Origin of the sequence: Pseudomonas sp. ICMP 460 (assembly GCF_002723595.1) — a bacterium.
Taxonomy (GTDB): Bacteria; Pseudomonadota; Gammaproteobacteria; order Pseudomonadales; family Pseudomonadaceae; genus Aquipseudomonas; species Aquipseudomonas kitaguniensis.
The window spans coordinates 1-56,934 of record NZ_LKBR01000030.1 but is presented as its reverse complement, the minus strand read 5'-3'; the positions used below and the strand labels follow the sequence as shown (position 1 = coordinate 56,934).

Here is a 56,934-nt window from a genome sequence, read left to right as displayed (position 1 = left end):
GCGGCCATCGTGGTTTAACGGGGCGCTTCTCAGATCAAGATCAAAAGCAAAAGCACGGCGGCCTGAAAGCCGACCTGAGTGGTTGAAGCAGATCAAGGGCGGGTTTTGCATACGCGGTAGATCTGCTTTTTTTGCTTGTTCTGCTTGTTCTGCTTGTTCTGCTTGTTCTGCTTTTTGTGGGAGGGGGCTTNGCTCCCGATAGCAGTTTTACAGTTGATACATGAGTTGACTGACCCACCGCCATCGGGAGCAAGCCCCCTCCCACAGTTTGACCGAGCTCGGCTTAGATGATCGTTCCCACGCTCTGCGTGGTAATGCCGCTCCGGACGCTCTGCGTCCCGCTTTTTCAGCCATAGAATCTCCCACATTTGACCGCATTCAGCGTGTGAGATTGGGTCGGCTTTCAGGCCGCCTGCTTTTGATTTTGATCTAAAGGCGCCCCGTTAAACCACGATGGCCGAACGCAGATATTACGGAGCGGGTAAATCGGCAGGACGCCGGTTTAGCCGCGACGGGGCAGGGACGCCCCGTCGCGGCGGCCCGCTCCGTAATATCGGAGTGAGGGCATGCCGAGCCACAGCGAGGCACCGAGTGGTGGGGCAAGAGCGTTTTGGTTACTTTTGCGCTGTTCAAAAGTGACTCGCTGTAAGAGCGAAACCGATATAAGCCATAACCTCAATAACGGATATGCACTCAAACCCAAAAGCCACAAACCTAGATAAATTTCAAAAAAAACAATAGGTTATTCGTAGTTTGATAGGAGCGAGCAAGCCCGCTCCCACAGTCAGTTTTGTATACGGCTCAGCTCTCGCATGCGCTGCAATACCGCATTCAAGCCATTACTGCGCGACACTGACAACTGCCGCGACAGCCCCAGTTGATCGAACCAGTCGGGCAGGTCAACCCTCTGCAAATCGGCAGTCGACAGCCCGTTAACCCGCGCCAGCAGTAACGCCACCAAACCACGAATCATCCGCGCGTCGCTGCGCGCGGCAAATTGCCAATGGCCATCTTGCAGGCGGCCGACCAGCCACACCAGGCTTTCGCAGCCCTGTACGAGGTTGGCGTCGACCTTATCCTCATCCGCCAGGGCTGGCAGCCGCTCGCCCCATTGCATCAATAGACGCGCGCGTTGCTCCCAACTGCCGACTGCTTGAAAAGCCTCCAGCGCGCTGACTGCATCCACCGGCAAGCTCATCGCAACAGCTCCAGCGCCTGGTCCAGCGCTTCAAAAAAACGCTCCAGGTCGTCGGAATCGTTGTACAGCGCCAGCGAGACCCGAATCGCCCCCGACAAGTGCATCGCCTTGAGCAACGGCATTGCACAATGGTGCCCGGCACGCACCGCAATACCTTGCTCGGTCAGCACGTGCGCGAGGTCGGCATTGTGCACGCCGTCTACCACAAAACTGGCCAACGCCACGTGCGGCGAACCCAATACGCGCACGCCGTTGTGTGCTTTCAGCCCGCGCAGCAGGTAGTCGTGCAAGGCCGTTTCATGGGCGACCACGGCCTGTTGATCCAGCGAACTCAGGTAGTCGAGCGTGGCGCCCAGGCCGATCACGCCGGCAATCGGCGGCGTGCCCGCTTCAAAACCCAGCGGCGCGGGGCGGAAACTGGCGCTCTGGTAGTCCGCCTGTTGCACCATCTCGCCGCCAAACTGCCAGTGGCGCAGGTGATGCAGCGTTTCGTTGCGCCCGTACAACACGCCGACGCCGTCCGGGCCGTAGAGCTTGTGGCTGGAAAACACGTAGAAATCGCAGCCCAGCGCCTGCACATCGTGGCGGCCATGGACGATGCCTTGGGCGCCATCCACCACGCTCAGGGCGCCGTGGGCTTTGGCCATTGCCAGCAAGGCTTCCAGGGGTTGCCAGGCGCCGAGTACGTTGGATAACTGGCTCACCGCCAGCAGGCGCGTGCGCGGGCCGATCAACCCGGCGGCGGCTTCAAGGTCAATCACGCCGTCTTCGCCCAGCGGCAATACCACCAGCGTGAGCGCGCGACGTTTGGCCAGTTGCTGCCAGGGCAGCAGGTTGGCGTGGTGTTCCAGGGCGCTGATGACAATCTCATCACCGGCATTGAATAAGTGCTCAAGGCCATAGGCCAGGAGGTTCAGCGCAGCGGTTGCGCCGTGGGTAAAAACAATCTGCCCGCTGTCACCTGCATTCAACCACTGCGCGACCTTGCTGCGACTGTCTTCAAAGGCCTGGGTAGCGTGGGCGCCCGGCAAATGCTGGGCACGGTGCACATTGGCTGCGCCATTAGTGTAGTAATGGCTGATCGCATCCAACAGGGCTTGAGGTTTTTGCGTCGTGGCGGCGTTGTCCAGGTAGGTCTGGTCTTGCCGTTGCAGGGTGGCGATGGCCGGAAAATCGGCGCGCCAGGGGGAAGGCACAAGCATGGTGTTCAAGACTCGTATGGCGAGCCGCACCGCAAAGGCACGGCTCGCTAGTGGCATCGAGTGGCTGCTTAGTTGTGAGCGTGCAGCGCTTCGTTCAGTTCGATAGCCGATTTGTGGGTTTTGCACTCCACGGCACCGGTTTCGGAGTTGCGGCGGAACAGCAGGTCGGGTTGGCCGGCCAGTTCGCGGGCTTTAACCACCTTGACCAACTGGTTTTGCTCGTCGAGCAGTGCAACTTTGGTCCCGGCAGTCAGGTACAGGCCCGACTCCACGGTATTGCGGTCGCCCAACGGGATACCGGTGCCGGCGTTGGCGCCGATCAGGCAGCCTTCGCCCACTTTGATCACGATGTTGCCGCCGCCCGACAGCGTGCCCATGGTGGAGCAGCCGCCGCCCAGGTCGGAGCCTTTGCCGACGAATACGCCTGCCGACACGCGGCCTTCGATCATGCCCGGGCCTTCGGTGCCGGCGTTGAAGTTGACGAAACCTTCGTGCATTACCGTGGTGCCTTCGCCCACGTAGGCGCCCAAGCGGATACGCGCGGCATCAGCGATACGCACGCCGGCCGGAACCACGTAGTCGGTCATTTTCGGAAACTTGTCTACCGAGAACACTTCCAGCAGCTCGCCACGCAGGCGCGCTTCGAGTTGGCGTTCAGCCAGCTCGCTGATGTCGATCGCGCCCTGGCTGGTCCACGCCACGTTCGGCAACTGCGGGAACACACCGGCCAGGCTCAGGCCGTGCGGCTTGACCAGGCGATGCGACAGCAGGTGCAACTTGAGGTAGGCCTCGGGCGTGGACGTCAGTGCCGCGTCTTCAGCCAACAGTGTGGCAACCAGCGGGGTGTGGCTTTCAGCCAGGCGGCTGAGCAAAGCCGCTTGAGCACTGTCGACGCCTTTAAGCGCGTCGGCCATTTGCAAGGCCTGGGTGACAGTGAATGTAATGGCCTGGTTGCCGTCGGTGTAACCAATGATCGGCGCGATGGCGTTGACGATTTCAGCCGACGGGTTGAGCAACGGTTGTGCGTAAAACACTTCCAGCCAAGCACCTTGGCGGTTCTGAGTGCCGACGCCGAAGCCCAGGCTGAACAGGGAGTTGGACATGCTGTTACCTCTACAAAAATGGAAGGGCTGGCCTACGTAAGGGCTGCCGAATAACTATCTGGCTTGAAGCCAATCAGGGTTCTGTCACCGAGATCGAGCACTGGGCGCTTGATCATCGAGGGTTGTGCGAGCATCAATTCAATGGCTTTCGACTGATCGAGATCGGCTTTGCATTCGTCTTCGAGTTTGCGAAAGGTGGTGCCCGCACGGTTCAAAACCACCTGCCAACCGTGCTCGTTGCACCATTGGGTCAAGTGTTCGCGGTCGATACCGGCAGTTTTGTAGTCGTGGAACGCATAGCTCACCGCGTGCTCATCGAGCCAGGTGCGGGCCTTTTTCATGGTGTCGCAGGCTTTGATGCCAAAAAGGTGCAACGTTTTGCTTGAAGCGGTCAAGGAATTGCCCCCCTCTGATCTGATGCTGTGTACGAAAAAAACTAAAGATCCCGGATTATGCCATGACCAGCGCGTTTGGGTGCCGCTCGTCACGGTCATGCAGCGCCCGGGTGGGTAACATAGCCGGGTAATATGGCACTTCAACGGCCAGTTGTTGCCAGATAAGTGTCGTTGCAAGCCGATTGTCCGGGAACCCCGCGTTATGCAAACCGCCTACACCGTTCTTATCCTGCTGATGCTGGTCAGCGTTTCGCGCCTTGTCGGGCGTGTCATTCCTCTGCCGTTACCCTTGGTGCAGATCGCCGCCGGCGCCTTGTTGGCCTGGCCCACGCTGGGCCTGCATGTGGCCCTGGACCCGGAGCTGTTCCTGTTTCTGTTCCTGCCGCCGCTGTTGTTCTCCGACGGCTGGCGCATGCCCAAGCGCGAATTGTGGCGCCTGCGCGGGCCAATCCTGACGCTGGCGGTAGGGTTGGTGCTGTTCACGGTGGTTGGCGCCGGTTATTTCATTCATTGGCTATTGCCTGCAATCCCACTGCCGGTTGCCTTCGCCCTGGCGGCTGTTTTATCACCGACCGATGCCGTGGCGGTGTCAGCTATTTCCCAAAATCGTTTGCCCAAGCCGCTGATGCACATGCTGCAGGGCGAAGCCTTGATGAATGATGCCTCGGGCCTGGTGACGTTCAAGTTCGCGCTGGCGGCGGCGCTGACCGGCGTGTTTTCCCTGGCGGATGCCAGCCTGACCTTTGTGCTGGTGGCGGTGGGTGGCCTGGCCGTCGGCGTGGCATTGAGCTGGTTGGTCGGCCGGTTGCGTGCCTGGATGATCGCGCGGGGCTGGGACGACCCGGCCACCCACGTGGTGTTCATGTTACTGCTGCCGTTCGCCGCGTATGTGTTGGCTGAACGCCTGGGCGCATCGGGTATTTTGTCGGCCGTAGCGGCGGGCATGATGCAAAGCTGGCTCGACTTGCTGCCACGCCAAACCAGCACACGCTTGCTCAATCGCAGCGTCTGGTCGCTGTTGGAGTTCGCGTTCAACGGCCTGATCTTCCTGTTATTGGGCCTGCAGTTGCCGGACATCATCAAGGCGGTGGTGAGCCATGAGCCGACGCTGTGGCCAACCCTGTTGTATCGCTGCCTGGAAGTGATCGCGATTTTTCTGGTGCTGGTCGTGCTGCGTTTTATCTGGGTGCAGAGCATCTGGCGGCTGTCGGGTTTGCTGCGCCGCCTTCGTGGCAAAAGCGAGTTGACCATGGTGCCGACGGCCCGATCCTGCTGGCTGTTGACCGTCGGCGGCGTGCGCGGTGCGGTGACGCTGGCGGGTGTGATGTCGGTGCCTTTGCTGTTGGCGCCGGGGCAGGATTTTCCCGAGCGCGACTTGCTGATCTTTATTGCTGCCGGGGTCATCCTGCTCTCACTGGTCGCCGCGTGCATCGCCTTGCCCTTGCTGTTGCGCGGTATCGAAAAAAGCCCGGACGAGCAGCGCCAGAATGAAGTGCGCGAAGCGTGGAAAAAAACCGCGGTGGCCGCCATTCATGCCCTGGAAGCTCAGGAACCGACAGAAACCGAAAGCCAGGACGCCGCTCAGGCCGCGCTGGCGACCGAGCTGAAGGCGCGTTTGATGTCGGAATATCGCCACCAGTTAGACGTGTTCAACGATTCTGCCGAAGCCCAGGCGCTGGCGCAGCAGATGGACCAGCTTGAGCGCAAGCTGCGGCTCAAGGCCTTGCGCGCGCAGCGGTTGGAGTTGTACAGCTTGAGCCGTCATCACCAGATTGGTGATGACGTGTTGCGCGAGGTGTTGGCCGACCTCGATATGAGCGAGGCGAACCTTGGTTTGCAAAAGTAAATCCGTGTTGGCCTAAGGCTGTTCCGGCGTTGGATAGGCCTTGTGTGCCCAGGCAATGTCCCCGTCGCTGATTTCCCAGGACTCACTCTGGCCCCAATTGCCATCAGTCATGCTCGGTTCGACCTCGTGGTGCATGACCGAGTCGGGGTCGTAAGGCAGGAAGTCGTAGGTGCTGGTGCGAGGCAGCGGCAGCAGGTTTTTCTTCATATCCTGCTCGTTCATGTAGCCCGTAAGCTTGTAGCTTTCAGCTATTTTTTTGATGTCCCAAGGAATATGGGCTTCGGGATGTTGGTGGGCATGATGGGCACCCAGCATGTGCCCGAATTCATGCATCACCACGTATTCAAACCTTGGGTCCGCATGGTTCCTCGGCAGGTACATGCTGGGGTACCAGGGTTTTTCTTTGGCGTCAGTTCCTAATTTCGATGATCCGCCGACGTCGCCCGCAAGATTCTGCGAGATGCGCACATCACCTTCGTCGCCGGTCACGAATTCAAATTTCAGATTGATATGCGGCAACCAGTGGCTGGCGGCTTTTATGACCGCCTGCACGTATTCATCGTCGATTTCGTAATCATACAGAGCGATCTTGAGCGTACTGTGTTGCGGCCAATATTTGTCCGGCTCACCGATATTGCGCCGGCTCCTGGAAAGGCTTTGTGTGTGGGTGGCTAAACGGTCAGGTGCAATGGACGGCTCGCACTGGCGAGGATAAAAAGGTATCGGTGGCAAGTTATTGATCATCAGTGGCACTCAACGGGTTGGACCGATGCCTGTTTATTCTTCCTGAACGCTATAGCGTTTCCCGGCCTATTGTTTGTGCTTACGCACCCGTGATGACTGAGGGGGCGACAAGTGCACTGCACTGCGTTAGGTGGGGGAGTGAGGCAGGGCTACTGACCTGGCAGCCCTGAAATAAGCATCAGGGCGGCGGCGGTATAGGGGCGGGAGGATAAAGAAATGTCATAAATTTTTTATCGCCTTCTGATAACTCCTCGTTGAAATCGACTTGACTGCCATCGGTGGTTACCGAAGGCAGAACTTTGTAGTGCATAATTGACTCGGGGTCATAAGCTGATTGGGTTTTGGTTGTTGAGTCGTGTGGTTTTAAGAAATTATCATAGGTTTCCGCGTCTGGAATATTATCCAGTGCAGCGGCCTTATACAGCTTTTTCGTGTCCCACTTTATAGTGTTATCCGGGTGTTGGTGTTCATGCTCGAGGCCCAGTGCGTGACCGAACTCATGCCGTATTATTTGGTTCAGTAAATCAGCTGTTTGAATGAGGTCAATGTGCATGGTGGGGTCGTCGATGGGACGTGTTTTTGCCTCCGTGCCGATGGCTGACCAACTCCCGCTACCATCTTCTTTTCCCGATATCCTGATATCGCCATCATTGCTGTTGATGAAATCAAATTTCAAATTAGTGTAAGGCTGCCAAAGGTTTATATTTTTTTTGATGTAGTCTTTTGCGCCGTCAGGCATGTCAAACATGCAGATGGTAATGGTTGAGTTTTGTGGCCATAGATATGCAGTAGTGGCAATGCCACGGGCATGTCTGATTGCTTCGGTTGGCGCTGTTTGCAGGGCGGGGAGTGCAGGGCTGGTGTACAAGTTAAACGTGGCGTTAACAGTCATCATTATTCCTGTGAAGGCGTAAGTGAGGTTAGTTAAGCAATAACGGCCTTGCCCACCTTGCGTGGTGTGTTCTGAATATTCAGTTCCATTGGCAGCGATTAAACGGCGCCGGTAACGGCGCCTGTCAACCCCGCGCCGCGTTGCACGGTGCGGGTGTGAAAGCAGTTACTGCTTGCGCTGGATAAACGCGCGGATCCGCTCGGCCGCTTCCACGCATTCCGCCAACGGCGCGACCAGCGCCATGCGCACGCGACCGGCGCCAGGGTTAACCCCGTCGACTTCGCGTGACAGGTACGAACCCGGCACCACGGTTACGTGTTCCTCCACGAACAAGTCCCGGCAAAACGCAGCATCATCGCCATTCACATTCGGCCACAGGTAAAACCCGCCGTCCGGGCTTTGCACATCCAGCACCGGCTTCAGAATCGCCAGCACCGCGTCGAATTTTTCGCGGTACAGGTCACGGTTGGCCAGCACGTGGGCTTCGTCTTGCCAGGCGGCGACGCTGGCCAGTTGGGTTTGCACCGGCATCGCGCAGCCGTGGTAGGTGCGGTACAACAAAAATGCCTTGAGGATAGCCGCGTCGCCGGCCACAAAACCCGAACGCAGGCCTGGCAGGTTGGAGCGCTTGGACAAGCTGTGGAACACCACGCAACGCTTGAAGTCATTGCGGCCCAGCTCGACGCAGGCGCTCAGCAGGCCCGGCGGCGGGGTTTGCTCGTCGAAGTACAGCTCGCTGTAGCACTCATCGGCGGCGATGACGAAGTCGTATTCGTCCGCCAGGGCGATGAGTTTTTTCAGTGTGCCGACGGGGATCAGTGCGCCGGTAGGGTTGCCTGGCGAGCACAGGAACAGGATCTGGCAGCGTTTCCAGACGTCCGCAGACACGGCGTCAAAGTCCGGGTTGAAGCCGTTTTCATCCAGGCACGGCAGGTAATGCGGCTTGGCGCCTGCAAGGAAGGCGGCGCCTTCGTAGATCTGGTAGAACGGGTTCGGGCTTACCACCAATGCGTCGTCGCTGCGGTTTACCACGGTCTGGGTAAAGGCAAACAGCGCTTCGCGCGTGCCGTTCACCGGCAGGATGTTGCGCGCCGGGTCCAGCCAGCCCTTGGGCACATTGAAGCGGCGTTCGCACCAGGCGCCAATCGCCTCACGCAAGGCCGGGATGCCCAAGGTGGCGGGGTAAACCGCCATCTGGTCGAGGTTATCAGCCATTGCCTGGGCAACAAATGCCGGGGATGTGTGCTTGGGCTCGCCAATCGACAACGCAATCGGGCGTTTTTCCGGGTTCGGCGTGACGCTGCCCAGCAGGGCGCGCAATTTTTCGAACGGGTAGGGCTGCAACTGGTTGAGGGCGTTGTTCATGATGTTCTCTGTCAGGATGAACGCTGACCCTGTGGGAGCTGGCTTGCCTGCGTTAGCATCGCTGCCACACGAATCGCGTTCACAACGTTAAAATTCAAATCGTCAGGCGTGTCAGCTCGACGCCGGGCTCCTGGGTCACGCTCAATTGCTGGACGATTGCTGCCTGCAAACGTCGGCACAGCTCTGGGTCGGACAGCGGTTGGTTGTCGGCATCGGTGATGAAGAACACGTCTTCCACGCGCTCGCCGAGGGTTGCAATCTTGGCATTCTGCAACGACAGGTCGAACTCCAGGAAAATCCCGCCAATGCGCGCCAGCAAGCCTGGGCGGTCCGGCGCGCTGAGTTCAAGCACCGTGACCGGGCGCTGGGCGTCGTTGGAAATGGTCACTTGGGGCGCAAACGCAAAGTGCTTGAGCTGGCGCGGCACCCGGCGCTGGATAATGGTCGGGTAGTCGTCGGGGTTGCGCAGGGCTTCGGTGAGGCCTTCGCGAATTTTTTTAACCCGCGTGGGGTTGTCGCCAATCGAGTCGCCGTCGGTGTCGAGGACAATATAGGTGTCGAGCGTGAACTGGCTGCTTGAGGTGATAACCCGGGCGTCATGGATGTTCAGGTTGAGCTGGTCCATGGCGGCCACGGTCACCGCGAAGAAGTCGTGCTGGTCCGGTGCGTAGATGAAAATCTGCGTGCCGCCCTCGAATTCACGTTGGGTGGTTTCCTTGATCAGCACCAACGGGCCGCCATCGGCCGGCTGTTGCAGAATCGCGTCACTGTGCCAGGCCACGTCGCCGGCGGTGTGGCGCAGGAAGTAATCATCGCCGAGTTGCGACCACAGCTGCTCGACGTCGTCCGGGTCATTACCACCGCGCACCAGTATGTCCAGCGCCGCGCTTTGGGTGCGGCGGATCTGTTCTTCGCGGTCCACTGGGTTTTCCAGGCCACGGCGCAAGGCGCGCTTGGTCTCGGTGTAGAGCTGGCGCAACAGGCTGGCGCGCCACGAGTTCCACAGGGTCGGGTTGGTGGCGTTGATGTCCGACACCGTCAGCACGTACAGATAGTCGAGGTGCGTTTCGTCGCCGACGATTTGCGCAAAATCGTGGATCACCTGCGGGTCGGACAAGTCCTTGCGCTGGGCGGTGGTCGACATCACCAAGTGGTTCTGCACCAGCCAGACGATCAGCCGGCTGTCCCACGCGGGCAGTTGATGGCGCTGACAGAAGGCCTCTGCGTCGACCGCGCCGACTTCCGAATGGTCGCCGTGCCGGCCCTTGCCAATGTCGTGGTACAGGCCGGCCAGGTAAATCAGCTCGGGCTTGGGCAACCGCGCCATGAGCTTGCTGGCCAGCGGGAATTTCTCTGAGACCTGGGTGTACTGCAACTTACGCAGGTGTTTGATCAGGTTCAGGGTGTGCGCGTCCACCGTATAGATGTGGAACAGGTCATGCTGCATTTGCCCGACGATAAAGCCGAACTCCGGCAGGTAACGCCCCAGAATGCCGTAGCGGTTCATCCGGCGCAGGTTGCGGTGGATGCCGATGCGGCACTTGAACAGCTCGATAAACAGGCTGGTATTGCGAATGTCGTTGCGAAAGTCGTCGTCGATCAGGTGACGGTTTTCGCGCAGCAGGCGGATGGTGTCGGCGCGCACGCCTTTGATTTCCGGCTGTTGGGCCATCAGCACGAAGATTTCCAGCATCGCGAATGGCGTGCGCCGGAACACGTTGTCGTTGCGCGCCTCGATATAGCCGTCGTGCAACTGGAAGCGCGAGTTGATCGGTTGCGGTGGCGCCTCGTCTTCGGGGGCCAATATCACTTCTTCGAAGTGCTGAATGATCAGGTCACTGAGCTGGGCGATGCTCATGACCACCCGGTAATACTGTTGCATGAAGCTTTCGATGCTGGTTTTGGCATCTTCGCTTTCATAACCCAGCAGGGTCGCGATAGAGCGCTGATGGTCGAACAGCAGGCGGTCTTCGGAGCGCCCGGCGAGCATGTGCAGCGCGTAACGCACCTTCCACAAAAACTCTTGCGAGGAGGCCAGCAGCGCGTTCTCGCTTTCCACCAGAAAACCTTCGCCGGCCAGGGCGCGCAAGTTCAGCGTGCCGTATTGGCGACGGGCCACCCACAGGATCGTCTGGATGTCACGCAGCCCGCCGGGCGAGCCTTTGACGTTGGGCTCCAGGTTGTATTCGGTGTCGTTGTACTTGTGGTGCCGGGCTTTTTGCTCGGCGCGCTTGGCCAGGAAGAAATCCTTGCTTGGCCACATATGCGCGGTGCTGGTGACTTCGAGCATGCGCTGGCGCAGGCGTTCGGGGCCGGCGATGGTGCGGCTTTCCATCAGGTTGGTGATGATGGTCAGGTCGGCGCGGGCCTCTTCGGCGCATTCGTCTACCGAGCGCACGCTCTGCCCGACTTCCAGGCCGATGTCCCACAACAGCGTCAGAAACCGCTCGATGGAATCGCGAAAAATCTCATGATCAGCGCTGTCGAGCAGAATCAGCAGGTCGATGTCGGAGTAAGGGTGCAGCTCGCCACGCCCGTAGCCGCCAACCGCCACCAGGGCGATGTCGGCGTCTTCACTCCAACTGAACTGTTCCCAGGCTTTTTGCAGGATATTGTCGACGAACCAGGCGCGGTCTTCGATCAGCCGACGAATGTCCCGGCCCTTGCGAAAGCGCTCATCAAGCACCTCGCGCGCCTGCCGGATAGCCTTCTTGAAGGCTGCGATGGGGCTTGCCTTCAGTGCCAGTTCGGCCTGGAACTGGCCACGGTCGAAGAGTTCGGGATCCACCTGGGGCATCGATCGGCTTTCCTTTCTATCTATCAGTCAGTCACAACACGGAGTGGGAAAACCAGGGCCAGCGTTACGCCGAAATACGCGGGATCGTGTCGTCGGCGCGCAGGGTGAAAATTTCGTAACCGGTGTCGGTCACCAGCAGGGTATGTTCCCATTGCGCCGACAGCTTGCGGTCTTTGGTGATGGCGGTCCAGCCGTCGCCCAGCACTTTGGTGTCGGCTTTGCCCTGGTTGATCATCGGCTCGATGGTGAAGGTCATGCCGGCTTTCAGTTCCATGCCGGTGCCGGCGCGGCCGTAGTGCAGGATCTGTGGTTCTTCGTGGAACACCTTGCCGATGCCATGGCCGCAGAACTCGCGCACCACCGAGAAGCCGTTCTTTTCCGCGTGCTTCTGAATCACTTCACCAATATCGCCCAGGCGGCAGCCGGGTTTGACGATTTCGATGGCCTTGTACATGCATTCCTGAGTGATCTGCGACAGGCGCTCGGCCCAGACCGGCACTGTGCCGACGTGGAACATGCGGCTGGTGTCGCCGTGGTAGCCGTCTTTGATCACAGTGACGTCGATGTTCAGGGTGTCGCCATCCTTGAGCGGCTTGTCGCCCGGGATGCCGTGGCAGACCACGTGGTTGATCGAGGTGCAGATCGACTTGGGGAAGCCTTTGTAGTTCAGCGGAGCAGGGATGGCTTTTTGCACGTCAACTATATAGTCGTGGCACAGGCGGTCCAGGGTTTCGGTGGTGACGCCTGGCTTGACGTGTTCGGCGATCATTTCCAGCACGTCGGCAGCCAGTTTGCCGGCAACGCGCATGCCGGCGATGTCTTCGGCGGTTTTCAAGGTAACGGTCATACAGGCTCTCTCTAGCGCGACGCGCTGAAATCAATACGGTTTACGGGCGTGCGACAAAAGGTTACAGAATTCGCACAAACCCCAAAAAACGTGATTCTACCAGACGTGGGTGGCAAATTATGAGCGCCTGGTGATCGCTTCTTTCTATAGGCATCAGTATCGAGCTGCTGCATCGCGAGCAACCCCGCTTCCACATAGGCCTATGGGCTATAAAATGGGGCTTGTTGGGGCTATTCAAAGGGTTGCGCAAAAGCGTCACACGGCAACTGTGAATTCGGGTTTCGTTTTTGTCCTTCGTATGGTATAAAATGCGCCGCTTTCCGGGGATACCCCGCGAAGCTTAAATCCACACACGTGTCGACACGATGACCTGGGTGCCGGAGGCCTTGAAGCCGATGGTTGGTCATTGGGATACGTGGAGGCCAAACCCGACTTATTAAGGAACTATCATGTCCCAAGTCAACATGCGCGATATGCTGAAGGCCGGTGTGCACTTCGGTCACCAGACCCGTTACTGGAACCCGAAAATGGGTAAATACATTTTCGGCGCGCGTAACAAGATCCACATTATCAACCTTGAAAAAACCCTGCCAATGTTCAACGAAGCTTTGACTTTCGTAGAGCGTCTGGCCCAGGGCAAAAACAAGATTCTGTTCGTTGGCACCAAGCGTTCCGCTGGCAAGATCGTTGCTGAAGAAGCAGCACGTTGCGGTTCGCCGTACGTCGATCACCGCTGGTTGGGCGGCATGCTGACCAACTTCAAAACCATCCGTGCTTCCATCAAGCGTCTGCGTGACCTTGAAATCCAGGCCGAAGACGGTACGTTCGCCAAGCTGACCAAGAAAGAGGCGCTGATGCGCACTCGCGATCTGGAAAAGCTCGATCGTTCCCTGGGTGGTATCAAGGACATGGGCGGTCTGCCTGACGCACTGTTCGTTATCGACGTTGATCACGAGCGCATCGCGATCACCGAAGCCAACAAGCTGGGCATCCCGGTTATCGGCGTAGTCGATACCAACAGCAGCCCGGAAGGCGTTGACTACATCATCCCAGGCAACGATGACGCAATCCGCGCTATCCAGTTGTACATGGGTTCGATGGCTGACGCTGTAATCCGTGGTCGCAACCACGTTGCTGGTGGTACCGAGCAGTTCGTTGAAGAAGCTCCGGTAGCTGCCGCTGAGTAACTGACGCCCTGGCGTTGACTCAGTAAGCAAAAAGGGGGCTTGGCCCCCTTTTTGCCACCTCGAAAACCGTTTGTTGGCGCCCACGTGTGGCGGTGCATCATTGCCCTGTCATGTGCAGCGGCCTACAACGGAGATTCGGGAAGAATTGATCGCCCGTTTGATCGGGTGGAATGGTTGAAAACCTATCCAAGAGGATTTTGAAATGGCAGAGATTACTGCAGCGTTGGTTAAAGAACTGCGTGAGCGTACCGGCGAAGGCATGATGGATTGCAAAAAGGCCTTGACCAAGGCTGGCGGCGACATCGAAAAAGCTATTGATGACATGCGTGCTTCCGGCGCGATCAAAGCTGCCAAGAAAGCAGGCAACGTAGCGGCTGAAGGCGCTATCGCTCTGGTTGAAGACGGTAAAGCCGCGGTTCTGCTGGAAGTGAACTCGCAGACCGACTTCCTGGCTCTGCAGGACGACTTCAAGGCATTCGTTGCTGCCAGCGTCAAAAAAGCATTCGACGACAAGCTGACAACTGTTGAACCGTTGATCGAAGCTCAAGAAGCTGCTCGCCTGGTACTGGTCGGCAAGGTTGGCGAAAACGTCAACATCCGTCGTCTGGCTCGCATCGAAGGTGATGTGGTTGGCGGTTACCTGCACGGTAACAAGATCGGCGTTGTAGTTGCCCTTAAAGGCGGCGACGTTGAACTGGCTAAAGACATCGCTATGCACGTAGCGGCCAGCAACCCTGAATTCCTGCTGCCATCGGAAGTGTCCGCTGACGCAATCGAACGCGAAAAAGCCGTGTTCCTGAGCCTCAACGCTGACAAGATCGCCGGCAAGCCGGAAAACATCGTTGAAAACATGATCAAAGGCCGTATCAGCAAGTTCCTGGCTGAAGCGAGCCTGGTTGAGCAGGCGTTCGTCAAGAACCCTGAGATCAAGGTTGGCGAACTGGCCAAGAAAGCCGGTGCAGAAATCGTTTCCTTCACCTACTACAAAGTAGGCGACGGCATCGAGAAGCCGGTCGACAACTTCGCTGAAGAAGTTGCTGCCCAGCTGGCTGCCGCCAAGCAATAAGACAGTTTTTAACTGTCGCCGAAAGAGGCTGCCCGCTCACGCGCGCAGCCTCTTTTCAAATGGGAAGGCCAATTTTATTTGGATTCCTATCGGAACTGGCTTACAAAGCCGTGTTCCGATGGCGCTGTGACAGCGTCCAGCTAGAGTGAACGCAAGCCGTAAACGGCTCGCCAAGAATTTTTAAAAATACGCCGCAGGAGAGATTCGCAATGGCTCAGCAGGGCAGTGGTTATCAAGCTCGCTATAAACGCATTCTACTCAAGCTTAGCGGCGAGGCCCTGATGGGCTCGGAAGAGTTCGGGATCGATCCCAAGGTGCTCGACCGCATGGCGCTGGAAGTCGGCCAGTTGGTCGGTATCGGCGTCCAGGTCGGCCTGGTGATCGGTGGTGGCAACCTGTTCCGTGGTGCGGCACTCAGTGCGGCCGGTATGGATCGGGTCACCGGTGATCACATGGGCATGCTGGCCACTGTGATGAACGCCTTGGCCATGCGTGACGCCCTGGAGCGTGCCAACATCTCGGCAATCGTGATGTCGGCTATTTCCATGGTCGGCGTGACCGATCACTATGATCGCCGCAAGGCCATGCGCCACTTGAACGCCAAGGAAGTGGTGATCTTCGCTGCGGGTACCGGTAACCCGTTCTTCACCACGGACTCGGCTGCGTGCCTGCGCGCCATCGAAATTGATGCCGACGTAGTGCTCAAGGCCACCAAGGTGGACGGCGTCTACACCGCAGACCCATTCAAAGACCCGCATGCCGAGAAGTTCGATCATCTGACTTACGATGAAGTACTGGATCGCAAGCTGGGCGTGATGGACCTGACGGCTATTTGCCTGTGCCGCGACCACAAGATGCCTCTGCGCGTATTTAACATGAACAAGCCCGGCGCCCTGCTGAACATCGTACACGGCGGCGCGGAAGGGACTCTGATCGAGGAAGGCCAACAATGATCAACGAAATCAAGAAAGACGCTCAAGAGCGCATGCACAAATCCCTGGATTCTCTGAACCACGCTTTTGGGCAGATCCGTACCGGCAAGGCCCACCCGAGCATTTTGGGTAGCGTGATGGTGCCGTACTACGGCACAGACACTTCCATCACCCAAGTCGCCAACATCACCGTAAAAGACTCGCGCACCCTGCAAGTCGTGGCCTTCGAGCGCAACATGCTCGGCGCCGTCGACAAGGCAATCCAGAGCGCCGGCCTGAACCTCAACCCGACCAACCTCGGCGAGTTGCTGTTGATCTCGATGCCGGCCTTGACTGAAGAAACCCGCAAGGGCTTCACCAAGCAGGCGCGCAGCGCAGCGGAAGATGCACGCGTTGCCGTGCGTAACATCCGCCGTGATGCGTTGGGTGACCTGAAAAAACTGGTCAAGGACAAAGAAATCAGCGAAGACGAAGAGCGTCGCGCCGTCGCCGATATCGACAAGCTGACCAAAGATGCCGAGGCCCAGATCACCAAGGCCACGGAAGAAAAAGAAAAGGACCTGATGGCCGTATAAGGGGTCAGGACGCCTTCATGGAAAAGACCAAGCAGACTGTACCTTCCGTGGTGCCGCGCCATGTCGCGATCATCATGGATGGGAATAATCGCTGGGCGAAAAAGCGCTTTATGCCGGGTGTTGCCGGGCATAAAGCGGGTGTCGATGCGGTGCGCGCCGTGATTGAGGTGTGTGCCGAGGCCAAGGTCGAAGTATTGACGCTGTTTGCCTTCTCCAGCGAGAACTGGCAGCGCCCGGCCGAAGAAGTCAGTGCCCTGATGGACCTGTTCTTCAAGGCTCTGCGTCGTGAGGCCAAGCGCCTCAACGACAACAATATCAGCCTGCGGATCATTGGTGATCGCTCGCGGTTCCACCCGGAACTGCAGGCGGCCATGCGCGAAGCTGAGGCGATCACTGCGGGTGCCAATCGTTTTGTGCTGCAGATTGCAGCCAACTACGGTGGCCAGTGGGACATCGCCCAGGCTGCGCAGCGGCTTGCCCGTGAAGTGCAGGCCGGTCATCTACGGCCGGACGACATTACGCCCGACCTGCTGCAAACCTGCCTGGTGACGGGCGACTTGCCGTTGCCGGACTTGTGCATCCGTACCGGTGGCGAGCACCGCATCAGCAACTTCCTGCTGTGGCAGTTGGCCTACACCGAGTTGTACTTCTCCGACCTGTTCTGGCCGGACTTCAAACACGATGCCATGCGTAATGCGCTGGCCGATTTCGCTTCCCGTCAGCGTCGCTTCGGTAAAACGAGCGAGCAGATAGAAGCTGGAGCCCGGGTTTAAATGCTTAAACAACGAATCATCACAGCACTTATCCTGCTACCGATTGCCTTGTGTGGCTTCTTCCTGCTCAACGGTTCCAGCTTTGCGCTGTTTATCGGCCTGGTCGTGACCCTGGGTGCTTGGGAATGGGCGCGCCTGGCGGGTTTCAGCGCTCAATTGCCCCGTGTGGTGTACGCCGCTGTCGTGGCGCTGTTGCTGTTCCTGATGCATACCTTGTCGAGCATTGTCGTGCCTTGGGTGCTGGGGGCGGCGGTACTGTGGTGGGCGCTGGCAACCTTCCTGGTACTGACTTATCCGCGCACCAGTGGCCATTGGTCGAGTGTGGCCAGCAAGCTGGTGATTGGCTTGTTGATTCTGCTGCCGGCCTGGCAAGGGCTGGTCGAGATCAAAAATTCGCCGATGGGCAATTGGCTGATCATGGCGGTGATGGTGCTGGTGTGGGGCGCTGATATTGGCGCTTACTTCTCGGGTCGAGCCTTCGGCAAGCGCAAGCTGGCGCCGGCCGTCAGCCCCGGCAAGAGCTGGGAAGGCGTTTACGGCGGCCTGGCATTGACCTTGCTGATCACGCTGGTAGTGGGTGTGGTGCGCGACTGGGCGTTGAAGGAAATCCTCCTGGCCTTGTTGGGCACCGCGATTGTTGTGTTTATCTCGGTGGTGGGCGACCTCACTGAAAGCATGTTCAAGCGCCAGGCCGGGGTCAAGGACAGCAGCAACCTGTTGCCGGGTCATGGCGGCGTGCTCGACCGAATCGACAGCCTCACCGCCGCTATCCCTATCTTTGCCGTGCTGCTGTGGATGACCGCTTCGTGAGCCGTTTGCAACAGGTGACGGTATTGGGTGCGACCGGCTCGGTTGGGCTGAGCACCCTGGATGTGATCGCTCGCCACCCGGACCGCTATCAAGTGTTTGCCCTGACCGGTTTTACGCGGTTAGCTGAATTGCTCGCCCTTTGCTCGCGCCATAAACCACGCTTTGCTGTAGTGCCCGAGGCGGCTGCGGCGCGTGGTTTGCAGGCAGAACTGCGAGCTGCTGGCCTTGCTACGCAGGTGCTGGTGGGCGAGGAGGGCTTGTGCCAGGTGTCGGCCGATACCGAGGTCGACACCGTGGTCGCAGCCATTGTGGGGGCCGCAGGTTTGCGTCCTACGCTGGCGGCGGTTGATGCCGGCAAGAAGATTTTGCTGGCCAACAAAGAAGCGCTGGTGATGTCCGGCACACTCTTTATGCAGGCGGTGCGCAACAGCGGCGCCGTGCTGCTGCCGCTGGACAGCGAGCACAACGCGATTTTCCAATGCATGCCCGGTGATTTTGCGCGTGGCCTGAGCCAAGTCGGTGTGCGGCGGATTCTTCTTACGGCATCCGGCGGCCCGTTCCGTCAAACTCCGCTGGCCGAGCTGGAGCACGTGTCTCCCGATCAGGCCTGTGCGCACCCGAACTGGTCCATGGGGCGCAAAATTTCGGTGGATTCAGCGAGCATGATGAACAAAGGCCTGGAGTTGATCGAGGCGTGCTGGTTGTTCGACGCCCGGCCAGATCAGGTCGAGGTGGTTATCCATCCACAAAGTGTGATTCATTCCCTGGTCGACTACGTGGACGGTTCGGTATTGGCGCAATTGGGTAACCCCGATATGCGCACGCCTATCGCCAACGCCCTGGCGTGGCCGCAGCGGATTGATTCCGGTGTGGCGCCCCTGGACCTGTTCGCGATTGCGCGCCTGGACTTCGAAGCACCGGACGAACAGCGCTTTCCGTGTTTGCGCCTGGCGCGGCATGCTGCGCAGGCGGGCAACAGTGCGCCAGCAATGCTCAATGCGGCCAACGAAGTCGCGGTGGCGGCGTTTCTCGAACGGCGAATCCGCTTTCCGCAGATCGCGAGTATCATTGAGGACGTTTTGAGCCTTGAGCCGGTCGTGCCAGTAAATGATTTGGGCGCAGTGTTCGAAGCTGATACAAAAGCTCGGGCGCTGGCCGAGCAATGGTTGAACCGCAACGCGCGTTAGTCTTGGGGCAGGTTTGAGCCTTGAGGCACTGGATTGGAATGCGGAGAAATTAGATGAGTGCGCTCTACATGATTGTCGGCACCCTGGTCGCTCTGGGTGTTTTGGTGACCTTCCACGAGTTCGGCCACTTTTGGGTGGCACGTCGTTGTGGCGTCAAGGTACTGCGCTTTTCCGTCGGTTTCGGCATGCCGTTGCTGCGCTGGCACGACCGACGTGGCACCGAGTTCGTGATTGCGGCCATTCCGCTGGGCGGCTACGTCAAGATGCTCGACGAGCGCGAAGGCGAAGTGCCCGCGGAGCAACTGGACCAGTCCTTCAACCGCAAGACCGTGGGTCAGCGTATCGCTATTGTGGCAGCCGGGCCGATTGCCAACTTCCTGTTGGCGATGCTGTTCTTCTGGGTATTGGCCATGCTGGGCAGCCAGCAGGTGCGCCCGGTGATCGGCGCGGTCGAGGCGGACAGCATGGCGGCCAAGGCCGGGCTGGTCGCTGGGCAGGAAATTGTTTCTATTGATGGCGAGCCGACCACAGGCTGGGGCGCCGTCAATTTGCAGTTGGTGCGCCGCATGGGTGAAAGCGGCACCATCCATGTGCTGGTGCGCGAGCAGGATTCGACTGCCGAAACCCCGCGCGAGCTGACCCTGGATCACTGGCTCAAAGGGGCGGACGAACCCGACCCGATCAAGTCGCTGGGGATTCGCCCATGGCGTCCGTCGCTGCCGCCGGTGCTCGCCGAGCTGGATTCAAAAGGCCCGGCGCAAGCCGCAGGTCTGAAAACCGGCGACCGCTTGCTGGCCCTTGATGGTCAGCCGCTGGGCGACTGGCAGCAAGTAGTCGACCTGGTGCGTGTACGTCCTGATACCAAAATTGTGCTGAAAGTTGAGCGCGATGGTGCTCAAATCGACGTCCCCGTGACCCTGTCGGTTCGCGGGGAAGCCAAGGCGGCCGGGGGTTATCTCGGTGCCGGGGTCAAGGGTGTCGAATGGCCGCCATCGATGGTGCGCGAGGTCAGCTTCGGGCCTGTAGCGGCGATTGGCGAGGGTGCAAAACGCACTTGGACCATGAGTGTGCTCACCCTGGAATCGCTCAAGAAAATGTTGTTCGGCGAGCTCTCGGTAAAAAACTTGAGTGGACCGATAACCATTGCTAAAGTGGCGGGCGCTTCTGCCCAGTCGGGTGTCGCGGATTTCCTGAATTTCCTGGCTTATCTGAGTATTAGCCTTGGAGTTCTGAATTTGCTGCCCATTCCTGTATTGGATGGGGGGCATCTGTTGTTTTATCTGGTCGAGTGGGTGCGTGGTCGCCCCTTGTCGGATCGGGTGCAGGGTTGGGGGATACAGATCGGTATCAGTTTGGTGGTCGGAGTGATGTTGTTAGCTCTGGTCAACGATCTGGGACGACTGTAACGCTTCGCTGAATTGCGAATCTGCCGCATTTTGCGGCAGTTTGTTTATTGCCAGTTGGAATAAGAAAGGACTTCATGAAACGTCTGCTGCTAACTGCGGTTCTCACCGTATTGATGATCGCCGAAGTTCACGCCGAGTCCTTCACTATCTCCGATATTCGCGTCAACGGCCTCCAGCGGGTTTCCGCCGGTAGCGTCTTTGGTGCCTTGCCGTTGAACGTCGGGGAACAGGCGGATGATCGTCGCCTGGTGGAATCCACTCGTGCGCTGTTCAAAACCGGGTTCTTTCAAGATATCCAGCTGGGTCGCGAAGGCAACGTCCTGGTCATCACCGTCGTTGAGCGACCTTCTGTCGCCAGTATCGAGATCGAGGGCAACAAAGCGATCTCCACTGAAGACTTGATGAAGGGCCTCAAGCAATCCGGCCTGGCCGAGGGCGAGATCTTCCAGCGCGCCACCCTTGAGGGTGTGCGTAACGAACTGCAACGCCAGTACGTTGCCCAGGGTCGCTACTCCGCGAGCGTGGAAACCGAAGTGATCCCGCAGCCTCGTAACCGTGTCGGCCTCAAGGTCAACATCAACGAAGGCACCGTGGCCGCGATTCAGCACATCAACGTGGTGGGTAACACCAAGTTCGCTGATGACGACCTGATCGACCTGTTCGAGCTCAAGACCACCAACTGGTTGTCGTTCTTCAAGAACGACGACAAGTACGCCCGTGAAAAACTGTCCGGTGACCTGGAGCGTCTGCGTTCCTACTACCTGGACCGCGGCTATATCAATATGGATATCGCTTCGACTCAGGTGTCCATCACCCCTGACAAAAAGCACGTCTACATTACCGTCAACGTCAACGAAGGCGAGAAGTACACCGTTCGTGACGTAAAACTCAGTGGCGACCTGAAAGTACCTGAAGACCAGGTCAAGGCGCTGTTGCTGGTGCAGAAGAACCAGGTGTTCTCGCGCAAGCTGATGACCACCACGTCCGAACTGATCACCCGTCGTCTGGGTAACGAAGGCTATACCTTCGCCAACGTCAACGGCGTGCCGACCCCGCACGATGATGACCACACCGTGGACATCACCTTTGTCGTCGACCCAGGTAAGCGTGCCTACGTGAACCGCATCAACTTCCGTGGCAACACCAAGTCTGCCGACGAAGTGCTGCGCCGCGAGATGCGCCAGATGGAAGGTGGCTGGGCGTCGACTTACTTGATCGACCAGTCCAAGACACGTCTTGAGCGCCTGGGCTTCTTCAAGGAAGTCAACGTCGAAACTCCGGCCGTACCGGGTGTGGATGACCAGGTTGATGTGAACTACGCGGTTGAAGAACAGGCGTCGGGTTCGATCACCGCCAGCGTCGGCTTCGCACAGAGTGCCGGCCTGATCCTCGGTGGTTCGATCACCCAGAACAACTTCCTCGGTACCGGTAACAAGGTTTCCATCGGTCTTACGCGCAGCGAATACCAGAGCCGATATAACTTCGGTTATGTCGACCCCTACTGGACTGCTGACGGTGTGAGCCTGGGCTATAACGCCTTCTACCGCACCACCGACTACGACAAGCTCAACACCGAACTGGCGAGCTACGCTATCGATAGTTTTGGTGCGGGTGTGAACATCGGCTACCCGATCAGCGAAACGTCGCGCCTGACCTTCGGCTTGACCGCGCAACAGGACAAGATCAAGACCGGTGTTTACACCGTGGACGAAATCTTCAACTTCACGCAGCAAGAAGGTGATCAGTTCCTGAACTTCAAGGCTTCGGCCGGTTGGTCTGAATCGACCCTGAACAAAGGCGTACTGGCGACCCGTGGCCATTCGCAGAGCTTGACTGCGGAAGTCACAACACCGGGCAGCGACCTGTCGTTCTTCAAACTCGACTACCGTGGCCAGTTGTTCCAGCCGCTGAGCGATAACTACACCATGCGCCTGCACACTGAGCTGGGTTATGGCGACGGTTATGGTTCGACCAGTGGTCTGCCGTTCTACGAGAACTACTATGCAGGTGGTTTCAACTCGGTTCGTGGCTTCAAGGACAGCACTTTGGGCCCACGTGGTACGCCAAGCCGTGGTGAAACGATCACCGGTAACCGCGGCACCATCGCGGACTCCGACAACGACGCTACGCCATTCGGTGGTAACGTGTTGATCCAGGGTGGTGCGGAGATTCTGTTCCCGCTGCCATTCGTCAAGGACCAGCGTTCGTTGCGTACTTCGGTCTTCTGGGACGTGGGTAACGTATTCGACTCCAAGTGCCAACAGGTCAGCAACCCGAGCGGCGTGAAGTCTCAGACTCAGTGCAACGACGTGAGCCTCAGCAACATGGCAAGCTCCGTTGGTGTTGGCGTGACCTGGGTGACCGCGCTTGGCCCATTGAGCTTTGCTCTGGCCATGCCGATCAAGAAACCGGATAACGCTGAAACCCAGATTTTCCAATTCTCCCTCGGCCAGACGTTCTAAGCGTCTGACCCAAGATAACGACAACGGATTCTGTAGGAGTGCATCGTGCGTAAGTTGACTCAATTGGTTCTGCTGGCAACTGTGCTGGTAACCACCCCGGCCTTCGCCGAAATGAAAATCGCCGTCCTGAACTATCAGATGGCCCTGCTGGAGTCCGATGCGGCCAAGCGTTACGCAGTGGACGCCGAGAAAAAATTCGGCCCACAACTGACCAAGCTGAAGACTCTGGAAAGCAGCGCCAAGGGTATCCAGGATCGTCTGGTCGCCGGCGGCGACAAAATGCAACAAGGCGAGCGCGAGCGTCTGGAGCTTGAATTCAAGCAAAAGGCCCGTGACTACCAGTTCCAGTCCAAAGAACTGAACGAAGCCAAGGCTGTTGCAGACCGCGAAATGCTCAAGCAGCTCAAGCCGAAACTCGACAGCGCTGTGGAAGAGGTCATCAAGAAAGGTGCCTTCGACCTGGTGTTTGAGCGCGGCGCCGTGATCGACGTCAAGCCTCAATACGACATCACCCGTCAGGTGATCGAGCGCATGAATCAGCTGAAGTAAGCCATGACCGCAACTATCAAACTCGGCGAGTTGGCCGAGCTCCTGGGGGCCACCTTGCGTGGCTCCAGTGAGAAAGAAATCACTGGGCTAGCCGCCTTGCAGGAGGCTGGCCCAGCTCAGTTGAGCTTCTTGGCAAAGCCCCAATTCCGTAAATACCTGGCCGACAGCCAAGCCGCAGCCGTGTTGCTGACGGCCGCCGATGCCGAAGGGTTTACCGGGGATGCGCTGGTGGTGGCTGACCCTTACCTGGCTTTTGCCAAGGCGTCGCACCTGTTCGCTCCAAAACCCAAGGCCAGCCCCGGTATTCATCCGTCTGCGGTGATCGCCGATGATGCCGTGGTTGATCCTGCGGCCAGTATTGGCGCATTTGCAGTGATCGAGAGCGGCGCGCGCATTGCCGCCGGGGTAACGGTCGGCGCACATTGTTTTATCGGTGCGCGCTGTGAAATCGGCGCCGATGGCTGGCTGGCCCCGCGCGTGACCCTGTACCACGGCGTGCGTATTGGTGAGCGGGTGGTGATTCAGTCCGGCGCCGTCATCGGTGGCGAAGGTTTTGGCTTTGCCAATTCCAAAGGTGTTTGGCACAAGATTGCCCACGTCGGCGGCGTATTGATCGGCGATGACGTGGAAATCGGCGTGAACACCGCCGTCGATCGCGGGGCCTTGGCCGATACGTTGATCGGTAACGGCGTGAAGCTCGATAACCAGATTCAGATTGCGCATAACGTGCAGATTGGCGATCACACCGCCATGGCCGCCTGCGTGGGCATCTCCGGCAGTGCCAAGATTGGCAAGCATTGCATGCTTGCCGGTGGCGTTGGGCTGGTGGGGCATATCGAGATTTGCGACAACGTGTACATTACCGGCATGACCATGGTGACCCATTCAATTACCGAGCCTGGGTCCTACTCTTCCGGTACGGCCATGCAGCCAGCGGCTGAATGGCGCAAAAGTGCCGCACGTTTGCGCAAGATCGACGATATGGCCCGACGCCTCAAGCAGGTCGAAAAGCGTGTCGAGGACGTGACCCCTGGCGGTAATGCTTCATCTGAAGGCTGATACCATTTCCATATCAAGTGTGCACAGCCGCTAGACTGCCTCCTTGATTTGCTAGCGGGGCGTGCGTTTAGTCGCCCGCCCCCAATCTTTATTACAGGCTTCCCCCCCGAAATGATGGACATCAACGAGATTCGCGAATACCTGCCTCACCGTTACCCGTTCCTGCTGGTGGACCGTGTAGTGGACCTCAACGTCGAGGAAAAGCGCATTCGTGCCTACAAGAATGTCAGCATCAACGAACCGTTCTTCAATGGTCACTTTCCTGCGCATCCAATCATGCCGGGCGTATTGATCATCGAAGCGATGGCGCAGGCTGCCGGTATCCTTGGTTTCAAAATGCTCGACCTCAAGCCTGCCGACGGTACGCTGTATTATTTCGTGGGCTCCGACAAGCTGCGCTTCCGCAACCCGGTCACGCCGGGTGACCAGTTGATCCTCGAAGCCAAGTTCATCAGTTGCAAGCGCCAGATCTGGAAGTTCGAATGCCAGGCCTCGGTGGACGGCAAGCCTGTGTGCTCCGCCGAGATCATCTGCGCGGAACGCAAACTATGAGTTTGATTGACCCTCGCGCAATCATCGATCCGTCGGCCGTTCTGGCCGCCGACGTTGAGGTCGGCCCTTGGTCGATCATCGGCGCAGGTGTTGAAATCGGCGAGGGGACTGTCATCGGGCCACACGTGATCCTTAAAGGTCCGACCCGGATTGGCAAACACAATCGTATCTACCAGTTTTCCTCGGTAGGCGAAGACACCCCGGACATGAAGTACAAGGGTGAAGAAACACGCCTGGTAATCGGTGACCACAACATCATCCGTGAAGGCGTGACCATCCACCGTGGCACCGTGCAAGATCGTGCGGAAACCACCCTGGGTGATCACAACCTGGTCATGGCCTACGCACACATTGGTCATGACAGTGTTATTGGTAACCACTGCATTCTGGTCAATAACACTGCGCTGGCCGGCCACGTGCACGTTGACGACTGGGCAATTTTGTCCGGTTTCACGCTGGTGCACCAGTATTGCCATATCGGCGCCCACAGCTTTTCCGGCATGGGCACCGCGATTGGCAAGGACGTGCCGGCATTCGTCACGGTATTCGGTAACCCGGCCGAAGCGCGCAGCATGAACTTTGAAGGCATGCGCCGTCGCGGGTTCAGCGAAGACGCGATTCACGCCCTGCGCCGCGCTTACAAGGTGGTGTACCGCCAGGGGCTGACGGTTGAGCAGGCGTTGACCGAGCTGACCGAGCCGGCAGCGGTGTTCCCGGAGGTCGCAGTATTCCGTGACTCGATCCAGGCATCGACTCGTGGCATCACCCGCTGATCATGGCTAGTCTGCGTATTGCGCTGGTGGCCGGAGAAGCATCCGGCGATATTTTGGGCGCAGGCCTGATGCGCGCGCTCAAGGCTCAGCACCCAGCGGTCGAATTCATCGGTGTGGGTGGGCCGCTGATGCAGGCCGAAGGCCTCACGTCTTACTTTCCCATGGAGCGCCTCTCGGTCATGGGGCTGGTGGAAGTGTTGGGCCGTTTGCGTGAGCTGCTGGCGCGCCGCAAGCTGCTGATTCAAACCCTGATCGAAGAAAAGCCCGACGTGTTCATTGGCATCGATGCGCCGGACTTCACCCTCACTATCGAACTCAAGTTGCGTCAGGCCGGTATCAAGACCGTGCACTACGTCAGCCCGTCCGTATGGGCGTGGCGACAGAAGCGCGTGCTTAAAATCCGCGAAGGCTGCGACTTGATGCTGACCTTGCTGCCCTTTGAGGCCAGGTTCTACGAAGAGCAGGGCGTGCCGGTGCGGTTTGTCGGGCACACCCTGGCCGACACCATTCCATTGCACGCTGACTGCGCCGCCGCGCGTGCCGAGCTGGGCTTGCCCGATGGCCCGCTGGTGGCGCTGATGCCGGGCAGTCGTGGCGGCGAAGTCGGTCGCCTCGGCGCTTTGTTTTTTGATGCCGCCGAACGCCTGCAGGCGTTGAAGCCTGGTCTGCGTTTTGTGTTGCCGTGCGCCAGCCCGCAACGACGCGCGCAAATCGAGACGCTGCTTGAGGGGCGCAACCTGCCGTTGACCTTGCTTGACGGCCAGTCGCACCTGGCCCTTGCGGCTTGCGACGCGGTGCTGATCGCCTCGGGCACTGCCACGCTGGAGGCCTTGCTCTACAAGCGGCCCATGGTTGTGGCTTATCGCCTGGCGCCGCTGACCTTTTGGATTTTGAAACGCATGGTCAAAAGCCCTTACATCTCTTTGCCCAATTTGTTGGCCCAGCGCCTGTTGGTGCCGGAGTTGCTGCAGGACGATGCAACCCCAGAGGCCTTGGCGCAGGCGCTGTTGCCGCTGATCGACGGTGGCGAGGAGCAGACCCGTGGCTTTGACGACATCCATCGCACCCTGCGCCGTGATGCGTCAAACCAGGCGGCGGATGCCGTGCTGAGCTTGATCGGCCACAAACAGGAAACCTTATGACCGTGCAAATGGGCCTGGATTTCAGCCTGGTCGCGCAAGCCCACGAACTGGTGGCCGGTGTTGACGAAGTAGGGCGCGGCCCGCTGTGTGGCGCGGTGGTCACGGCAGCGGTGATTCTGGACCCGAACCGTCCGATCCTCGGCCTTAATGATTCGAAGAAGCTCACCGAAGCGCGTCGCGAAAAGCTCTACGACGAGATCTGTGAAAAAGCCCTGAGCTGGCATATCGCTCGGGCCGAAGTCGAAGAAATCGACACATTGAACATCCTTCACGCGACCATGCTGGCCATGCAGCGCGCGGTGGAAGGCCTGCACATTACACCGAAAATGGCGATGATCGACGGCAACCGCTGCCCCACACTGGCGATGCCGTCAGAAGCCGTGGTCAAGGGTGACAGCAAGGTGCCCGCCATCGCTGCCGCATCGATCCTGGCCAAGGTCAGCCGTGACCGTGAAATGGCCGCGTTTGAATTGATCTACCCCGGTTACGGCATCGGTGGCCATAAGGGCTACCCGACGCCCGTTCATCTGGAAGCATTGGCTCGCTTGGGGCCTACGCCTATCCACCGGCGCTCGTTCGCCCCGGTTCGCCAGGCTTACGCGCTGCGCGAGAGCCTCAGCGAGGTTTAGTCGCGAGGCTGATGTTTTTGCCAAGGCCCGGTACAATCCCGGGCCTTGTTGTTTCTACGTTTTTGCACAGGATCACTATGCCGGCTTCATTCGTTCACCTGCGCCTGCACACTGAATATTCCCTGGTCGACGGCCTGGTACGGATCAAACCGCTGGTCAAAACCCTGGTGGGCATGAACATGCCCGCGGTAGCGGTTACCGATCAGAACAACATGTGTTCCCTGGTCAAGTTCTACAAGAACGCCATGGGCGCCGGCATCAAGCCGATTTGCGGCGCCGACCTGTGGCTGTCCAACAAAGACCCGGATAACCCTTTGAGCCGCATCAGCCTGTTGGCGATGAACGGCGTTGGTTATCGCAACCTCACCGAACTGATTTCTCGCGGTTTTATCGACGGCCAGCGCAACGGCTCGATCATCATCGAGCGCGAGTGGGTGGCCGAGGCGAGCGAGGGCGTGATCATGCTCTCGGCCGCCAAAGAGGGCGAGGTGGGTATCGCGCTGTTGGGCGGCAACCCTCAGGAAGCCGAAGTGCTGGCCCGCGAGTGGATGCAGGTGTTCCCCGACCGCTTCTACGTGGAGGTCCAGCGTACCAATCGGCCGAATGATGAAGAGCACCTGCATGCCGCGGTAGCACTGGCCGACAAGCTGGGCGCGCCGCTGGTGGCGACCAACGATGTGCGTTTTATCAAGAAAGAAGATTTCGAGGCCCACGAGACGCGTGTGTGCATTGGCGAAGGCCGTGCCCTGGATGACCCGCGCCGGTCGAAGAACTACAGCGAAGAGCAGTACCTCAAAAGCGCTGAAGAGATGGCCGAGTTGTTCAGCGACCTGCCCGAAGCGCTGGAAAACTCCGTCGAGATCGCCAAGCGCTGCAATATTGAAGTGAAGCTGGGCAAGCACTTCTTGCCCAACTTCCCGATCCCCGATGGCATGACCATCGATGAGTACTTTCGCAAGGTGTCGTTCGATGGTCTGGAAGACCGTCTGAGTGTGCTGTTGCCCAAGGACACCACTGAGGACTACGACGCCAAGCGCCAGGTGTATGTTGACCGGCTGAATTTCGAGCTGGATATCATCATCCAGATGGGCTTCCCCGGTTACTTCCTGATCGTAATGGACTTTATCCAGTGGGCCAAAAGCAACGGCGTGCCGGTAGGTCCGGGCCGGGGTTCAGGTGCTGGCTCGCTGGTGGCGTATGTACAGAAGATTACCGACCTCGACCCGCTGGAATATGACCTGCTGTTCGAACGGTTCCTGAACCCGGAACGGGTTTCCATGCCCGACTTCGACGTCGACTTCTGCATGGACGGCCGTGACCGCGTGATCGAGTACGTGGCCGAGAAATATGGCCGCAACGCGGTCAGCCAGATCATCACCTTCGGTTCCATGGCCGCCAAGGCGGTAATCCGCGACGTGGCGCGGGTGCAGGGCAAGTCCTACGGCCTTGCGGACCGCCTGTCGAAGATGATCCCGTTCGAAGTCGGCATGACCCTGGAAAAAGCCTACGAGCAGGAAGAAATTCTGCGCGACTTTATCAAGGTCGATGAAGAAGCCGCCGAAATCTGGGACATGGCGCGCAAGCTCGAAGGCGTGGTGCGTAACGTCGGTAAACACGCCGGTGGCGTGGTCATCGCGCCGACCAAACTCACCGATTTTTCGCCGATCTATTGCGATGAAGAAGGCGGCGGCCTGGTTACCCAGTTCGACAAGGATGACGTGGAGGCGGCTGGCCTGGTGAAGTTCGACTTCCTCGGCCTGCGCACCCTGACCATCATCGATTGGGCGCTGAAGACGATTAACCGCGAGCGCGCCAAGGTTGATGAGGCGCCGCTGGATATCGCGTTTATCCCGCTGGACGACAAACCGACGTACCAGTTGCTGCAAAAAGCCGAAACCACGGCGGTGTTCCAGCTTGAGTCGCGCGGCATGAAAGAGCTGATCAAAAAGCTCAAGCCCGACTGCCTGGAAGACTTGATCGCACTGGTGGCGTTGTTCCGCCCAGGCCCGCTGCAATCGGGCATGGTGGATGACTTCATCAACCGTAAGCACGGCCGCGCCGAGCTGGCGTACCCGCACTCCGACTACCAGTACGAAGGCCTCAAGCCGGTACTGGCACCGACTTACGGCATCATCCTGTATCAGGAACAGGTGATGCAGATCGCCCAGGTCATGGCCGGCTACACCCTCGGCGGCGCCGACATGTTGCGGCGTGCCATGGGTAAGAAAAAGCCCGAGGAAATGGCCAAGCAGCGCGGCGGTTTCATTGAAGGTTGCGCGACTAACAATATCGACGCCGACCTTGCCGGTAACATCTTCGACCTGGTGGAAAAATTCGCCGGTTATGGCTTCAACAAATCCCACTCCGCCGCCTACGGCCTGGTGTCGTACCAGACCGCTTGGCTGAAAACCCACTACCCGGCGCCGTTCATGGCGGCAGTACTCTCGGCGGATATGCACAACACCGACAAGGTCGTGACCTTGATCGAAGAAGTGCGCACCATGAAGCTGCGCCTTGATGCGCCGGACGTGAACGCCTCGGAGTTCAAGTTCACGGTGAACGACGAAGGCCGCATCATTTATGGCCTGGGCGCGATCAAAGGTGTGGGTGAAGGCCCGGTGGAGGCAATCACCGAAGCGCGCCAGCACGGGCCGTTTAAGGACCTGTTCGATTTTTGCGCGCGGGTGGACCTCAAGCGCATCAACAAGCGCACCCTCGATGGGTTGATCCGCAGTGGTGCACTCGACCGCCTTGGCCCGTATTTCCATGATGAGCCGAAGGCTTACCAGGCGAATATCGACCGCAATCGCGCGGTGCTGCTGACCGCCATGGAAGAAGCGATCAAGGCCGCCGAACAGACCGCGCGCACCCACGACAGCGGCCACGCCGACCTGTTTGGCGGGCTGTTTGTGGAGGAAGATGCCGACGTCTATGCCAACCATCGCAAGGCCAAGGACCTGACCCTAAAGGAACGCCTCAAGGGTGAGAAAGACACCTTGGGCCTGTACCTCACCGGCCACCCGATTGACGAATACGAAGGCGAAATTCGCCGGTTCGCACGTCAGCGCATCATCGACCTGAAACCGGCGCGTGACACCCAGACCGTGGCCGGGATGATCATCGCACTGCGCGTGATGAAAAATAAAAAGGGCGACAAGATGGGCTTTATCACCCTTGATGACCGCTCGGGCCGCATCGAAGCGTCGCTGTTTGCCGATGCGTTCCACTCGGCGCAGTCGCTGTTGCAGACCGACGCGATGGTGGTGGTAGAAGGCGAGGTCAGTAATGACGACTTCTCCGGCGGCCTGCGCCTGCGGATCAAGCGGGTGATGAGCATGGAAGATGCGCGCACCAATTTGGCCGAAAGCCTGCGTTTGAAGGTCAAGACCGAAGCGCTCAAGGGCGATCAGCTACGCTGGTTGGGTGACCTGCTCAAGCGTCACCGTGGCGCGTGCCCGGTGACCATGGAGTACACCGGCAACGACGCCAAGGCCATGTTGCAGTTTGGTGAGACCTGGCGAATTGATCCCGCAGATGGCTTGATTCAAGCTTTGCGTGACCAGTTCGGCCGTGACAACGTCTTCCTCCAATACCGTTGATGGCCGGGCGCGTTCTTTTTGATGAAGAGTATTCGCCCGATCTCGACCCAACATTTAATCTCGACCTAGACGCGCCTGTCCCTTAAGGTAGCGCGAATAGACAACCGGCTGGCCAGGCACTCCCTGGCCGTCGACCCAAGACGGACGCTTATGAACCCGAATTTTCTTGATTTCGAACAGCCGATCGCTGACCTGCAAGCCAAAATTGAAGAACTGCGCCTGGTCGGCAATGACAATTCCCTGAATATCGGCGATGAGATTGCTCGACTGCAAGACAAGAGCAGCACGCTCACCGAAGACATTTTCGGCAAGCTGACCAGCTGGCAGATCGCGCGCCTGGCTCGCCACCCGCGCCGTCCGTACACGCTGGACTACATTCAGCATATCTTCACCGAGTTCGACGAGCTGCATGGCGACCGCCACTTCTCTGACGACGCGGCCATCGTCGGCGGTATCGCTCGCCTGGACGACCAGCCGGTAATGGTGATCGGTCACCAGAAAGGCCGTGAAGTGCGCGAGAAAGTTCGCCGCAACTTCGGCATGCCGCGCCCTGAAGGCTACCGCAAGGCGTGCCGCCTGATGGAAATGGCCGAGCGCTTCAAAATGCCGATCCTGACCTTCATCGACACCCCGGGCGCCTACCCCGGTATCGACGCCGAAGAGCGCAACCAAAGCGAAGCGATCGCCTGGAACCTGCGCGTGATGGCCCGCTTGAAAACCCCGATCATCGCCACCGTCATTGGTGAAGGTGGTTCCGGCGGTGCACTGGCGATTGGCGTGTGCGACCAGTTGAACATGCTGCAATATTCGACCTACGCGGTGATCTCGCCGGAAGGTTGCGCCTCGATCCTGTGGAAAACCGCCGATAAAGCCCCGGACGCTGCCGAAGCCATGGGCATCACTGCCGATCGCCTCAAAGGCTTGGGTATCGTTGATAAAGTTATCGGCGAACCGTTGGGCGGCGCCCACCGTGACCCGGCTGCCGCTGCCGCGAGTATCCGCGCTGAACTGGGCGCGCAACTGGCGATGCTCAAGAAGCTGGATAACGAAGCGCTGCTCAAGCGCCGTTACGAGCGCTTGATGAGTTACGGTCTCTAAGAGCGCCGCAATACTGAATGTGGGAGGCGGCTTGCCCCCGATTGCTGAGTGTCAGTCAATGTATTTGGTGACTGATGCACCGCTATCGGGAGCAAGCCCCCCTCCCACATTTGCTTTGTGTATGCTTGGCCAACGTATTCCAGATTTGCGGCGGTAACCTCTGATGAAACCGGTGCTCTGCGCCAAACTCCTGCAGACCCTCGCCCCGTGGCGCAACGCCCCGGCTTGGCATGTCGCTTTTTCTGGCGGCCTCGATTCCACCGTCCTGCTGCATCTCCTCGCTTCTCTGGCAAACATTCCACCTCTGCGTGCTGTGCATGTTCACCACGGCCTGCAAGCGGCGGCTGACGCGTGGCCACAGCATTGCCAAACGGTCTGCGACGGTTTGGGCGTGCCCTTGCGCGTCATGCGTGTGCAGGTGCAGCCCGGCGCCAGCCTTGAGCGTGCAGCGCGTGACGCGCGTTACTCGGCGTTTGCCGAGGTGATCGGGGCAGGGCAGGTGTTGCTGACGGGCCAGCACCGCGACGATCAGGCCGAAACCCTGCTGTTTCGCCTCCTGCGTGGGGCAGGGGTGCGAGGGCTGTCGGCAATGCCGGCGCATCGCCCATTCGCGGCTGGCCACCTGGTGCGGCCGCTGCTGAATGCCTCGCGCGCTGAATTGGAGGCCTACGCACACGAACATCAGTTGACCTGGATCGAAGACCCCTCCAACGCCGACCCGCGTTTTTCGCGCAATTACCTGCGCCATCGTGTAGTGCCAACGCTGACCGAGCGTTGGCCCCAAGCCGTCACCCGCCTGGCGCGCGCTGCCGAGCATCTGGGTGAAGCCCAGGGCCTGCTTGACGAATTGGCCCGCATAGACCTGCAAACCGCCGATCACCCTTCGCCATTTCCCTGGCTGCCATTGCCATCATTGGCGCTGGCGCCGTTGCGCGAGCTTTCCGACGCCCGCCAACGCAACGCCCTGCGCAATTGGCTGACACCGCTGACGCGTTTGCCCGACAGCGACCATTGGGCCGGCTGGTATTCACTGCGCGATGCCAAGTGCGACGCACAACCGCTGTGGTGTTTGGCCGACGGCCAATTGCATCGTTGTGGCTCACGCATCTGGTGGCTGCCTTCAAGCTGGTCGGCGTTTTCCGACGCGTCAGTAAGCTGGCTTGATCCGCAAAACCCACTAAAGTTACCCGGCAATGGCCAGCTCAACTGTATCGGCAAGGCCCCCGCAGGCCCATTGACGATCCGTTATCGCCAGGGCGGCGAAGTCGTCGAAGTGCCAGGTCGCGGCCGGCGCGATCTCAAGCGCCTGCTGAATGAATGCGGGCTGCCGGGCGTGGTGCGTGGCAGATTGCCGCTGCTGTATCGGGGCGAGCAATTGCTGGCTGCCCCAAGCCTTGCAGGGCTATGGGCGATGCCGCCGGGCGACTGGCAATTACAGTGGATGCCACAGACCTGCGATCAAGGTTTGAGCTGATAGAGCCTTTCCGGTAGACTACGCTCCCTTCTTGATACAACTTCTGTGGATTCGCCTGAATCGCAGTCGTTGCCGATTACCAAGCAGTCTTTGCTGGGCGATTCCAAAAAATGTGTAGCGATCAACGCACCAGTGTTTCACTGCTGGTCTGTCACCACGCGGCGGTTTTTTTGAAAGGTGCACTGTGATTAATGCAGGTGATCGGGGGCTTCGGCCTTCCTTCGCTTTCCCCGGCGGCTCGGACCGCTTTAACGCAGACTTCTAGGGTTTTTCATGACGCGCTACATATTCGTCACGGGCGGTGTTGTTTCTTCATTGGGGAAAGGCATTGCCTCCGCTTCATTGGCGGCCATCCTGGAGGCGCGGGGACTTAAGGTCACCATGCTCAAGCTGGACCCGTACATCAACGTTGACCCGGGCACCATGAGCCCGTTCCAGCACGGTGAAGTGTTCGTCACACACGACGGCGCCGAGACCGACCTGGACCTGGGCCACTACGAGCGGTTCATCCGCACGACCATGACCCAGAACAACAACTTCACCACAGGCCGTGTTTACGAACACGTGCTGCGCAAAGAGCGCCGTGGTGACTACCTGGGTGCAACCATCCAGGTGATCCCGCACATTACCGACGAAATCAAGCGCCGCATCATCAAGGGCGCAGGCGATGCCGACGTGGCGATGGTCGAGATCGGTGGCACCGTGGGTGACATCGAATCGCAACCGTTCCTCGAAGCCATTCGCCAATTGCGTTTCGAAGTCGGCGCCAAGCGCGCGATGCTGATGCACCTGACGCTGGTGCCATACATCGCCACCGCCGGCGAAACCAAAACCAAGCCTACCCAGCACTCGGTCAAGGAACTGCGTTCCATCGGCCTGCAGCCGGATGTGCTGGTGTGCCGCTCCGATCACCCGATCGACATTTCTTCGCGTCGCAAGATCGCGCAATTCACCAACGTTGAAGAACGTGCGGTCATTGCCCTCGAAGACGCCGACACCATCTACAAGATCCCGGGCATCCTGCACTCGCAAGGCCTGGATGATTTTGTGGTCGAGCGTTTTGGCCTGCAATGCAACGGCGCGGACCTGTCCGAGTGGGAAGCGGTGGTTGACGCCAAGCTCAACCCTGAGCATGAAGTGACCATCGCCATGGTCGGCAAGTACATGGAGCTGCTCGACGCGTACAAGTCGCTGATCGAAGCCATGAGCCACGCCGGTATCAGCAACCGTACCAAGGTCAACTTGCGCTACATCGATTCCGAAGACATCGAAAACCAGGGCACTGCGCTGCTCGAAGGTGTTGATGCCATTCTGGTGCCAGGCGGTTTCGGCCTGCGTGGCGTGGAAGGCAAGATCACCGCCGTGCAATACGCCCGTGAGAACAAGGTGCCGTACCTGGGTATCTGCCTGGGTATGCAAGTGGCCGTTATCGAGTTCGCACGTAACGTGCTGGGCTGGAAAGACGCCAACTCCACCGAGTTCGATCACGCCAGCGGTCACCCGGTCGTGGGCCTGATCACCGAGTGGGAAGATGCCACCGGCGCCGTTGAAACGCGTACTGAAACTTCCGACCTCGGCGGCACCATGCGCCTTGGCGCACAAGACTGCCTGCTGGAGCCGGGGTCGTTGGTTCACGATTGCTACGGCAAGGACGTGATCGTCGAGCGTCACCGTCATCGCTACGAAGTGAACAACAACCTGCTGCCGCAGATCAAGGAAGCCGGCCTGAAAGTGTCCGGTCGCTCCGGTGATGGCAAGCTGGTTGAAGTGGTCGAGGCGCCGGATCATCCATGGTTCGTGGCGTGCCAGTTCCACCCGGAGTTCACCTCGACGCCGCGCGACGGTCACCCGTTGTTCACCGGTTTCGTTAAAGCAGCACTGACGCAACATCAGAAGAAGGCGTAAACCTGATGGCCCAGAAGATCATTCGCGTAGGCGACATCGAAATTGCCAACGACAAGCCCATGGTGCTGTTCGGCGGCATGAACGTGCTGGAAAGCCGTGACATGGCGATGCAGGTCTGTGAAGAGTACGTCAAGGTTACCCAGAAACTGGGTATCCCTTACGTGTTCAAGGCCAGCTTCGACAAGGCCAACCGTTCGTCCGTGACCTCCTATCGCGGCCCGGGCCTTGAAGAAGGCATGCGGATCTTCCAGGACATCAAGCAAGCCTTCGGCGTGCCGATCATCACCGACGTCCACGAGCCCGAGCAGGCTGCCGTGGTCGCCGAGGTGTGCGACATCATCCAGTTGCCGGCCTTCCTGTCGCGTCAGACCGATCTGGTGGTTGCGATGGCCAGGACCGGCGCTGTGATCAATATCAAAAAAGCCCAGTTTCTCGCGCCACAGGAAATGAAACACATCCTGAGCAAATGCGTGGAAGCGGGTAACGACCAGTTGATCCTCTGTGAGCGCGGTTCGAGCTTCGGCTACAACAACCTCGTGGTCGACATGCTCGGTTTCGGCATCATGAAACAGTTCGAATACCCGGTGTTCTTCGACGTGACCCACGCGCTGCAAATGCCCGGTGGTCGTGCCGATTCCGCCGGTGGGCGGCGCGCCCAGGTATTGGACCTGGCCAAGGCCGGCATCAGCCAGTCGCTGGCCGGGCTGTTCCTGGAAGCCCACCCGGACCCGGACAATGCCAAATGCGACGGCCCGTGCGCCCTGCGCCTGGACAAGCTGGAGCCGTTCCTGGCCCAGCTCAAGCAGTTGGACGAGCTGGTCAAGAGTTTTCCGACGGTAGAGACCGCGTAACGGCCGTTTCTCCGGTAGACTTTCCCTCGCTTTACGCTCAGGCCTGCGGGCCTGAGCCTTGTCGCCTGCAAGCCTGCCCCGTTGTTCCACCCTTGCGGTCGGTCAAAAGATTTCCTTCAGCTGCGTCGTTTTCGTCAACTTTGGAGTGTTTACAACAATGGCAAAAATCGTCGACATCAAAGGTCGTGAAGTTCTCGACTCCCGTGGCAACCCCACCGTCGAAGCCGACGTGCTTCTCGATAACGGCATCATCGGCAGCGCCTGCGCGCCGTCCGGTGCGTCTACCGGTTCGCGCGAAGCGCTGGAACTGCGTGATGGCGACAAGAGCCGTTACCTGGGCAAAGGTGTACTCAAGGCCGTCGCCAACATCAATGGCCCGATCCGCGACCTGCTGCTGGGCCAAGACCCTGTTGACCAGAAAGCCCTTGACCACGCGATGATCAAGCTCGACGGCACCGACAACAAAGGTAGCCTGGGCGCCAACGCCATCCTCGCCGTGTCCCTGGCTGCCGCCAAGGCCGCCGCACAGGACCAGGACCTGCCGCTGTACGCGCACATCGCCAACCTGAACGGCACGCCGGGTGTTTACTCGATGCCGGTGCCGATGATGAACATCATCAACGGTGGCGAGCACGCCGATAACAACGTCGACATCCAGGAATTCATGGTGCAGCCGGTGGGTGCCAAGACCTTCTCCGAAGGCCTGCGCATGGGCACCGAGATTTTCCATCACCTCAAAGCAGTGTTGAAGGCGCGTGGCCTGAGCACTGCGGTGGGTGACGAAGGTGGTTTCGCGCCGAACCTGGCGTCCAACGAAGATGCACTCAAAGTGATCTCCGAAGCGGTGGCCAACGCTGGCTACACGCTGGGCACCGACGTGACCCTGGCACTGGACTGCGCCGCCAGCGAATTCTACGAAGACGGCAAGTACAACCTGTCCGGCGAAGGCCACGTGTTCACCTCCGAAGGGTTTGCCGACTACCTGAAAGGCCTGTGCGAGCGTTACCCGATCATCTCGGTTGAAGATGGCCTGGACGAGTCCGACTGGGCCGGCTGGAAAATCCTCACCGACAAAATCGGCGAGAAGGTTCAACTGGTGGGCGACGACTTGTTCGTGACCAACACCAAGATCCTGCAAGAAGGCATCGACAAGAAGATCGCCAACTCGATCCTGATCAAGTTCAACCAGATCGGCACCCTGACCGAAACCCTGGAAGCCATTCAGATGGCCAAGGCTGCGGGCTACACCGCCGTGATCTCGCACCGCTCCGGCGAAACCGAAGACTCGACCATTGCCGACCTGGCTGTGGGCACCTCGGCTGGCCAGATCAAGACCGGTTCGCTGTGCCGTTCCGACCGCGTTTCCAAGTACAACCAATTGCTGCGTATCGAAGAGCAATTGGCAGGTAAAGCCAAGTACAACGGTCGCAGCGAGTTTCGCGGCTGATTGTTTCGCGGCGTGTTAAATAGTAAAAAGTTGGCAGGTGGCGTCGGAAAATTCTCGATAGAATAGATTTCGACGCTAATCTGGTGGCGATCAAGTACAAGCCTGGTTTTTCCAGGCTTCGTGCTATCAGTTGCTTTAAAAGTTTTACATGGCTGTCTTTTTTTACTGGATACCCGGATTTCGATGCGCAGTCCCAATTGGTTGTTCCTCGTCTTGCTCTTGTTGCTGGCTGGCCTGCAATACCGCCTATGGGTCGGTAATGGCAGCTTTGCGCAAGTGAAAGAGCTGACCCAGCAAATTGCCGACCAGCACGCCGAAAACGAAATTCTGCTGGAGCGTAACCGCGTCCTTGACGCCGAAGTGCTTGAGTTGAAAAAAGGTACCGAGACCGTTGAAGAGCGGGCTCGCCATGAGTTGGGCATGGTCAAGGAGGGCGAAACCCTCTACCAGCTCGCGCAATGAGTGACCGTTTACCGGCCTTCTGGGCCGTGATTCCTGCCGCGGGCGTCGGTGCCCGTATGGCCGCAGACCGTCCCAAGCAGTACCTGCAACTGGGCGGGCGCACCATTCTCGAACACAGCCTTGGCTGTTTTCTCGACCACCCATCGCTCAAGGGCCTGGTGGTCAGTCTTGCTTCTGATGATCCTTATTGGCCCAACCTGGCGTGTGCCACAGACCCGCGCATTCAGCGTGCGGACGGTGGTTCGCAGCGCTCAGGCTCGGTACTCAATGCGTTGCTGCAACTGAATGCGCTGGGCGCCGATGATGACGACTGGGTGTTGGTGCACGACGCGGCGCGGCCCAACCTGAGTCGCGATGACCTCGACAAACTGCTGGCTGAGCTGGCGCATGATCCGGTCGGCGGTTTGCTGGCCGTACCGGCGCGCGACACCCTCAAGCGCGCCGACAAACACGGTCGTGTGGTCGAAACCGTGGATCGCAGCCTGGTCTGGCAAGCGTACACGCCGCAAATGTTTCGCTTGGGTGCCCTGCATCGGGCCTTGGCTGACAGCCTGGTGGCTGATGCGGTGATCACCGACGAAGCCTCAGCCATGGAATGGTCCGGCCAGGCGCCGCGCCTGGTTGAAGGGCGCGCGGACAATATCAAGGTGACCCGGCCGGAAGATCTGGAGTGGCTGCGGCTGCGGTGGGCGAATCGGCGGTAGTTGGTGGCACCGAGTCGACGCTATCGCGAGCAAGCCCGCTGCCACAGTTGAACCGGGGTTGACCTGTCGGAACACGGTCAACTGTGGGAGGTGACCCGGCCGGAAGATCTGGAGTGGCTGCGGCTGCGGCTGCGGTGGGCGAATCGGCGGTAGTTGATGGCACCGAGTCGACGCTATCGCGAGCAAGCCCGCTCCCACAGTTGACCGGGTTCCTACAGGTCAACCCTGTTCAACTGTGGGAGCGGGCTTGCTCGCGATGAGGCCAAACCAGCCACCTCGTCATCAAAGGCTGTACTCCGGCCGCTCGGCCAACCCCACCTTCAAAAAATCCACCAGCTTGCGCACCTTCGGCGACAAGTGCCTTTGCTGCGGGTACAACGCCCACACTGCCGTGTTCGGCGGCTGGTGCGCTTCCAGCAATGGCACCAACGCGCCACTGTGCAAATGCTCCAGCACGTAATAGTCCGGCAACTGGCACAACCCAACGCCTTGCAAGGCTGCATCCAGCACCGCTTGCCCACTGTTGCAGCGCCAGTTTCCCTGCACCCGTTGCGAAAATTCGCGCCCGTCCTGGGCCAGTTGCCAAATATCCGAGCTGCCAATCAGGCAGTTATGCCGACTTAATTCCGACACGCTGTGCGGCCGACCATAGCGCTCCAGGTAGGACGGCGACGCGCACAGGTACATGCGCCGAGGGGCGAGGCGGCTGGCGACCATGCGCGAGTCTTGCAGGCGCCCGAGACGGATCGCCAGATCGAGGCCTTCGTGCACCAGGTCCAACTGAAGATTGCTCAGTTCAATATCCACTCGCAGCTGTGGGTAGAGCCCCATGAACCGCGTGACCAACGGCACGATAAAACGCTCGCCGTAGGCCACGGCGCAGGTCATGCGCAGCATGCCCTTGGGTTCACTGGCCAGGTCGCCCACGGCGCGCAAGGCTTCTTCGCGACCGTCCTGCAGGCGCTGGCAGTGTTGCAGGAAGGTCTGGCCGGCCTCGGTGAGGGTTACCTTGCGCGTACTGCGATACAAAAGCCGCGTTTGCAAACGTTCTTCAAGGCGCGCCACCTGTCGGCTGATGTGCGACGACGACACCCCAAGCCGCTCGGCCGCCGCCGTGAATTGGCTGTATTCAGCCACGGCGACGAACTCGTCAATGCCTTCCCAACGGTTTTCCAACACGGCGATTATCCCTGTATGGCAATAATGTTTTGCTTTTGCCTGGATTATTAATCAACGAGCCATGTTTTACACTCACCGTCTTAGTTTTTAACTCCCTGGAGAAACCCGGATGATCAAGTCCCGCGCCGCCGTAGCCTTCGAAGCCAATAAGCCCCTTGAGATCGTTGAAGTGGATGTCGCCATGCCCAAGGCGGGCGAGGTGCTGTTGCGCGTGGTCGCATCCGGCGTGTGCCACACCGACGCCTACACCTTGTCGGGCGCAGACCCGGAAGGCATCTTCCCGTCGATCCTCGGCCATGAAGGCGGTGCGGTGGTTGAAGCGATCGGCGAGGGCGTAACCTCGGTGGCCGTCGGCGACCACGTGATCCCGCTGTACACCCCGGAATGCGGCCAGTGCAAATTCTGCCGATCGGGCAAGACCAACCTCTGCCAGGCCATTCGTTCTACGCAAGGCAAAGGCCTGATGCCCGACGGCACCACGCGCTTTTCCTACAAAGGCCAGCAGATTTTCCATTACATGGGTACGTCGACGTTCTCCGAATACACCGTGCTGCCGGAAATTTCCGTCGCGAAGATTCCTAAAGAAGCCCCGCTGGAAAAAGTCTGCCTGCTGGGTTGCGGTGTGACCACCGGCATCGGTGCGGTGCTCAATACGGCCAAGGTCAAGCCGGGCGACACCGTGGCCATCTTTGGCTTGGGCGGCATTGGCTTGTCGGCCGTGATCGGCGCCGTCAAGGCCAAGGCCGGGCGCATCATCGCCGTCGACATCAACCCGGCCAAGTTTGAAATCGCCAAGCAATTGGGCGCCACCGACTGCATCAATCCGAAAGATTACGACCGCCCGATTCAAGACGTGATCGTCGACTTGACCGATGGCGGCGTGGACTTTTCCTTTGAGTGCATCGGCAACGTGCAACTGATGCGCGCAGCCCTCGAGTGCTGCCATAAAGGCTGGGGCGAGTCGGTCATCATCGGGGTTGCCGGTGCCGGCCAGGAAATTTCCACGCGCCCATTCCAACTGGTGACCGGTCGCGTCTGGCGCGGTTCGGCGTTCGGTGGCGTGCGTGGCCGTACCGAATTGCCAAGCTACGTGGAAATGGCCCAGACCGGCGAAATCCCGCTGGACACCTTCATCACCCACACCATGGGCCTGGAAGACATCAACAAAGCGTTTGACCTGATGCATGAAGGCAAGAGCATTCGTACCGTCATCCACTTTTGAGCAGCTTCTAGCTGCAAGCTGTAAGCGCCAAGTGGGTGTACGCCTGCTTGCCGCTTGAAGCCTGCAGCTTGTGGCTGGGAGCATTCCCATGACGCTGGAAAATATTTCCTGCCAGAAGAGCTTCGGCGGCTGGCACAAACGCTACAAACATCATTCCGATGTGCTGGGTTGCGACATGACCTTCGCCGTCTACTTGCCGCCACAAGCGGAGCAGGGCGGCAAGTTGCCGGTGTTGTACTGGCTGTCGGGCCTGACCTGCACCGATGAAAACTTCATGCAGAAGGCCGGTGCCCAGCGCATGGCTGCCGAACTGGGGTTGATTATCGTCGCACCCGACACCAGCCCGCGTGGGCCAGGTGTGCCGGACGACCCAGACAACGCGTGGGATTTTGGCCTCGGCGCAGGCTTTTACCTGAATGCCACGCAGGAGCCTTGGGCCAAGCACTATCGGATGCATGACTACGTTGTGCAGGAATTGCCGGCGTTGGTTGAAGCGCATTTCCCGGCGTCGGATAAGCGCGGCATCAGCGGCCACTCCATGGGCGGCCATGGCGCGCTGGTGTGTGCGCTGCGCAACCCGGGGCGTTACCTGTCGGTGTCGGCATTTTCGCCGATCAACAACCCGATGGATTGCCCGTGGGGGCAAAAAGCCTTTTCGCGTTACTTGGGCGAAGAACGTTCAAAGTGGCGGGAATGGGATGCCTGCGTGCTGATCAGTGAGGCCACGCAAAAGCTGCCATTGCTGGTGGATCAGGGTGATCGCGACGACTTCCTCACCGTGCAACTCAAGCCTGAGGCGTTGCAGCAAGCGGCCAAGGCGGCTAATCACCCGCTTCAATTGCGTTTGCAGCCTGGCTACGATCACAGCTACTTCTTTATCGCCAGCTTCATCGAAGATCATTTGCGACACCATGGTCGTGCTTTGCTCGGTTAATGTGAGGCAAAAGTAGGTAGAATCACGCCCTGAATTAAATCGGGGCGTTTTTTTATGCGTATTGGCCACGGCTACGATGTGCACCGTTTCGCTGAAGGCGATTTCATCACCTTGGGCGGCGTGCGCATTGCACACCACCATGGGTTGCTCGCTCATTCCGACGGCGATGTTGTGTTGCATGCCTTGAGCGATGCCTTGCTCGGCGCGGCGGCGTTGGGCGATATCGGCAAGCACTTCCCGGACACCGACCCCACCTTCAAGGGCGCGGACAGCCGCGTGCTGTTGCGCCACGTGGTCGGCCTGATCCACGCCAAAGGCTGGAAGGTCGCTAACGTCGACAACACCATCGTGGCCCAGGCACCAAAAATGGCCCCGCATATTGAATCGATGCGTGCACTGATTGCCGCAGACCTGCAAATTGAATTGGATCAAGTCAACGTGAAAGCCACCACCACCGAAAAGCTCGGGTTTACCGGTCGGGAAGAGGGCATCGCGGTGCACTCCGTCGCCCTGTTGCTGCGCGCATGAATGACCTGCAACTGCTGGGCCCACGGGCTTACGGCGAGGCCTTGGGCAGCGCGGTCTTGAAGGCGACGGCTGAAGATTTCCAGGTAGACGAAGTGCTCGATATTCCGCTGACCGGCGATGGCGAGCACCTGTGGCTGTGGGTCGAGAAGCGCGGGCTCAACACCGAAGAGGCCGCGCGGCGCATCGCCAAGGCCGCCGGCGTGCCGTTGCGCACCGTCAGCTATGCCGGGCTCAAGGACCGCCAAGCGTTGACCCGCCAGTGGTTCAGCGTGCAACTGCCGGGCAAGGCCGACCCGGACATGAGCGGTGCAGAAAACGACAGCCTCAAGATCCTTAAAACTGCGCGCCACAAGCGCAAGCTGCAGCGCGGCGCACATTCGGCCAACGGCTTCACCCTGCGCCTGACCCAACTGGCGGGCGATACCGCCGCCATCGACGCGCGTTTGCAGCTGATCGCCGAGCACGGTATTCCCAACTATTTCGGCGCCCAGCGCTTTGGTCACAACGGTGGCAACGTGGTGGACGCGCGTGAGTGGGCGGCGCGCAAGGCCTTGCCGGAGCAGCGCAATGTGCGTTCGCGGTTGCTGTCCACCGCGCGCAGTTTTTTGTTCAACAAAGTCTTGGCGGCACGTGTCGCTGACGGTTCCTGGCAGCGCGCCCAGGTCGGCGACCTGCTGGCGTTTACCGACAGCCGCAGTTTTTTCCCGGCGGGCGAGGCTGAATGCAGCGACCCGCGCCTGGCAATTCTGGACCTGCACCCTACCGGGCCGCAGTGGGGCGAAGGCGATTCGCCAGCGGCCGGTGCGACGCATGCGCTGGAACAAGCGATTGCCGCCAGCGAACCAGAGCTGCGCGATTGGCTGGTGAATGCCGGCATGAGCCAGGAACGTCGCATTCTGCGACTGCCCATTGGCGGGTTGACGTGGCATTATCCTTCGCTGGACATTCTGCAATTGGAATTCGTCCTGCCGGCCGGATGCTTCGCCACTGTCTTGGTGCGCGAGATTGTTGATCTGGTGCCGGTGGGGCAGACGGACAACCCATGCGTATTCTGATATCAAACGATGACGGTGCCACCGCACCCGGCCTTGCCGCGCTCTATGCTGCGCTGCAAGATTACGCCGAGTGCGTGGTGGTGGCCCCTGACCAGGACAAGAGCGGCGCCAGCAGTTCGCTGACGCTCGACCGTCCTTTGCACCCGCAGGTTCTGGCCAACGGCTTTATCAGCGTGAACGGTACCCCCACTGACTGCGTGCACCTGGCGATCAACAGCTTGTTGAGTCAGGAGCCAGATTTGGTGGTGTCGGGTATCAATCTGGGCGCCAACCTGGGCGATGACGTGCTGTATTCCGGTACCGTGGCGGCGGCCCTTGAAGGGCGCTTTCTGGGCCGCACTTCATTCGCCTTCTCCTTTGCCTCGCGGCAACTGGACAACCTCGCGACCGCAGCGTATTTCGCCCGCAAGCTGGTGGAGGCCCACGGTTCACTCGACCTGCCGCCACGCACGGTGCTCAACGTAAATATTCCCAACTTGCCGCTCGACCATATTCGCGGCATTCAACTGACGCGCCTGGGCCACCGTTCCCGCGCGGCCGCGCCACTGAAAGTGGTCGATCCGCGTGGCAAGGAAGGTTATTGGATCGCGGCCGCGGGCGATGCCGAGGATGGCGGCCCAGGCACGGACTTTCATGCGGTGATGCAAGGTTATGTTTCGATTACCCCGTTGCAGCTTGATCGCACCTTCAGTGATGCCTTCAGTAGTCTCGATGGCTGGCTCGAGGGGCTGCGTTGATGGCCCGTGAACAAGACGACCTGCTACGCCGTGGCATCGGGATGACCTCCCAGCGTACCCGCGAGCGTTTGATCCAGCGTCTGTACGAAGAGGGGCTGTCAAACGCCCAAGTGCTGGAAGTCATCCGGCGCACGCCGCGACATCTGTTTGTCGACGAAGCCCTGGCCCACCGCGCCTATGAAGACACCGCGTTGCCGATTGGCCACAACCAGACCATCTCGCAGCCCTATATGGTTGCGCGCATGAGCGAATTGCTGCTGGCGGCGGGGCCGCTGGACAAGGTGTTGGAGATCGGCACCGGTTCGGGTTACCAGACCGCCGTGCTGTCGCAACTGGTAGAGCGGGTGTTCTCGGTGGAGCGCATCAAGGTGCTGCAAGACCGCGCCAAGGAGCGCCTGGTCGAACTTAACCTGCGCAACGTGGTGTTCCGCTGGGGTGATGGCTGGGAAGGCTGGCCGGCGCTGGCGCCGTATAACGGCATTATCGTCACCGCCGTGGCCACCGATGTGCCGCAAGCGTTGCTCGATCAACTGGCGCCTGGCGGGCGTTTGGTTATCCCGGTGGGCGCCGGTGAAGTGCAACAATTAATGCTCATTGTGCGTGAAGACGAAGGCTTTTCCCGGCATGTGCTGGGCGCCGTGCGCTTTGTACCGTTGCTCAACGGTCCGCTGGCCTGATCATTTATTCGCAAACAGTGAATTCTGTGGGTGAGCATGTGTCTTACAGCCGGGCTTGTTGAGTCAGCGTGATTGGACGCCGGGATTAAACATGACGAATTTTTCGTATAAGTCCTGTGCCGGTAAAAATCCAATGCCCAGTTATACTTGCGTCACATTTCAAGCCTGATACAGGCATTCATGTTCAGCCACCATAAAGGGAGCGGCGGGTGAGTCTCACAGGTCTTGCGCAGCGTATGAGTAAAACGAGCTTTCAGCGACTGGTGCTTGGCCTTGTCTTGAGTTCCTTCTTGTTGGTGTTGGCGGGTTGTTCCAGTTCGCCCTCCAAAGGCGCGCGGGTTGTCGACCGAAATAACGCCGTGCCGCAAAAGCCGACAGTGACCACCGGGCAATATGTGGTGCGCAAGGGCGATACCATGTTCTCTATCGCCTTCCGCTACGGCTGGGATTACAAGGCGCTCGCAGCGCGTAACAATATTCCTGTGCCGTATACGATACATCCGGGCCAAACGATTCGTTTCGATGGCCGTACCGGTTCAACGCCTACGACAGTTGTGACAAATTCCGGATCCTCGCCGTCGTCCTCCAGCAAAACCACAATCATCACTCGGCCTGCAGGCACCGCCGCGTCTACGCCTGCGAGTAGGCCGGCAGCCGCGCCCTTGCCGCCTGCAGGGCCTGCGCCGACCGGTTGGGGCTGGCCTTCAAACGGGGTGCTGATTGGAAAATTCTCTTCAAACGGTAGTTTGAATAAAGGCATTGATATCGCCGGGGATTTGGGACAGCCTGTTTTAGCTGCGTCTGATGGGACAGTTGTGTACGCCGGGAGTGGTTTGCGGGGCTACGGTGAGCTGGTCATCATCAAACACAGCGACACCTACGTCAGTGCCTATGGTCATAACCGCAGGCTGTTGGTTCGGGAGGGGCAGCAGGTCAAAGTCGGACAGACAATTGCCGAAATGGGGTCAACGGGTACAGACCGGGTGAAACTGCACTTTGAGATTCGCCGCCAAGGGAAGCCTGTAGATCCGCTGCAATTCCTACCCCGTCGTTGATGTGTTGCACAGCCTGTTCCGTCACGTATAAGGAACAGGCTCCAGCGTTGCCAAGGATAAAGGCGCCGCTTGAGCTTGAGGTCGAACTCACCAAAGGACTATAACAATGGCTCTCAGTAAAGAAGCGCCGGAGTTTGACATCGACGATGAGGTTCTCCTTAGGGATGAATCCATCGATATGGAATCGATGTCGAATAATGAGGGGTCTGCATCACCCTCAGTTCGTACCAAATCCAAAAACTCCGCCGCGTTAAAGCAGCATAAATACATTGATTACACGCGTGCGCTCGACGCTACGCAGCTGTACCTCAATGAAATCGGTTTTTCCCCGCTGCTGACCCCCGAAGAAGAAGTCCATTTTGCGCGCTTGTCGCAAAAGGGTGATCCGGCTGGGCGCAAACGCATGATTGAAAGCAACCTGCGCCTGGTGGTGAAAATCGCCAGACGCTATGTCAATCGCGGCCTGTCGCTGTTGGACCTGATTGAAGAGGGTAACCTCGGCCTGATCAGGGCGGTTGAGAAGTTCGACCCTGAGCGCGGCTTTCGCTTTTCGACCTACGCCACCTGGTGGATTCGTCAAACCATCGAACGGGCGATCATGAATCAGACCCGCACGATCCGGTTGCCGATTCATGTGGTCAAGGAGCTTAACGTCTACCTGCGGGCGGCGCGCGAGCTCACGCAAAAACTCGATCATGAACCCTCGCCTGAAGAAATCGCCAACCTGTTGGAAAAACCGGTAGGCGAGGTCAAGCGCATGCTCGGCTTGAACGAGCGCGTGTCTTCGGTCGATGTTTCGTTGGGGCCGGATTCGGATAAAACCCTCCTGGACACCCTGACGGATGATCGTCCAACCGACCCTTGCGAGCTGTTGCAGGACGATGATCTTTCGCAAAGCATTGACCAGTGGCTTTCTGAGCTTACGGACAAGCAGCGTGAGGTGGTGATTCGCCGCTTCGGCCTGCGTGGCCACGAGAGCAGCACCCTTGAGGATGTGGGCCTGGAGATTGGCTTGACCCGTGAGCGGGTGCGGCAGATCCAGGTGGAAGGTCTCAAGCGCTTGCGCGAGATCCTCGAGAAGAATGGCCTGTCGAGCGAGTCGTTGTTCCAATAGGCTGCGCAGGACGAAATGTGGGAGCGGGCTTGCTCGCGAATACGGTGAATCAGTTGCCAGATGTGCTAACTGAAAAACCGTAATCGCGAGCAAGCCCGCTCCCACATTTTTTTGTGCCTGGCGTTAAGTGCGGGTAAAGTGCCGAAATCCAGGCATAAAAAAACCCCGCTTTTAAGGGCGGGGTTTTTTCGACTAAGTCAGTACAAGTTAGATAACTTGAACTTCTTCAGCTTGCATGCCTTTCTGACCGCGGGTAGCGATGAAAGAAACCTGTTGGCCTTCTTTCAGGCTTTTGAAGCCGTCGGATTGGATAGCTTTGAAGTGAACGAACAGGTCGTCACCGGATTGTGGAGTGATGAAGCCGAAGCCTTTTTCATCGTTGAACCACTTAACGGTACCAGTTTGGCGATTAGACATGGTGTAACTCCTTGAACAAAGTTAACTGCGACTCAGGAAAAGCCCTGGCCGAGACTGAGTGCAAAGAGCAGGAAAAATTCTTGGAGATGGTTGGATCGAAATTCAACATATCGTGTAGAGATTCTCAGTGACACAAGCAACACAGTGACGTCACCTTAACCGTTTTTACCGAACGTGCCAATGGTATTTCCGAAGGTTTCTCTATTTTCGTGCTCGGCGGTGGTATTTACAGTCACTGCACGCTGCACTATGAGCCCCGGCCCCGTTGGGTTCGGCCTATAGCCAAGGCTGCATTCGGCAAGAAAAGCCCCTCGCCCTTTGAACCCCGGAGCTGGCCCCGGTAAGATGCCCAACAGAATTTTTCCACCTCGCTATTCAGGACACCCGCCATGAGCATCAAATCGGACAAGTGGATTCGCCGCATGGCGCAAGAGCACGGCATGATCGAACCTTTCGTAGAGCGCCAGATTCGTGGTGAAGGCGCTGATCGGGTGATCTCCTACGGTGTGTCCAGCTATGGCTACGATGTGCGTTGCGCCGATGAATTCAAGGTGTTCACCAACATCAATTCGGCAACCGTCGATCCGAAAAACTTCGACGAAAAAAGCTTCGTCGACGTCAAGAGCGACGTGTGCATCATCCCGCCCAACTCATTCGCCCTGGCGCGCACCGTGGAGTTCTTCCGTATTCCGCGCGACGTGCTGACCATCTGCCTGGGTAAAAGCACCTACGCGCGCTGCGGCATCATCGTCAACGTGACACCGCTCGAGCCTGAGTGGGAAGGGCACGTCACCCTGGAGTTCTCCAACACCACCACGCTGCCGGCCAAGATCTATGCGAATGAGGGCGTGGCGCAGATGCTGTTCCTGCAATCCGACGAGGCCTGTGAAGTGTCCTATAAGGACCGCGGCGGCAAGTACCAGGGCCAGCGCGGCGTCACTCTCCCACGCGCTTGATAGAAAGGTCTGACACGCCAAGGGAATTAGTCTGCGGGAATCGACTCTATTGGGTGTACTGCCTCGGCGCGTGTGAAGCGCGCCGAGCCACGCTTGAGGAGTACTCTATGAAGATCAACCCGCGAATCAGCGCCGAACTTGCCCGGCTTGAACCTAACCAAATTGGTGTTCTGGCCTGGTCCCTGATGGCCGACCCCGCTTATGCGGGCGGTATCCCTGGCCAACCTGACGAAGATTACCCGCAGCCCTCCGAGCCCGGAGTGCCCACGCTTCCCGATGAGCCGCCACCCGCACCTGTTGCTTGATGGCTGCGCGCAAGGGCGTAGGGTCAGGCCATTAGCGGACTGGCCATACGTGCTGATCGCCGATCACAAAAATCTGCTGATCGTGGCTCTGCTCGACTGAATAGCCACCCGTAAACGCGCCAAACGCCGGCAGCAGGCTGACGCGCGTGCCGACTTGAAAGCACGGCAGGCGCAGGCTTTGCCGGCCCTTGCCACGCAAGCGGTACACCGGGTGCACATGCCCCGCCAGCACGTGGTGGCTGGCATGTGCGTGCGGTTCGTGTTGCAGGGCAAATGGGCCCATCAGCAGCGGCTCCGGCACCACTTCAATCCTCAAGTCCGCCGGTGGGTCACCCGCGCGTTTATCGTGATTGCCGCGAATCAAGGTCATCGGCACGTCGCGGTTGCGTTCGCGCCACGCCCTCAAGGCGCTCAGCGTGCCGCTGGCGTGGGAGCCCGGGCCGTGCAGGAAGTCACCGAGAAAAATCACCTGCGCGCACGCTAAGGCCGACAACATCCGGTCCAATCGCTGCAGGTTTTCGGTCGTGGTGCCTTGTGGCACCGGCTGCCCCAGGCTGCGATAGGCCGACGCCTTGCCAAAATGCGCGTCGGCGATCAACAGGCACTGGCGCGCTGGCCAGTACACTGCCTTATCTGCGAGTAACCAGAGTTCTTCACCTTCAAGCTCCAATGAGCAATGCATCAGCGCTTCCCGTTATCCGCGACTTTTTCCAGGTCCTTGACCATCCGCGCAATGCGCTCCGACAACTTTTCCGAACTCATGCTCTCACGCATCCGCTCAACCAACAGCGGGAAGGCCAGCGGCGTAGGCCGTTCGATCACGTGCAGGTCGAGCCTCAGCGTCGATAAATGACGCAGGGTGTCTTCCAGTCGATGAATGTCCAACTCGTCACGCAGGACTTCTTCGCCGGCCTGTGTGAGTAACAGGTTTTGCGGGTCATATTGCTTGAACACTTCAAAAAACAAACCGCTGGAAGCTTGCACCTGCCGCGTGCTTTTGGGCGCGCCGGGGTAACCTGCAAACACCAGCCCGGCGATGCGTGCGATTTCGCGAAAACGGCGCAGGGCCAGTTCACCGGCGTTCAGGCTGGCGGCAACGTCCAACAGCAAGTTCGCGGGGCTCAGCAGAGCCTCGTTCAACACCACAGGCCACTCCACCGGCGTGGCACTCAACAGTTCCAGCCCGTAATCATTTACCGCAATCGAAAAGGTCACCGGCTGTTGTTGGCTGACCCGCCATGCCAGCAGGCTGGCCAAGCCCAAATGCACTTGGCGCCCCGCGAAAGGGTACAGAAACAGGTGCCAGCCTTCGCGCGACTTGAGTGCCTCGGCCAGCAAATGCTCGCGCGTCGGCAGGCCGGACCAGCGCAGTTGGGTCTGCAGCAAAGGTTGCACCGCCTGCATCTCGGGGCCGTCGAAGCGCCCGTGCGCCGCGGCATCAAAGCGTTCAACCACGGCTTGCGCCAGCTCGTTGGAGAGCGGCATGCGCCCGCCATTCCAGCGCGGCACGGCGGCTTTTTTTGCAGTGCTGCGGCGCACGTAGGCGGTCATGTTTTCGACCCGCACCAACTCCAGCAAACGCCCGGCAAACAGGAACCCGTCGCCCGGCTTGAGCCGCGCGATAAAACCTTCTTCGACGCTGCCCAAGTTCTTGCCGCCGCCGCCCTTGCTCCAATATTTCAGATTAATACTGGCGTCGCTGACGATGGTGCCCACGCTCATGCGGTGGCGACGCGCCAAGCGGGCATCCGGCACCCGCCAGACGCCATGCTCGTCCGGCTCCACACGGCGGTAATCCGGGTAAGCCGTGAGCGACAGCCCGCCATGGCGCACAAACCCCAATGCCCACGCCCAATCCGCTTCAGTGAGGTCGCGATAAGCCCAGGCACCGCGCACCTCGGCCAACAGCGCATCCGGCGTAAAACCACCGCCCAAGGCCATGCTCACCACGTGTTGTACGAGTACATCCAAGGGCTTGTGCGGCGATTCGCGGGCTTCGATGCGCCGCTGGGCGATGGCATCCTGTGCGGCAGCGGCTTCCACCAGTTCCAGGCTGTGAGTCGGCACCAACGTCACCCGCGATGGCCGCCCCGGAGCATGCCCGGAACGCCCGGCGCGTTGCATCAGCCGCGCGACGCCCTTGGCCGAGCCGATCTGCAACACCCGCTCGACCGGTAAAAAGTCCACCCCAAGGTCCAGGCTCGAGGTACACACCACCGCCTTGAGCTGGCCGTCTTTCAGCGCGCGCTCCACCCAGTCGCGGGTCTCGCGCGACAGCGAGCCGTGGTGCAAGGCAATCAACCCGGCCCAATCCGGTCGCGCCTCGAGCAACGCCTGGTACCAGATTTCCGACTGCGCCCGGGTATTGGTGAACACCAGGCAACTGCTGCTGGAGTCCACTTCGGCCAGCACTTGCGGCAACATTTTCAAGCCAATATGCCCCGCCCAGGGAAAACGCTCGGTGGTGGGCGGCAGCAAGGTGTCGACCTGCAACCGCTTGGCGGTTTGCCCCTGCACATTGATCCCGTCGCCTTGTGGGATTAAAACTTCAAGCGCGTGGGCCTGATTACCCAGCGTCGCCGAAATCCCCCACACCATCAGTTCCGGGTGCCAGCGCCGCAAGCGCGCCAATGCCAGTTGCAACTGCACGCCGCGTTTATTGCCGATCAGTTCGTGCCATTCATCCACCACCACCATGCGCAGGTGCCCAAGGCTTGCCTCACTGTCGGCGCGCGCCAGCATCAACGTCAGGCTTTCCGGGGTGGTGACCAGCGCGGTCGGCTGGCGACGGGTTTGCCGGGCGCGCTCGCTGCTGCTGGTATCGCCCGTGCGCAGGCCCACGCTCCAGGGAATCTGCAGCGCCTGAAGCGGCGCTTCAAGGGCGCGCGCGGTGTCGGCGGCGAGCGCGCGCATCGGCGTGATCCATAGCACCGTCAGCGGCTCGGCAGGCGGTTTACGCTTGCCGACGGCGGGCGGCCGAGTGATGGCGAACCGGTTGAGCGCGGCAAACCATAACGCGTAGGTTTTTCCCGCGCCGGTGCTGGCATGCAGCAAACCGGACTGGCCCTGCTTAACCGCCGCCCACACGTCTTTTTGAAAGGCGAACGGCTTCCAGCCTTTGTCGGCAAACCAGGTTTTTGCAAAATCGAGGGGTTTTGCCATGCGGCAGCGGACGCTCTGGAGGCTCTAAGTCAAAGACCCTCCAGGCGAGGTAAAGGTTTACTTCAAATTGCCGCTCAGAAACTGTTGCAGGCGTTCGCTCTTCGGATTGCCCAGCACATCCTCGGGCGTGCCTTGCTCTTCCACCAGGCCTTGGTGCAGAAACAACACCTGATTGGAGACCTTGCGTGCAAAGCTCATTTCGTGGGTGACCATGATCATCGTGCGGCCTTCCTCGGCCAGTCCCTGGATCACCTTCAACACTTCACCGACCAGCTCCGGGTCGAGCGCCGAGGTCGGTTCGTCGAACAGCATCACCTCAGGCTCCATCGCCAAGGCGCGGGCGATGGCCACGCGTTGCTGCTGGCCACCGGAGAGGAACGCCGGGTATTGATCGGCCACGCGCGCCGGCAAGCCCACCTTGTCGAGGTAGTGCCGCGCGCGGTCCTCGGCGTCCTTCTTGCTACAGCCCAGCACCCGGCGCGGGGCCATGGTGATGTTTTCGAGCACGCTCATGTGGCTCCACAAGTTGAAATGCTGGAACACCATCGCCAGCCGCGTGCGCAGGCGTTGCAGCTCGGCGTCATCGGCCACGCGCATGCCCTCGCGGTCGCTGACCATGCGGATCTGTTGGCCGTCGAGGGTCATCGCGCCGTCGTTGGGGGTTTCCAAAAAGTTGATGCAGCGTAAAAAGGTGCTCTTGCCCGAGCCGCTGGCGCCGATCAGGCTGATCACGTCACCGGTCTTGGCCTTGAGCGAAACACCTTTAAGCACTGGGTTGTCGCCATAGCTTTTATGCAGGCCTTCAACGGTCAATTTGTACATGGGGCGTGCATCCTCAAGGCGAAAGTAGGTAGCCGCTGCGGTAGGCCTCTGAGCCTGCGACATGGCTGATGACCATCCCGGCTGTGGCCATGCGCCGTAGCGAGCGGGCGTAAAGCAGGCCGGCGTTTTTACACAGCACAGGCGTTACGCGGTCAGTAATGGGGTCGATGACTTCGGCAATCAGTTGCCCGGCTTCCAGGTATTCACCCGGCAGCGCGCTGAACACCAGCAAACCGCCAACCGGCGTGGTCACAGGCTCCACGCCCGCCAGCGGCGTGGCTGGGTAGGGCAGGTCGGGCAGTGGCGCCACGTCGCCTGCAATTGCGCCGAAGTGGGTCAAATAGTCGATGATCGCCTGGCAGTCGAGGCTGGCCAAACCGTGGTTGACGTCACCTTGGCCGCGCAGTTCGACCGTCACCGAAAAGCTGCCCATTGGAATCGGGAAGCGCTCGCCGAAGCGTTGCTGCAACTGCCACCACACCAAGGTGAAACATTCATCGAAGGATTGCCCGCCGGAATCGGTCGCCAGCAAGTTCGCTTCCGAGCCGATATACCTCGCCAGCGGTTCCACCTGCGGCCAGGCCTCGGGCGTGGTGTACAGGTGCGCCACGGCTTCGAAGTCGCAATGCAGGTCGAGCACCATGTCGGCATCGCAGGCCAGGCGTTGCAGCACCAGCCGTTGCGATTGCAATTGGGTCTCGGCGGTTTGCTCGGCCAGCGCGCAGAACAGTGCGGCGCGAATCATCTGCGCGTTGTATTGCGGGTCATCCCCCAGCAGGTCTTCGACGCGGTTGCCGACGTCTTCACTGAGGTCGACAAACAGCCGGTTGAAGTTCTGCCCGCTCTCCAGCTCGTAGCGGCCCAATGGAATGTCCATCAGTACCTGTTCCAGGCCGACCGGATTGGCGACCGGCACCAGCACGATTTCGCTGCGCAAACGCCCGGCGGCCGCCAGTTGCGCCAGGCGCGCCTTGAGGTGCCAGGCCACCAGCATGCCCGGCAGTTCGTCGGCATGCAGTGAGGCCTGGATGTAGACCTTGCCGTCGCTGTGTTCCGGGCCGAAGTGGAAGCTGTGAATTTGCCGCGCCGTGCCTGGCACCGGCGCGATCAGTGGGTGAACCTGATGACGCATAGGTGCTCCTTAGTGGTTCGGCCCGAGAAATGCCAGCCAACGGCGTTCCGCCAGGCGAAACAAGCCAACCAGCGCAAACGTCACGGTCAGGTAGATCAGCGCAGCGATACCGAACGATTGAAAGGTCATGTAGGTGGCCGAGTTGGCGTCCCGGGCCACTTTGAGAATGTCGGGCACCGTCGCGGTAAACGCCACCGTGGTCGAGTGCAGCATCAGGATCACTTCATTGCTGTAATACGGCAACGAACGGCGCAGCGCCGACGGCATGATCACATAGGCATACAGCTTCCAGCCGCTTAAGCCGTAGGCCTTGGCGGCTTCGACTTCGCCATGCGCCATGCTGCGGATCGCGCCGGCGAAAATTTCGGTGGTGTAGGCGCAGGTGTTCAGCGCAAACGCGAGGATGGTGCAGTTCATCGCATCGCGAAAAAACGCATCCAGCAACGGCTGCGCGCGCACCGCGGCAATGCTGTAAATGCCGGTGTAGCAGATCAGCAATTGGATATACAGCGGCGTGCCGCGAAACAGGTAGGTGTAGAACTGCACCGGCCAGCGCACGTAGCGTTTGCGCGACACGCGCGCGATGGACAGCGGGATCGACACCAAAAAACCGATGACGAGCGAGGCGCTGAGCAGCCACATCGTCATCGCCAGCCCGGTAATGTGTTGGCCGTCGCTATAAAGGAAGGGCCGCCAGTATTGCTGCAGGAGTTCGATCATCGCACGGCCTCCCTGGACCCGGCGGAGTAGCGCCGTTCAAGCCGGCGCAGCACAAAGTTCGAGGCGCTGGTGATCAGCAGGTAGATAAACGCCGCGATCACCAAAAAATAGAACAGTTGATAGGTGCTCTTGCCGGCGTCCTGCGCCGCCTTGACCAAGTCGGCCAGGCCGATGATCGACACCAGCGCCGTGGCCTTGAGCATCACCATCCAGTTGTTGCCGATGCCCGGCAAGGCAAAGCGCATCATCTGCGGGAAGGTCACGTAGCGAAACCGCTGCCCGCGCTTGAGGCCATAGGCGGTCGCCGCTTCCAGTTGGCCACGCGGCACGGCGAGGATCGCGCCGCGAAAAGTCTCGGTGAAGTAAGCACCGTAGATAAAGCCCAGGGTGATGACGCCTGCGCTGAATGGGTCGATCTCGATGTAATCCCATTCCATAAAGTCGGTAAAACCGGTCAGCCAGATTTGCAGGCTGTAAAAAATCAGCAGCATCAGCACCAGGTCGGGCACGCCGCGAATCAAGGTGGTGTAGAGCTGGGCGGGGATGCGGATCAGTCTTACGCGAGACAATTTGGCGCTGGCGCCAAGCAGGCCCAGCAACACACTGACGGCCAGCGAGGCGACCGACAATTTGATGGTCATCCACGTACCTTGCAGCAACAGTGGGCCGAACCCCTTCAAACTGAAGGCACTCAGCCCCAGGGTTTGCAAAAGATCTTCAAACATGAATTCAGGACCTATGGCGACAAAAAAGCGCCCACCTGAAAAAGATGGGCGCCAGGGTGTTATTTACCGCTGTACAGGTTCAGATCGCCGAAGTGTTTCTTCTGGATGGTGGCGTAGGTGCCATCATCGTGTAACGCTTTGATACCTTTATCGAGCAAGGCCTTGAGGTCTTTGTTACCTTTTTTGATACCGATCGCAGTTTTCGACGGCAGCAATGGGTCATCAATTGCCGCACTGACTTCGTAGCCAGCGCCTGCCGGGGACTTCAAGAAGCCCAGTTCAGCTTGCAGCATGTCCTGCACCGAAGCGTCCAAACGGCCGGAAGTCAGGTCGGCATACACCTGGTCCTGGTTGGCGTAGGCCTTGGTGGTCACACCGGCTTTGTCGAGCACGGCCTTGGCGTAGGCTTCTTGAATAGTGCCTTGCTCATAGCCGACCGATTTGCCTTTGAGGGACTCAGGCGTTGAATAGCCAGCGCCTTTTTTGAACACCAGGGAAGTCGGGCCGGAGAACAGCTCGTTGGAGAAGTCGATCGCCTTTTCACGGGCTGCGGTCACGGTCATGGAGGAAATCACGCCGTCAAACTTGTTGGCATTGAGGCCAGGAATCATGCCGTCGAAGTCACTTTCGACCCATTTGCACTTGACCTTCAGCTCGGCGCAGATCGCATTGCCCAAGTCGATATCGAAGCCCACAAGGCTGCCGTCAGCCGCCTTGGATTCGAACGGCGCGTAGGAAGGGTCGACACCAAAACGCAATTCCTTGTATTCCTTGGCTGTCGCAACACCAGCAGCCATGCACAGAGCCAGTGCAGAAAGGGTCAGCAATGCTTTTTTCATTATGTAATCCCTTGAAACCAAGATAAGCGCTTGTGGCGCGTTTAGGACTGTTACTGAACGCTGTCAGACGGATCACAAGTAGCAATTTCTGCACCATAGTTCCGAATGTCGCTGCGAATTAGCGTTTTAAAAGGTGGGATAAGGCCGTTATGAGTGTAGGAAATGCCCGAAAGTGGGCGTCGAAAATTGAGCGCACTGTTTTGGAACATGCGCAGATCAGAATGTGGGAGGGGGCTTGTCCCGATGGCGGTGGGTCAGTCAATTCATGTATCAACTGTAAAACTGCTATCGGGAGCAAGCCCCCTCCCACAAAAAGCAAAAAAA

General features: G+C 59.2%; 52 protein-coding genes. 34 read left to right on the top strand and 18 right to left on the bottom strand.

What is annotated here, in order from left to right:
- Positions 1 to 784: 784 nt before the first annotated feature.
- From AO240_RS19465 to AO240_RS19450, 4 genes are all read right to left on the bottom strand, one after another.
- Positions 785 to 1,198 carry a SufE family protein gene (locus AO240_RS19465; RefSeq protein WP_099238439.1) on the bottom strand — a complete coding sequence of 138 codons (414 nt, stop codon included), beginning with the start codon at positions 1,196 to 1,198 and terminating at the stop codon, positions 785 to 787.
- Positions 1,195 to 2,400 (bottom strand): aminotransferase class V-fold PLP-dependent enzyme, encoded by a 1,206-nt coding sequence (locus AO240_RS19460; RefSeq protein ID WP_099238437.1) that lies wholly within the window; start codon positions 2,398 to 2,400, stop codon positions 1,195 to 1,197. Before AO240_RS19460 ends, AO240_RS19465 begins: the two co-directional genes overlap by 4 nt.
- A gap of 68 nt (positions 2,401 to 2,468) precedes the next feature.
- Entirely contained in the window at positions 2,469 to 3,503 is a 1,035-nt protein-coding gene (gene dapD / locus AO240_RS19455; RefSeq protein ID WP_099238435.1) for a 2,3,4,5-tetrahydropyridine-2,6-dicarboxylate N-succinyltransferase, read from the bottom strand.
- Between the two features lie 32 nt (positions 3,504 to 3,535).
- Positions 3,536 to 3,898 carry an ArsC family reductase gene (locus tag AO240_RS19450; protein ID WP_099238433.1) on the bottom strand — a complete coding sequence of 121 codons (363 nt, stop codon included), beginning with the start codon at positions 3,896 to 3,898 and terminating at the stop codon, positions 3,536 to 3,538.
- A gap of 202 nt (positions 3,899 to 4,100) precedes the next feature.
- Here AO240_RS19450 and AO240_RS19445 point away from each other — a divergent pair, with 202 nt between their 5' ends.
- Entirely contained in the window at positions 4,101 to 5,744 is a 1,644-nt protein-coding gene (locus AO240_RS19445) for a Na+/H+ antiporter (RefSeq protein ID WP_099238431.1), read from the top strand.
- Between the two features lie 12 nt (positions 5,745 to 5,756).
- On the opposite strand, the gene AO240_RS19440 is transcribed toward AO240_RS19445, so the two are convergent.
- The 5 genes from AO240_RS19440 to map all read right to left on the bottom strand — a co-directional run bounded on the left by AO240_RS19440 (position 5,757) and on the right by map (position 12,389).
- Positions 5,757 to 6,488: a M12 family metallopeptidase gene (locus AO240_RS19440; RefSeq protein ID WP_099238429.1), complete on the bottom strand. Its 732-nt coding sequence runs from the start codon at positions 6,486 to 6,488 to the stop codon at positions 5,757 to 5,759.
- Positions 6,489 to 6,666: 178 nt separating this feature from the next.
- Positions 6,667 to 7,380, bottom strand: coding sequence for a M12 family metallopeptidase (locus tag AO240_RS19435; RefSeq protein ID WP_158231395.1), 714 nt, complete (start codon positions 7,378 to 7,380; stop codon positions 6,667 to 6,669).
- A 165-nt stretch (positions 7,381 to 7,545) separates the two neighbouring features.
- Complete coding sequence (gene dapC, locus AO240_RS19430) at positions 7,546 to 8,745, bottom strand: succinyldiaminopimelate transaminase (protein ID WP_099238425.1); 1,200 nt, start codon at positions 8,743 to 8,745, stop codon at positions 7,546 to 7,548.
- A 94-nt stretch (positions 8,746 to 8,839) separates the two neighbouring features.
- Positions 8,840 to 11,542 carry a [protein-PII] uridylyltransferase gene (locus AO240_RS19425; protein ID WP_099238423.1) on the bottom strand — a complete coding sequence of 901 codons (2,703 nt, stop codon included), beginning with the start codon at positions 11,540 to 11,542 and terminating at the stop codon, positions 8,840 to 8,842.
- 64 nt (positions 11,543 to 11,606) lie between these two features.
- Positions 11,607 to 12,389 (bottom strand): type I methionyl aminopeptidase, encoded by a 783-nt coding sequence (gene map / locus AO240_RS19420; RefSeq protein WP_058412425.1) that lies wholly within the window; start codon positions 12,387 to 12,389, stop codon positions 11,607 to 11,609.
- Positions 12,390 to 12,838: 449 nt separating this feature from the next.
- On the opposite strand from map, the gene rpsB reads away from it, so the two are divergent.
- From rpsB to ispD, 23 genes are all read left to right on the top strand, one after another.
- Positions 12,839 to 13,576: a 30S ribosomal protein S2 gene (gene rpsB / locus AO240_RS19415; RefSeq protein ID WP_058412424.1), complete on the top strand. Its 738-nt coding sequence runs from the start codon at positions 12,839 to 12,841 to the stop codon at positions 13,574 to 13,576.
- Positions 13,577 to 13,778: 202 nt separating this feature from the next.
- Positions 13,779 to 14,642 carry a translation elongation factor Ts gene (tsf, locus tag AO240_RS19410; protein ID WP_094950053.1) on the top strand — a complete coding sequence of 288 codons (864 nt, stop codon included), beginning with the start codon at positions 13,779 to 13,781 and terminating at the stop codon, positions 14,640 to 14,642.
- 209 nt (positions 14,643 to 14,851) lie between these two features.
- Complete coding sequence (gene pyrH, locus AO240_RS19405; RefSeq protein ID WP_003172271.1) at positions 14,852 to 15,595, top strand: UMP kinase; 744 nt, start codon at positions 14,852 to 14,854, stop codon at positions 15,593 to 15,595.
- Positions 15,592 to 16,149 (top strand): ribosome recycling factor, encoded by a 558-nt coding sequence (gene frr / locus AO240_RS19400; RefSeq protein WP_058412422.1) that lies wholly within the window; start codon positions 15,592 to 15,594, stop codon positions 16,147 to 16,149. Before pyrH ends, frr begins: the two co-directional genes overlap by 4 nt.
- Positions 16,150 to 16,166: 17 nt before the next feature.
- Positions 16,167 to 16,922, top strand: coding sequence for a polyprenyl diphosphate synthase (uppS, locus tag AO240_RS19395; RefSeq protein ID WP_058412421.1), 756 nt, complete (start codon positions 16,167 to 16,169; stop codon positions 16,920 to 16,922).
- Positions 16,923 to 17,732 (top strand): phosphatidate cytidylyltransferase, encoded by an 810-nt coding sequence (locus AO240_RS19390; RefSeq protein ID WP_099238421.1) that lies wholly within the window; start codon positions 16,923 to 16,925, stop codon positions 17,730 to 17,732.
- The gene (ispC, locus tag AO240_RS19385; RefSeq protein WP_099238419.1) at positions 17,729 to 18,919 is read left to right on the top strand and encodes a 1-deoxy-D-xylulose-5-phosphate reductoisomerase; all 1,191 of its coding nucleotides are present in this window, start codon (positions 17,729 to 17,731) and stop codon (positions 18,917 to 18,919) included. Before AO240_RS19390 ends, ispC begins: the two co-directional genes overlap by 4 nt.
- 53 nt (positions 18,920 to 18,972) lie before the next feature.
- On the top strand, positions 18,973 to 20,325 hold the full coding sequence (gene rseP, locus AO240_RS19380; protein ID WP_099238417.1) for a sigma E protease regulator RseP: 1,353 nt from the start codon (positions 18,973 to 18,975) through the stop codon (positions 20,323 to 20,325).
- A gap of 74 nt (positions 20,326 to 20,399) precedes the next feature.
- On the top strand, positions 20,400 to 22,787 hold the full coding sequence (gene bamA, locus AO240_RS19375) for an outer membrane protein assembly factor BamA (RefSeq protein ID WP_099238415.1): 2,388 nt from the start codon (positions 20,400 to 20,402) through the stop codon (positions 22,785 to 22,787).
- A gap of 45 nt (positions 22,788 to 22,832) precedes the next feature.
- Positions 22,833 to 23,336 carry an OmpH family outer membrane protein gene (locus AO240_RS19370; RefSeq protein WP_003189173.1) on the top strand — a complete coding sequence of 168 codons (504 nt, stop codon included), beginning with the start codon at positions 22,833 to 22,835 and terminating at the stop codon, positions 23,334 to 23,336.
- 3 nt (positions 23,337 to 23,339) lie between these two features.
- Positions 23,340 to 24,395 (top strand): UDP-3-O-(3-hydroxymyristoyl)glucosamine N-acyltransferase, encoded by a 1,056-nt coding sequence (gene lpxD / locus AO240_RS19365; RefSeq protein WP_099238413.1) that lies wholly within the window; start codon positions 23,340 to 23,342, stop codon positions 24,393 to 24,395.
- 111 nt (positions 24,396 to 24,506) lie between these two features.
- Positions 24,507 to 24,947, top strand: coding sequence for a 3-hydroxyacyl-ACP dehydratase FabZ (gene fabZ / locus AO240_RS19360; RefSeq protein WP_003172281.1), 441 nt, complete (start codon positions 24,507 to 24,509; stop codon positions 24,945 to 24,947).
- Positions 24,944 to 25,720 carry an acyl-ACP--UDP-N-acetylglucosamine O-acyltransferase gene (gene lpxA, locus AO240_RS19355; RefSeq protein ID WP_099238411.1) on the top strand — a complete coding sequence of 259 codons (777 nt, stop codon included), beginning with the start codon at positions 24,944 to 24,946 and terminating at the stop codon, positions 25,718 to 25,720. Before fabZ ends, lpxA begins: the two co-directional genes overlap by 4 nt.
- Positions 25,721 to 25,722: 2 nt before the next feature.
- The gene (gene lpxB, locus AO240_RS19350) at positions 25,723 to 26,862 is read left to right on the top strand and encodes a lipid-A-disaccharide synthase (protein ID WP_099238409.1); all 1,140 of its coding nucleotides are present in this window, start codon (positions 25,723 to 25,725) and stop codon (positions 26,860 to 26,862) included.
- Between the two features lie 2 nt (positions 26,863 to 26,864).
- Positions 26,865 to 27,491 carry a ribonuclease HII gene (rnhB, locus tag AO240_RS19345; protein ID WP_177445845.1) on the top strand — a complete coding sequence of 209 codons (627 nt, stop codon included), beginning with the start codon at positions 26,865 to 26,867 and terminating at the stop codon, positions 27,489 to 27,491.
- 77 nt (positions 27,492 to 27,568) lie between these two features.
- Positions 27,569 to 31,090: a DNA polymerase III subunit alpha gene (gene dnaE / locus AO240_RS19340; protein WP_058412412.1), complete on the top strand. Its 3,522-nt coding sequence runs from the start codon at positions 27,569 to 27,571 to the stop codon at positions 31,088 to 31,090.
- A 150-nt stretch (positions 31,091 to 31,240) separates the two neighbouring features.
- Entirely contained in the window at positions 31,241 to 32,188 is a 948-nt protein-coding gene (locus AO240_RS19335) for an acetyl-CoA carboxylase carboxyltransferase subunit alpha (protein ID WP_058412411.1), read from the top strand.
- A gap of 163 nt (positions 32,189 to 32,351) precedes the next feature.
- Entirely contained in the window at positions 32,352 to 33,662 is a 1,311-nt protein-coding gene (tilS, locus tag AO240_RS19330) for a tRNA lysidine(34) synthetase TilS (RefSeq protein ID WP_099238405.1), read from the top strand.
- Between the two features lie 273 nt (positions 33,663 to 33,935).
- A complete protein-coding gene (locus AO240_RS19325; protein WP_058412409.1) occupies positions 33,936 to 35,567 on the top strand; it encodes a CTP synthase in 1,632 nt (543 codons plus the stop codon).
- Between the two features lie 5 nt (positions 35,568 to 35,572).
- Complete coding sequence (kdsA, locus tag AO240_RS19320; protein ID WP_058412408.1) at positions 35,573 to 36,418, top strand: 3-deoxy-8-phosphooctulonate synthase; 846 nt, start codon at positions 35,573 to 35,575, stop codon at positions 36,416 to 36,418.
- 157 nt (positions 36,419 to 36,575) lie between these two features.
- Positions 36,576 to 37,865 (top strand): phosphopyruvate hydratase, encoded by a 1,290-nt coding sequence (gene eno, locus AO240_RS19315; protein WP_099238403.1) that lies wholly within the window; start codon positions 36,576 to 36,578, stop codon positions 37,863 to 37,865.
- 183 nt (positions 37,866 to 38,048) lie between these two features.
- Positions 38,049 to 38,327 carry a cell division protein FtsB gene (gene ftsB, locus AO240_RS19310; protein ID WP_058412406.1) on the top strand — a complete coding sequence of 93 codons (279 nt, stop codon included), beginning with the start codon at positions 38,049 to 38,051 and terminating at the stop codon, positions 38,325 to 38,327.
- A complete protein-coding gene (gene ispD, locus AO240_RS19305; RefSeq protein WP_099238401.1) occupies positions 38,324 to 39,031 on the top strand; it encodes a 2-C-methyl-D-erythritol 4-phosphate cytidylyltransferase in 708 nt (235 codons plus the stop codon). Before ftsB ends, ispD begins: the two co-directional genes overlap by 4 nt.
- 282 nt (positions 39,032 to 39,313) lie before the next feature.
- Here ispD and AO240_RS19300 read toward each other — a convergent pair whose 3' ends face one another.
- Positions 39,314 to 40,210, bottom strand: coding sequence for a LysR substrate-binding domain-containing protein (locus AO240_RS19300; protein WP_099238399.1), 897 nt, complete (start codon positions 40,208 to 40,210; stop codon positions 39,314 to 39,316).
- Positions 40,211 to 40,319: 109 nt separating this feature from the next.
- Between AO240_RS19300 and AO240_RS19295 the strand changes: the two genes are divergently transcribed.
- The 8 genes from AO240_RS19295 to rpoS all read left to right on the top strand — a co-directional run bounded on the left by AO240_RS19295 (position 40,320) and on the right by rpoS (position 47,532).
- Complete coding sequence (locus AO240_RS19295; protein WP_099238397.1) at positions 40,320 to 41,432, top strand: S-(hydroxymethyl)glutathione dehydrogenase/class III alcohol dehydrogenase; 1,113 nt, start codon at positions 40,320 to 40,322, stop codon at positions 41,430 to 41,432.
- A gap of 88 nt (positions 41,433 to 41,520) precedes the next feature.
- Complete coding sequence (gene fghA / locus AO240_RS19290; RefSeq protein WP_099238395.1) at positions 41,521 to 42,366, top strand: S-formylglutathione hydrolase; 846 nt, start codon at positions 41,521 to 41,523, stop codon at positions 42,364 to 42,366.
- Positions 42,367 to 42,420: 54 nt separating this feature from the next.
- Positions 42,421 to 42,894, top strand: a complete 474-nt coding sequence (gene ispF, locus AO240_RS19285) for a 2-C-methyl-D-erythritol 2,4-cyclodiphosphate synthase (protein ID WP_058412401.1) — start codon at positions 42,421 to 42,423, stop codon at positions 42,892 to 42,894.
- The gene (truD, locus tag AO240_RS19280; RefSeq protein ID WP_099238393.1) at positions 42,891 to 43,949 is read left to right on the top strand and encodes a tRNA pseudouridine(13) synthase TruD; all 1,059 of its coding nucleotides are present in this window, start codon (positions 42,891 to 42,893) and stop codon (positions 43,947 to 43,949) included. The genes ispF and truD overlap by 4 nt, the downstream gene beginning before the upstream one ends.
- Complete coding sequence (gene surE, locus AO240_RS19275) at positions 43,937 to 44,686, top strand: 5'/3'-nucleotidase SurE (RefSeq protein ID WP_099238391.1); 750 nt, start codon at positions 43,937 to 43,939, stop codon at positions 44,684 to 44,686. Before truD ends, surE begins: the two co-directional genes overlap by 13 nt.
- Before the next feature lie 41 nt (positions 44,687 to 44,727).
- Entirely contained in the window at positions 44,728 to 45,363 is a 636-nt protein-coding gene (locus tag AO240_RS19270; RefSeq protein ID WP_172979446.1) for a protein-L-isoaspartate(D-aspartate) O-methyltransferase, read from the top strand.
- Between the two features lie 209 nt (positions 45,364 to 45,572).
- Entirely contained in the window at positions 45,573 to 46,418 is an 846-nt protein-coding gene (locus AO240_RS19265; protein WP_099238389.1) for a peptidoglycan DD-metalloendopeptidase family protein, read from the top strand.
- Between the two features lie 106 nt (positions 46,419 to 46,524).
- Complete coding sequence (rpoS, locus tag AO240_RS19260) at positions 46,525 to 47,532, top strand: RNA polymerase sigma factor RpoS (RefSeq protein ID WP_099238387.1); 1,008 nt, start codon at positions 46,525 to 46,527, stop codon at positions 47,530 to 47,532.
- Positions 47,533 to 47,739: 207 nt separating this feature from the next.
- Here the strand turns inward: rpoS and AO240_RS19255 are convergent, their stop codons facing one another.
- On the bottom strand, positions 47,740 to 47,949 hold the full coding sequence (locus tag AO240_RS19255) for a cold-shock protein (protein ID WP_002554837.1): 210 nt from the start codon (positions 47,947 to 47,949) through the stop codon (positions 47,740 to 47,742).
- Between the two features lie 389 nt (positions 47,950 to 48,338).
- Between AO240_RS19255 and dcd the strand changes: the two genes are divergently transcribed.
- Entirely contained in the window at positions 48,339 to 48,905 is a 567-nt protein-coding gene (dcd, locus tag AO240_RS19250) for a dCTP deaminase (RefSeq protein ID WP_058412395.1), read from the top strand.
- A gap of 107 nt (positions 48,906 to 49,012) precedes the next feature.
- A complete protein-coding gene (locus tag AO240_RS19245) occupies positions 49,013 to 49,210 on the top strand; it encodes a hypothetical protein (protein WP_058412394.1) in 198 nt (65 codons plus the stop codon).
- A gap of 31 nt (positions 49,211 to 49,241) precedes the next feature.
- On the opposite strand, the gene pdeM is transcribed toward AO240_RS19245, so the two are convergent.
- The 7 genes from pdeM to AO240_RS19210 are packed head-to-tail and all read right to left on the bottom strand — an operon-like array spanning position 49,242 to position 56,610.
- Entirely contained in the window at positions 49,242 to 49,892 is a 651-nt protein-coding gene (pdeM, locus tag AO240_RS19240; RefSeq protein WP_099238385.1) for a ligase-associated DNA damage response endonuclease PdeM, read from the bottom strand.
- Entirely contained in the window at positions 49,892 to 52,372 is a 2,481-nt protein-coding gene (locus AO240_RS19235) for a ligase-associated DNA damage response DEXH box helicase (RefSeq protein ID WP_099238384.1), read from the bottom strand. Before AO240_RS19235 ends, pdeM begins: the two co-directional genes overlap by 1 nt.
- 57 nt (positions 52,373 to 52,429) lie before the next feature.
- The gene (locus AO240_RS19230; RefSeq protein WP_099238382.1) at positions 52,430 to 53,194 is read right to left on the bottom strand and encodes an ABC transporter ATP-binding protein; all 765 of its coding nucleotides are present in this window, start codon (positions 53,192 to 53,194) and stop codon (positions 52,430 to 52,432) included.
- Between the two features lie 13 nt (positions 53,195 to 53,207).
- The gene (locus AO240_RS19225) at positions 53,208 to 54,326 is read right to left on the bottom strand and encodes a succinylglutamate desuccinylase/aspartoacylase family protein (protein ID WP_099238380.1); all 1,119 of its coding nucleotides are present in this window, start codon (positions 54,324 to 54,326) and stop codon (positions 53,208 to 53,210) included.
- A 9-nt stretch (positions 54,327 to 54,335) separates the two neighbouring features.
- Entirely contained in the window at positions 54,336 to 55,046 is a 711-nt protein-coding gene (locus tag AO240_RS19220) for an ABC transporter permease (RefSeq protein ID WP_058412389.1), read from the bottom strand.
- A complete protein-coding gene (locus AO240_RS19215; protein ID WP_099238378.1) occupies positions 55,043 to 55,771 on the bottom strand; it encodes an ABC transporter permease in 729 nt (242 codons plus the stop codon). Before AO240_RS19215 ends, AO240_RS19220 begins: the two co-directional genes overlap by 4 nt.
- Before the next feature lie 59 nt (positions 55,772 to 55,830).
- Positions 55,831 to 56,610: a transporter substrate-binding domain-containing protein gene (locus tag AO240_RS19210; RefSeq protein WP_099238376.1), complete on the bottom strand. Its 780-nt coding sequence runs from the start codon at positions 56,608 to 56,610 to the stop codon at positions 55,831 to 55,833.
- Positions 56,611 to 56,934: the final 324 nt, after the last annotated feature.

What these genes read in the sequence shown, in the direction of transcription:
- AO240_RS19465 (WP_099238439.1), bottom strand. Translation starts at nt 1,198, where the DNA reads ATGAGCTTGCCGGTGGATGCAGTCAGCGCGCTGGAGGCTTTTCAAGCA.
- AO240_RS19460 (WP_099238437.1), bottom strand. Translation starts at nt 2,400, where the DNA reads ATGCTTGTGCCTTCCCCCTGGCGCGCCGATTTTCCGGCCATCGCCACC.
- dapD (WP_099238435.1), bottom strand. Translation starts at nt 3,503, where the DNA reads ATGTCCAACTCCCTGTTCAGCCTGGGCTTCGGCGTCGGCACTCAGAAC.
- AO240_RS19445 (WP_099238431.1), top strand. Translation starts at nt 4,101, where the DNA reads ATGCAAACCGCCTACACCGTTCTTATCCTGCTGATGCTGGTCAGCGTT.
- AO240_RS19440 (WP_099238429.1), bottom strand. Translation starts at nt 6,488, where the DNA reads ATGATCAATAACTTGCCACCGATACCTTTTTATCCTCGCCAGTGCGAG.
- AO240_RS19435 (WP_158231395.1), bottom strand. Translation starts at nt 7,380, where the DNA reads ATGACTGTTAACGCCACGTTTAACTTGTACACCAGCCCTGCACTCCCC.
- dapC (WP_099238425.1), bottom strand. Translation starts at nt 8,745, where the DNA reads ATGAACAACGCCCTCAACCAGTTGCAGCCCTACCCGTTCGAAAAATTG.
- AO240_RS19425 (WP_099238423.1), bottom strand. Translation starts at nt 11,542, where the DNA reads ATGCCCCAGGTGGATCCCGAACTCTTCGACCGTGGCCAGTTCCAGGCC.
- map (WP_058412425.1), bottom strand. Translation starts at nt 12,389, where the DNA reads ATGACCGTTACCTTGAAAACCGCCGAAGACATCGCCGGCATGCGCGTT.
- rpsB (WP_058412424.1), top strand. Translation starts at nt 12,839, where the DNA reads ATGTCCCAAGTCAACATGCGCGATATGCTGAAGGCCGGTGTGCACTTC.
- tsf (WP_094950053.1), top strand. Translation starts at nt 13,779, where the DNA reads ATGGCAGAGATTACTGCAGCGTTGGTTAAAGAACTGCGTGAGCGTACC.
- pyrH (WP_003172271.1), top strand. Translation starts at nt 14,852, where the DNA reads ATGGCTCAGCAGGGCAGTGGTTATCAAGCTCGCTATAAACGCATTCTA.
- frr (WP_058412422.1), top strand. Translation starts at nt 15,592, where the DNA reads ATGATCAACGAAATCAAGAAAGACGCTCAAGAGCGCATGCACAAATCC.
- uppS (WP_058412421.1), top strand. Translation starts at nt 16,167, where the DNA reads ATGGAAAAGACCAAGCAGACTGTACCTTCCGTGGTGCCGCGCCATGTC.
- AO240_RS19390 (WP_099238421.1), top strand. Translation starts at nt 16,923, where the DNA reads ATGCTTAAACAACGAATCATCACAGCACTTATCCTGCTACCGATTGCC.
- rseP (WP_099238417.1), top strand. Translation starts at nt 18,973, where the DNA reads ATGAGTGCGCTCTACATGATTGTCGGCACCCTGGTCGCTCTGGGTGTT.
- bamA (WP_099238415.1), top strand. Translation starts at nt 20,400, where the DNA reads ATGAAACGTCTGCTGCTAACTGCGGTTCTCACCGTATTGATGATCGCC.
- lpxD (WP_099238413.1), top strand. Translation starts at nt 23,340, where the DNA reads ATGACCGCAACTATCAAACTCGGCGAGTTGGCCGAGCTCCTGGGGGCC.
- fabZ (WP_003172281.1), top strand. Translation starts at nt 24,507, where the DNA reads ATGATGGACATCAACGAGATTCGCGAATACCTGCCTCACCGTTACCCG.
- lpxA (WP_099238411.1), top strand. Translation starts at nt 24,944, where the DNA reads ATGAGTTTGATTGACCCTCGCGCAATCATCGATCCGTCGGCCGTTCTG.
- lpxB (WP_099238409.1), top strand. Translation starts at nt 25,723, where the DNA reads ATGGCTAGTCTGCGTATTGCGCTGGTGGCCGGAGAAGCATCCGGCGAT.
- dnaE (WP_058412412.1), top strand. Translation starts at nt 27,569, where the DNA reads ATGCCGGCTTCATTCGTTCACCTGCGCCTGCACACTGAATATTCCCTG.
- AO240_RS19335 (WP_058412411.1), top strand. Translation starts at nt 31,241, where the DNA reads ATGAACCCGAATTTTCTTGATTTCGAACAGCCGATCGCTGACCTGCAA.
- tilS (WP_099238405.1), top strand. Translation starts at nt 32,352, where the DNA reads ATGAAACCGGTGCTCTGCGCCAAACTCCTGCAGACCCTCGCCCCGTGG.
- AO240_RS19325 (WP_058412409.1), top strand. Translation starts at nt 33,936, where the DNA reads ATGACGCGCTACATATTCGTCACGGGCGGTGTTGTTTCTTCATTGGGG.
- kdsA (WP_058412408.1), top strand. Translation starts at nt 35,573, where the DNA reads ATGGCCCAGAAGATCATTCGCGTAGGCGACATCGAAATTGCCAACGAC.
- eno (WP_099238403.1), top strand. Translation starts at nt 36,576, where the DNA reads ATGGCAAAAATCGTCGACATCAAAGGTCGTGAAGTTCTCGACTCCCGT.
- ftsB (WP_058412406.1), top strand. Translation starts at nt 38,049, where the DNA reads ATGCGCAGTCCCAATTGGTTGTTCCTCGTCTTGCTCTTGTTGCTGGCT.
- ispD (WP_099238401.1), top strand. Translation starts at nt 38,324, where the DNA reads ATGAGTGACCGTTTACCGGCCTTCTGGGCCGTGATTCCTGCCGCGGGC.
- AO240_RS19295 (WP_099238397.1), top strand. Translation starts at nt 40,320, where the DNA reads ATGATCAAGTCCCGCGCCGCCGTAGCCTTCGAAGCCAATAAGCCCCTT.
- fghA (WP_099238395.1), top strand. Translation starts at nt 41,521, where the DNA reads ATGACGCTGGAAAATATTTCCTGCCAGAAGAGCTTCGGCGGCTGGCAC.
- ispF (WP_058412401.1), top strand. Translation starts at nt 42,421, where the DNA reads ATGCGTATTGGCCACGGCTACGATGTGCACCGTTTCGCTGAAGGCGAT.
- truD (WP_099238393.1), top strand. Translation starts at nt 42,891, where the DNA reads ATGAATGACCTGCAACTGCTGGGCCCACGGGCTTACGGCGAGGCCTTG.
- surE (WP_099238391.1), top strand. Translation starts at nt 43,937, where the DNA reads ATGCGTATTCTGATATCAAACGATGACGGTGCCACCGCACCCGGCCTT.
- AO240_RS19270 (WP_172979446.1), top strand. Translation starts at nt 44,728, where the DNA reads ATGACCTCCCAGCGTACCCGCGAGCGTTTGATCCAGCGTCTGTACGAA.
- rpoS (WP_099238387.1), top strand. Translation starts at nt 46,525, where the DNA reads ATGGCTCTCAGTAAAGAAGCGCCGGAGTTTGACATCGACGATGAGGTT.
- AO240_RS19255 (WP_002554837.1), bottom strand. Translation starts at nt 47,949, where the DNA reads ATGTCTAATCGCCAAACTGGTACCGTTAAGTGGTTCAACGATGAAAAA.
- dcd (WP_058412395.1), top strand. Translation starts at nt 48,339, where the DNA reads ATGAGCATCAAATCGGACAAGTGGATTCGCCGCATGGCGCAAGAGCAC.
- AO240_RS19245 (WP_058412394.1), top strand. Translation starts at nt 49,013, where the DNA reads ATGAAGATCAACCCGCGAATCAGCGCCGAACTTGCCCGGCTTGAACCT.
- pdeM (WP_099238385.1), bottom strand. Translation starts at nt 49,892, where the DNA reads ATGCATTGCTCATTGGAGCTTGAAGGTGAAGAACTCTGGTTACTCGCA.
- AO240_RS19235 (WP_099238384.1), bottom strand. Translation starts at nt 52,372, where the DNA reads ATGGCAAAACCCCTCGATTTTGCAAAAACCTGGTTTGCCGACAAAGGC.
- AO240_RS19230 (WP_099238382.1), bottom strand. Translation starts at nt 53,194, where the DNA reads ATGTACAAATTGACCGTTGAAGGCCTGCATAAAAGCTATGGCGACAAC.
- AO240_RS19225 (WP_099238380.1), bottom strand. Translation starts at nt 54,326, where the DNA reads ATGCGTCATCAGGTTCACCCACTGATCGCGCCGGTGCCAGGCACGGCG.
- AO240_RS19220 (WP_058412389.1), bottom strand. Translation starts at nt 55,046, where the DNA reads ATGATCGAACTCCTGCAGCAATACTGGCGGCCCTTCCTTTATAGCGAC.
- AO240_RS19215 (WP_099238378.1), bottom strand. Translation starts at nt 55,771, where the DNA reads ATGTTTGAAGATCTTTTGCAAACCCTGGGGCTGAGTGCCTTCAGTTTG.
- AO240_RS19210 (WP_099238376.1), bottom strand. Translation starts at nt 56,610, where the DNA reads ATGAAAAAAGCATTGCTGACCCTTTCTGCACTGGCTCTGTGCATGGCT.